The sequence below is a fragment of the Thalassospira profundimaris genome (assembly GCF_003326675.1).
In the GTDB taxonomy this organism is placed as follows: domain Bacteria; phylum Pseudomonadota; class Alphaproteobacteria; order Rhodospirillales; family Thalassospiraceae; genus Thalassospira; species Thalassospira aquimaris.
In genome coordinates, this window is the sequence record NZ_JPWF01000003.1 from 230686 (window position 1) to 288356 (window position 57671).

General features: G+C 53.9%; 54 protein-coding genes and 5 tRNA genes (1 of these 59 running past the window's edge). 37 read left to right on the forward strand and 22 right to left on the reverse strand.

Going from position 1 to position 57671, the window contains the following annotated elements:
- The first annotated feature begins 38 nt into the window (after positions 1–38).
- Both TH19_RS05910 and TH19_RS05915 read left to right on the forward strand, forming a co-directional pair.
- Positions 39–1319, forward strand: coding sequence for a diguanylate cyclase (locus tag TH19_RS05910; protein WP_114101415.1), 1281 nt, complete (start codon positions 39–41; stop codon positions 1317–1319).
- The gene (locus TH19_RS05915; RefSeq protein ID WP_220151695.1) at positions 1300–2121 is read left to right on the forward strand and encodes a substrate-binding periplasmic protein; all 822 of its coding nucleotides are present in this window, start codon (positions 1300–1302) and stop codon (positions 2119–2121) included. The genes TH19_RS05910 and TH19_RS05915 overlap by 20 nt, the downstream gene beginning before the upstream one ends.
- A 100-nt stretch (positions 2122–2221) precedes the next feature.
- On the opposite strand, the gene TH19_RS05920 is transcribed toward TH19_RS05915, so the two are convergent.
- Positions 2222–2298: transfer RNA gene (locus TH19_RS05920), tRNA-Pro, on the reverse strand.
- 99 nt (positions 2299–2397) lie between these two features.
- Entirely contained in the window at positions 2398–3435 is a 1038-nt protein-coding gene (locus TH19_RS05925) for a polyprenyl synthetase family protein (protein ID WP_114101417.1), read from the reverse strand.
- 252 nt (positions 3436–3687) lie between these two features.
- Between TH19_RS05925 and TH19_RS05930 the strand changes: the two genes are divergently transcribed.
- From TH19_RS05930 to ppdK, 6 genes are all read left to right on the forward strand, one after another.
- Positions 3688–3948, forward strand: coding sequence for a putative signal transducing protein (locus TH19_RS05930; RefSeq protein WP_114101418.1), 261 nt, complete (start codon positions 3688–3690; stop codon positions 3946–3948).
- A 24-nt stretch (positions 3949–3972) separates the two neighbouring features.
- Positions 3973–4758 (forward strand): tRNA1(Val) (adenine(37)-N6)-methyltransferase, encoded by a 786-nt coding sequence (locus TH19_RS05935; RefSeq protein ID WP_114101419.1) that lies wholly within the window; start codon positions 3973–3975, stop codon positions 4756–4758.
- Between the two features lie 75 nt (positions 4759–4833).
- On the forward strand, positions 4834–5058 hold the full coding sequence (locus TH19_RS05940; protein ID WP_114101420.1) for a hypothetical protein: 225 nt from the start codon (positions 4834–4836) through the stop codon (positions 5056–5058).
- 250 nt (positions 5059–5308) lie between these two features.
- Positions 5309–6199: a glycine--tRNA ligase subunit alpha gene (locus TH19_RS05945; protein WP_114101421.1), complete on the forward strand. Its 891-nt coding sequence runs from the start codon at positions 5309–5311 to the stop codon at positions 6197–6199.
- 3 nt (positions 6200–6202) lie between these two features.
- Complete coding sequence (glyS, locus tag TH19_RS05950; protein ID WP_114101422.1) at positions 6203–8266, forward strand: glycine--tRNA ligase subunit beta; 2064 nt, start codon at positions 6203–6205, stop codon at positions 8264–8266.
- 74 nt (positions 8267–8340) lie between these two features.
- Entirely contained in the window at positions 8341–11007 is a 2667-nt protein-coding gene (gene ppdK / locus TH19_RS05955; RefSeq protein ID WP_114101423.1) for a pyruvate, phosphate dikinase, read from the forward strand.
- Positions 11008–11059: 52 nt separating this feature from the next.
- Here the strand turns inward: ppdK and TH19_RS05960 are convergent, their stop codons facing one another.
- Entirely contained in the window at positions 11060–11755 is a 696-nt protein-coding gene (locus tag TH19_RS05960; protein WP_114101424.1) for a hypothetical protein, read from the reverse strand.
- Positions 11756–11879: 124 nt separating this feature from the next.
- Entirely contained in the window at positions 11880–12794 is a 915-nt protein-coding gene (gene ygfZ / locus TH19_RS05965; protein WP_114101552.1) for a CAF17-like 4Fe-4S cluster assembly/insertion protein YgfZ, read from the reverse strand.
- Positions 12795–12954: 160 nt separating this feature from the next.
- On the opposite strand from ygfZ, the gene TH19_RS05970 reads away from it, so the two are divergent.
- The 8 genes from TH19_RS05970 to TH19_RS06005 all read left to right on the forward strand — a co-directional run bounded on the left by TH19_RS05970 (position 12955) and on the right by TH19_RS06005 (position 22079).
- Positions 12955–13983 (forward strand): glycosyltransferase, encoded by a 1029-nt coding sequence (locus tag TH19_RS05970; protein WP_258547842.1) that lies wholly within the window; start codon positions 12955–12957, stop codon positions 13981–13983.
- A gap of 3 nt (positions 13984–13986) precedes the next feature.
- A complete protein-coding gene (locus TH19_RS05975; RefSeq protein ID WP_114101426.1) occupies positions 13987–14958 on the forward strand; it encodes a glycosyltransferase family 9 protein in 972 nt (323 codons plus the stop codon).
- Positions 14951–15715, forward strand: a complete 765-nt coding sequence (locus TH19_RS05980; RefSeq protein WP_114101427.1) for a glycosyltransferase family 2 protein — start codon at positions 14951–14953, stop codon at positions 15713–15715. Before TH19_RS05975 ends, TH19_RS05980 begins: the two co-directional genes overlap by 8 nt.
- A 24-nt stretch (positions 15716–15739) precedes the next feature.
- Complete coding sequence (locus tag TH19_RS05985) at positions 15740–16765, forward strand: glycosyltransferase (protein WP_114101428.1); 1026 nt, start codon at positions 15740–15742, stop codon at positions 16763–16765.
- Complete coding sequence (asnB, locus tag TH19_RS05990; RefSeq protein ID WP_114101429.1) at positions 16765–18525, forward strand: asparagine synthase (glutamine-hydrolyzing); 1761 nt, start codon at positions 16765–16767, stop codon at positions 18523–18525. The genes TH19_RS05985 and asnB overlap by 1 nt, the downstream gene beginning before the upstream one ends.
- Before the next feature lie 63 nt (positions 18526–18588).
- Entirely contained in the window at positions 18589–18933 is a 345-nt protein-coding gene (locus TH19_RS05995; protein WP_114101553.1) for a DUF1232 domain-containing protein, read from the forward strand.
- Between the two features lie 102 nt (positions 18934–19035).
- Positions 19036–20034 carry an acrylyl-CoA reductase (NADPH) gene (gene acuI / locus TH19_RS06000; RefSeq protein ID WP_114101430.1) on the forward strand — a complete coding sequence of 333 codons (999 nt, stop codon included), beginning with the start codon at positions 19036–19038 and terminating at the stop codon, positions 20032–20034.
- Positions 20035–20123: 89 nt separating this feature from the next.
- A complete protein-coding gene (locus tag TH19_RS06005; protein ID WP_114101431.1) occupies positions 20124–22079 on the forward strand; it encodes a response regulator in 1956 nt (651 codons plus the stop codon).
- A 77-nt stretch (positions 22080–22156) separates the two neighbouring features.
- On the opposite strand, the gene TH19_RS06010 is transcribed toward TH19_RS06005, so the two are convergent.
- Together TH19_RS06010 and TH19_RS06015 are read right to left on the reverse strand one after the other, a co-directional pair.
- Complete coding sequence (locus tag TH19_RS06010; RefSeq protein ID WP_114101432.1) at positions 22157–22810, reverse strand: response regulator; 654 nt, start codon at positions 22808–22810, stop codon at positions 22157–22159.
- Between the two features lie 287 nt (positions 22811–23097).
- Positions 23098–23874, reverse strand: a complete 777-nt coding sequence (locus TH19_RS06015; protein ID WP_258547843.1) for a putative metalloprotease CJM1_0395 family protein — start codon at positions 23872–23874, stop codon at positions 23098–23100.
- Between the two features lie 177 nt (positions 23875–24051).
- On the opposite strand from TH19_RS06015, the gene TH19_RS06020 reads away from it, so the two are divergent.
- Complete coding sequence (locus TH19_RS06020) at positions 24052–25083, forward strand: NAD-dependent epimerase (RefSeq protein WP_114101433.1); 1032 nt, start codon at positions 24052–24054, stop codon at positions 25081–25083.
- Between the two features lie 6 nt (positions 25084–25089).
- A complete protein-coding gene (locus tag TH19_RS06025; RefSeq protein WP_114101434.1) occupies positions 25090–26373 on the forward strand; it encodes an oligosaccharide flippase family protein in 1284 nt (427 codons plus the stop codon).
- 126 nt (positions 26374–26499) lie between these two features.
- On the opposite strand, the gene TH19_RS06030 is transcribed toward TH19_RS06025, so the two are convergent.
- The 3 genes from TH19_RS06030 to TH19_RS06040 all read right to left on the reverse strand — a co-directional run bounded on the left by TH19_RS06030 (position 26500) and on the right by TH19_RS06040 (position 26782).
- Positions 26500–26574: transfer RNA gene (locus tag TH19_RS06030), tRNA-Thr, on the reverse strand.
- A gap of 29 nt (positions 26575–26603) precedes the next feature.
- Positions 26604–26678: transfer RNA gene (locus tag TH19_RS06035), tRNA-Thr, on the reverse strand.
- Positions 26679–26707: 29 nt separating this feature from the next.
- Positions 26708–26782, reverse strand: a tRNA-Thr gene (locus tag TH19_RS06040).
- A gap of 201 nt (positions 26783–26983) precedes the next feature.
- Between TH19_RS06040 and TH19_RS22700 the strand changes: the two genes are divergently transcribed.
- The 7 genes from TH19_RS22700 to TH19_RS06070 all read left to right on the forward strand — a co-directional run bounded on the left by TH19_RS22700 (position 26984) and on the right by TH19_RS06070 (position 32221).
- Positions 26984–27145, forward strand: a complete 162-nt coding sequence (locus tag TH19_RS22700; RefSeq protein WP_181846336.1) for a hypothetical protein — start codon at positions 26984–26986, stop codon at positions 27143–27145.
- Between the two features lie 168 nt (positions 27146–27313).
- Positions 27314–27868 carry a dCTP deaminase gene (dcd, locus tag TH19_RS06045; RefSeq protein WP_044828071.1) on the forward strand — a complete coding sequence of 185 codons (555 nt, stop codon included), beginning with the start codon at positions 27314–27316 and terminating at the stop codon, positions 27866–27868.
- An 82-nt stretch (positions 27869–27950) separates the two neighbouring features.
- Entirely contained in the window at positions 27951–29243 is a 1293-nt protein-coding gene (gene murA, locus TH19_RS06050; protein ID WP_114101435.1) for a UDP-N-acetylglucosamine 1-carboxyvinyltransferase, read from the forward strand.
- Between the two features lie 60 nt (positions 29244–29303).
- Positions 29304–29963 (forward strand): ATP phosphoribosyltransferase, encoded by a 660-nt coding sequence (hisG, locus tag TH19_RS06055; protein ID WP_114101436.1) that lies wholly within the window; start codon positions 29304–29306, stop codon positions 29961–29963.
- On the forward strand, positions 29953–31248 hold the full coding sequence (gene hisD / locus TH19_RS06060) for a histidinol dehydrogenase (protein ID WP_114101437.1): 1296 nt from the start codon (positions 29953–29955) through the stop codon (positions 31246–31248). Before hisG ends, hisD begins: the two co-directional genes overlap by 11 nt.
- A gap of 43 nt (positions 31249–31291) precedes the next feature.
- On the forward strand, positions 31292–31768 hold the full coding sequence (locus TH19_RS06065; protein ID WP_114101438.1) for a UPF0262 family protein: 477 nt from the start codon (positions 31292–31294) through the stop codon (positions 31766–31768).
- Between the two features lie 6 nt (positions 31769–31774).
- A complete protein-coding gene (locus TH19_RS06070; protein ID WP_114101439.1) occupies positions 31775–32221 on the forward strand; it encodes an arsenate reductase ArsC in 447 nt (148 codons plus the stop codon).
- 6 nt (positions 32222–32227) lie between these two features.
- Here TH19_RS06070 and TH19_RS06075 read toward each other — a convergent pair whose 3' ends face one another.
- Positions 32228–32722, reverse strand: coding sequence for a GNAT family N-acetyltransferase (locus TH19_RS06075; protein ID WP_114101440.1), 495 nt, complete (start codon positions 32720–32722; stop codon positions 32228–32230).
- 264 nt (positions 32723–32986) lie between these two features.
- Here TH19_RS06075 and infA point away from each other — a divergent pair, with 264 nt between their 5' ends.
- The 7 genes from infA to TH19_RS06110 all read left to right on the forward strand — a co-directional run bounded on the left by infA (position 32987) and on the right by TH19_RS06110 (position 38783).
- The gene (infA, locus tag TH19_RS06080) at positions 32987–33205 is read left to right on the forward strand and encodes a translation initiation factor IF-1 (RefSeq protein WP_007092059.1); all 219 of its coding nucleotides are present in this window, start codon (positions 32987–32989) and stop codon (positions 33203–33205) included.
- Between the two features lie 107 nt (positions 33206–33312).
- A complete protein-coding gene (locus tag TH19_RS06085) occupies positions 33313–33894 on the forward strand; it encodes a Maf family protein (RefSeq protein ID WP_114101441.1) in 582 nt (193 codons plus the stop codon).
- Positions 33895–33896: 2 nt separating this feature from the next.
- Positions 33897–35297 (forward strand): ribonuclease E/G, encoded by a 1401-nt coding sequence (locus TH19_RS06090; RefSeq protein ID WP_114101442.1) that lies wholly within the window; start codon positions 33897–33899, stop codon positions 35295–35297.
- Between the two features lies 1 nt (position 35298).
- The gene (locus TH19_RS06095) at positions 35299–35499 is read left to right on the forward strand and encodes a DNA gyrase inhibitor YacG (RefSeq protein ID WP_114101443.1); all 201 of its coding nucleotides are present in this window, start codon (positions 35299–35301) and stop codon (positions 35497–35499) included.
- Between the two features lie 104 nt (positions 35500–35603).
- A tRNA-Phe gene (locus TH19_RS06100) sits at positions 35604–35679 on the forward strand.
- A 163-nt stretch (positions 35680–35842) separates the two neighbouring features.
- Positions 35843–36919: a linear amide C-N hydrolase gene (locus tag TH19_RS06105; RefSeq protein WP_258547844.1), complete on the forward strand. Its 1077-nt coding sequence runs from the start codon at positions 35843–35845 to the stop codon at positions 36917–36919.
- A gap of 316 nt (positions 36920–37235) precedes the next feature.
- Positions 37236–38783 carry a CYTH and CHAD domain-containing protein gene (locus TH19_RS06110; protein WP_114101444.1) on the forward strand — a complete coding sequence of 516 codons (1548 nt, stop codon included), beginning with the start codon at positions 37236–37238 and terminating at the stop codon, positions 38781–38783.
- Between the two features lie 18 nt (positions 38784–38801).
- Here TH19_RS06110 and TH19_RS06115 read toward each other — a convergent pair whose 3' ends face one another.
- Both TH19_RS06115 and pdxR read right to left on the reverse strand, forming a co-directional pair.
- Positions 38802–40262 (reverse strand): cryptochrome/photolyase family protein, encoded by a 1461-nt coding sequence (locus TH19_RS06115; protein WP_114101445.1) that lies wholly within the window; start codon positions 40260–40262, stop codon positions 38802–38804.
- A gap of 119 nt (positions 40263–40381) precedes the next feature.
- Positions 40382–41899 (reverse strand): MocR-like pyridoxine biosynthesis transcription factor PdxR, encoded by a 1518-nt coding sequence (gene pdxR, locus TH19_RS06120; RefSeq protein ID WP_114101446.1) that lies wholly within the window; start codon positions 41897–41899, stop codon positions 40382–40384.
- A gap of 121 nt (positions 41900–42020) precedes the next feature.
- On the opposite strand from pdxR, the gene TH19_RS06125 reads away from it, so the two are divergent.
- Entirely contained in the window at positions 42021–42680 is a 660-nt protein-coding gene (locus TH19_RS06125; RefSeq protein WP_114101447.1) for a pyridoxamine 5'-phosphate oxidase family protein, read from the forward strand.
- 63 nt (positions 42681–42743) lie between these two features.
- On the opposite strand, the gene TH19_RS06130 is transcribed toward TH19_RS06125, so the two are convergent.
- A complete protein-coding gene (locus TH19_RS06130; RefSeq protein WP_114101448.1) occupies positions 42744–43652 on the reverse strand; it encodes a pseudouridine-5'-phosphate glycosidase in 909 nt (302 codons plus the stop codon).
- Positions 43653–43881: 229 nt separating this feature from the next.
- Here TH19_RS06130 and TH19_RS06135 point away from each other — a divergent pair, with 229 nt between their 5' ends.
- On the forward strand, positions 43882–45075 hold the full coding sequence (locus TH19_RS06135) for an MFS transporter (protein WP_114101449.1): 1194 nt from the start codon (positions 43882–43884) through the stop codon (positions 45073–45075).
- A 77-nt stretch (positions 45076–45152) separates the two neighbouring features.
- Here the strand turns inward: TH19_RS06135 and ilvC are convergent, their stop codons facing one another.
- The 4 genes from ilvC to miaA form a co-directional block, all read right to left on the reverse strand.
- Entirely contained in the window at positions 45153–46172 is a 1020-nt protein-coding gene (gene ilvC, locus TH19_RS06140; RefSeq protein ID WP_114101450.1) for a ketol-acid reductoisomerase, read from the reverse strand.
- Positions 46173–46289: 117 nt separating this feature from the next.
- Positions 46290–46799 carry an acetolactate synthase small subunit gene (gene ilvN, locus TH19_RS06145; RefSeq protein WP_114101451.1) on the reverse strand — a complete coding sequence of 170 codons (510 nt, stop codon included), beginning with the start codon at positions 46797–46799 and terminating at the stop codon, positions 46290–46292.
- A 113-nt stretch (positions 46800–46912) separates the two neighbouring features.
- Entirely contained in the window at positions 46913–48676 is a 1764-nt protein-coding gene (locus TH19_RS06150) for an acetolactate synthase 3 large subunit (protein ID WP_114101452.1), read from the reverse strand.
- A gap of 152 nt (positions 48677–48828) precedes the next feature.
- Positions 48829–49797 (reverse strand): tRNA (adenosine(37)-N6)-dimethylallyltransferase MiaA, encoded by a 969-nt coding sequence (gene miaA, locus TH19_RS06155; protein ID WP_114101453.1) that lies wholly within the window; start codon positions 49795–49797, stop codon positions 48829–48831.
- A gap of 207 nt (positions 49798–50004) precedes the next feature.
- Here miaA and serB point away from each other — a divergent pair, with 207 nt between their 5' ends.
- Positions 50005–50895, forward strand: a complete 891-nt coding sequence (serB, locus tag TH19_RS06160) for a phosphoserine phosphatase SerB (RefSeq protein ID WP_114101454.1) — start codon at positions 50005–50007, stop codon at positions 50893–50895.
- 77 nt (positions 50896–50972) lie between these two features.
- Here the strand turns inward: serB and TH19_RS06165 are convergent, their stop codons facing one another.
- The 4 genes from TH19_RS06165 to hflK form a co-directional block, all read right to left on the reverse strand.
- Entirely contained in the window at positions 50973–52466 is a 1494-nt protein-coding gene (locus tag TH19_RS06165) for a DegQ family serine endoprotease (RefSeq protein ID WP_114101455.1), read from the reverse strand.
- Between the two features lie 197 nt (positions 52467–52663).
- On the reverse strand, positions 52664–52855 hold the full coding sequence (locus TH19_RS06170) for a DUF2065 domain-containing protein (RefSeq protein ID WP_114101456.1): 192 nt from the start codon (positions 52853–52855) through the stop codon (positions 52664–52666).
- Between the two features lie 116 nt (positions 52856–52971).
- Positions 52972–53844, reverse strand: a complete 873-nt coding sequence (hflC, locus tag TH19_RS06175) for a protease modulator HflC (RefSeq protein ID WP_114101457.1) — start codon at positions 53842–53844, stop codon at positions 52972–52974.
- Positions 53844–54971, reverse strand: coding sequence for an FtsH protease activity modulator HflK (gene hflK / locus TH19_RS06180; RefSeq protein ID WP_114101458.1), 1128 nt, complete (start codon positions 54969–54971; stop codon positions 53844–53846). Before hflK ends, hflC begins: the two co-directional genes overlap by 1 nt.
- Positions 54972–55372: 401 nt before the next feature.
- Here hflK and TH19_RS06185 point away from each other — a divergent pair, with 401 nt between their 5' ends.
- Positions 55373–56548, forward strand: a complete 1176-nt coding sequence (locus tag TH19_RS06185; protein ID WP_114101459.1) for an Mrp/NBP35 family ATP-binding protein — start codon at positions 55373–55375, stop codon at positions 56546–56548.
- A gap of 50 nt (positions 56549–56598) precedes the next feature.
- On the opposite strand, the gene TH19_RS06190 is transcribed toward TH19_RS06185, so the two are convergent.
- Positions 56599–57003, reverse strand: a complete 405-nt coding sequence (locus TH19_RS06190) for a hypothetical protein (protein WP_114101460.1) — start codon at positions 57001–57003, stop codon at positions 56599–56601.
- 138 nt (positions 57004–57141) lie between these two features.
- Between TH19_RS06190 and TH19_RS06195 the strand changes: the two genes are divergently transcribed.
- Positions 57142–57671, forward strand: the 5' portion of a protein-coding gene (locus tag TH19_RS06195) for a helix-turn-helix domain-containing protein (RefSeq protein WP_114101461.1). 265 nt of this gene lie beyond the right edge of the window; 530 of the gene's 795 nt are visible here — the first part of the coding sequence; it begins with the start codon at positions 57142–57144; its stop codon lies off the right edge, out of view.

Below are 57671 nucleotides of genomic sequence, written 5' to 3' on the forward strand. Positions count from 1 at the left end.
CGCTATTGCCTGAAATTTGTCGGGAAGTTCTGATTTCGATGCTCACCAGTTTTATTCATCCCAAGAATCTGTCTCAGAAATTGATGCGCGTTATCTTCTCGATTTATCTGGGGGTATCTGCGCTGGTAACCGGTATTCAGTTCTTTACCGAATATGCCAAAACCCAGGATTCAATCCAAAGCGAACTGGTGCAGCTCGAACAAACTGTTCGCGATCCGATTGCGACCAGCCTTTGGCAATATAATCAGAAGCAACTCGACTCTCTTGTCGCAGGGCTTCTGAAGATGCCAATTATCGTTGGTGTCGACATTCTGGATAAAAATGCCAAGGTTCTGGTTTCCAGTCGTTCCTATTCTGATGGTGCTGCGCCCTTGTCGCTTTTTGCGACCGAAACCGAACTGTCCTGGCAGTTGAACGGATCGCAGATCAGACTGGGGACGCTTAAGCTTTATTCGTCATCAGAAGTCGTTCTGGATCGTGTTCTGTTCGGGTTTGCCCTGATTGCGATTACGGCAATCATCAAACTGTCGGTGCTGTTTTTCCTGTTCATCTGGGCGCTTGATCGGTTTCTGGCCAGACCGCTTAAGGAATTGATGTCGCAAGTCGACGAAGTCCAGCTTGGTGACAGGGGGCGGGAGCGGATCAATCTTTCCGTCGTTGAAGAAAACGAAATCAGCAAGCTTCAAAGCCATATGAACAAGATGCTGTGTTCGATGGAAAACGGGCGCAAGAAATTGCTGCAGGACGAGCAGGGCAAACGTGCATGGCTTGAAGATGCTGTTGCCAAACGGACCGAGGAATTGCAGGTCCTGAATGACAAGCTTCGTGAACTGGCAGCCTATGATTCCCTGACTGGCGCATTGAACCGCGGGAACTTTTTTGAAACCGCGAGGCATTTGCTTGCACAGCCACAAAGTCAAAAATCGGCTGCTTCGTTCATTCTGATGGATTTGGATTATTTCAAGTTCATCAATGACACATATGGCCATTTTGTCGGTGATCAGGTTCTTGTCCACTTTACCCGTGCGGTTCAGGCGCATCTTCGAAAGGGTGATCTTCTCGGTCGATTGGGTGGCGAAGAGTTCGCGGTGTTTTTGCCCGATTTGGGGATCGAGGAGGCGGTCGCACTTGCTGATCGTCTCAGGCAATCCATCGGCGAGGCGCGGTTGGTGATCGATGGTCAAAGCATCACCTATACCGTCAGTCTCGGCGTTTCATCGTCGGGCTATGGGGATAAGTCGGTCGAGGAATTGTTCAAGCTTGCAGATGTGAAGCTTTACGGGGCCAAGGAAAAGGGGCGTGACCGGGTTGAAATGTAAGGACAAAAAGCTTTCGTCATTTTTAGGGGCAGTCGCCATTATCGCCGGGATGACCGGAGTTGCGCAGGGCGAAACACTCAAAGTTTGTTATGACCAATGGGCGCCCATGACGATTTTCCCGACCGGTGATGAAGCCGGACGGGGTGTTGTGATTGATATGCTTGATGAAATCTATTCGTCGCAAGGTTACGACATTGAATATTACGAAGTCCCGCTGGCGCGCGGCATTGCCATGGTGGCCGACGGTGATTGCGACATGTTGCCCGAATATGTCTATGTCGCCGAGGCGGAAAAGGATGTGGTCTATGCTGCGGAAAAGACATTTGCCTATACAACGGCCTTTGTGATCCGGCGCCATGATCCCTGGCGCTATGGCGGCGTGAAATCAATGGAAGGCAAGCGCGTCGCAACTGGTCCGGGCTGGGATTACAGTGCGGCCAGTGTCGATTATCAGAATTACATCGATAACCCTGCCAACGAAGCATTTGTAGAAGTGATATCGGGCTATGACGATGTGGTAGACCGCATCTTCACCATGATCAGAGATGGTCGGGTTGATCTGTATGCAGATAATGAGCTTGTCCTGCAATATGTGCTCAATCGCCTGAATATGAAGGATGATTTGCAGGTTGTGCGTCCGGGGCTGGAAGAAAAGCTGGTGGAACGGGCGATCTTTTCCAAGAAAATGTCGGCTGAGCGCCGGGACGAGCTTATCCGGATCTGGAACGAAGGGCGCATCGCCATGAAGGGGGAGAAAGAACAGGCCTTCCTTCAGAAATACGATGTGATGTTCAAGGAATAGGGGAGACCACAGGGCGGGCAACTTTGTGGGCGCTTTGCGTGGTGCGGTCTGAAACGCAAAAGGCCCCGAAACGATTGCTCGTTTCAGGGCCTTTGAATGATGGTCGGAGCGAGAGGATTCGAACCTCCGACCCCTGCCTCCCGAAGACAGTGCTCTACCAGGCTGAGCTACGCTCCGTCATTCTGCGAAGCCGGGTGATAATGGTTTCTGTCAGATGACGCAAGATATTTTTGCGACAATCCGGCGCGACCCCGGCATGCGATGCGGGTATGGCCCTTAGTACGGGCGCGAGATGCAAAATTCGACGGCTTCGATCATGGCATCCTTGATCGCGCCATCTTCAAAGCGCGACAGGGTATCAATCGCCATCTGACCATATTCGCGGGCGCGGTCCATCGATGCATCAAGTGCATCATGTTTACGGATCAGGGTCTGTGCGCGGTCAAGATCGCCGTCTTCAAAATTCTGATCTTCCATGCAGCGACGCCAGAATGCCTTTTCCTCGTCATCGCCCTTGGCATAGGAAATGATGACCGGCAGGGTCACTTTGCCATCGCGGAAATCATCGCCAACGGTTTTGCCAAGTGTTGCCTGATGCGCCGAATAATCCAGAACATCGTCAATCAGCTGGAACGCGGTGCCAAGATAGATACCATAAAGACGAAGGGCTTCTTCGTCTTCGGCCGAACGTTTGGAAATAACCGCACCGATTTGCGATGCTGCACCAAACAGGGCGGCGGTCTTGGCGGTGATTACTTCAAGATAGGCTTCTTCGGTCGTGCCCATGTCATTGGCGGTCGACAGCTGAAGAACTTCGCCTTCGGCAATGACGGCGGATGCCTGTGCCAGAATATCAAGAACGCGCAGCGACCCGGTTTTGACCATCACGACAAAGGCGCGCGCAAACAGGAAATCGCCAACCAGAACACTTGCTTCGTTGCCAAACAAGGCGTTTGCCGATGCCTGGCCACGGCGAAGCTGGCTTTCGTCAACCACATCATCATGCAGAAGCGTTGCGGTGTGGATAAACTCGACACACGCCGCAAGGTCAACTGCATCCGGACCATCGCCATAACCACACAGGCGGGCAGAGGCCAGTGTCAGTAACGGGCGCATACGTTTGCCGCCAGCAGCAACCAGGTGGGTTGCCAATTGCGGAATCAGGGCGACTTCGCTGTGCATGTTGTCGATGATCACCTGATTGACGCGTTTCATGTCGGCGTCGACAAGGTTGATCAGTGAATCAAGGCTCGGTTGAGCCTTAGGCTGCGGTGCGGTATTGGTCACGCTGTATTCCGACTTTTTCAATGGCATCTTCGCTGCCTGAATTCGGCGAAGATTGCAAATAACACCAGGCGGCCTCAACATAGATAGGCCAAGGTATTGTGGTCAAGTGGACAAATGTCATCGGGCTATGCACAAATTTCCTGATAAATTGCGGTTTTGTCAGCAGAATTTCTAAAACTCTGCCCGCAAACCCCTACATTATATTACATATAGTCCATTCCGTTTGTGCCAATCCAAACGGATAGGCGGCGCAGAATGCCAAGTTTCAGGGGATGCCATATGATCGAACTCTTTCGCAGCAACGACCTGATAGAACTAAGCTGGGCGCAATCGGTATTGGCCGATGAAGGAATTTCAAGCCATGTTTTCGACTATCATGCCAGCATCCTTGAAGGATCAATCGGGGCTTTGCCACGTCGCTTGATGGTCGATGAAGAAGTCGAAAGCCGGGCAAAATACATTCTCGATATTGCCAGACGCGATCTTGATGCGCATAACGCTGCCCAGAGTTTATCCCCCGATGCCATGGCATCCGAATAACCAGCAGGCAGGACCCTTGTTCCTATGACAGGCGCAGTCGCAGCACCCGAAGTCCCGGATTTCCCCGAAGCGCGGATCAGTCACGATTATCTGCTTGGCGGATCGGTGACTTTAAAACAGCCGGTTGACGGGTATCGGGCGGCGGTCGATGCGGTGTTGCTGGCCGCATCTGTTTCGATCACGTCGCGTCGTGATGAAAAGATTCTCGATGTCGGTGCCGCAGTTGGTTCGGCAGGCCTTTGTGTTGCACGGCGGTTGGAAAGTGCAAAAGTCACCGGGGTCGAGCTTCAGGATGACCTTTATGCGCTGTTTTGTCGCAATGTAGCTGAAAACAACATGGCTGATCGGGTGTGCCCGATCCATGGTGATATCAATAATTCAAAGCTGCCACTGGTTGCCGAAAGCTTTGACCAGGTGATTTCCAATCCGCCCTATTATGCCGGGGGCACGCGCCCGGCCAATGAAAGCCGCGCAACCGCGCATCAGGAAGGCAGTGCGGACCTAAAGGACTGGATCGGTTTTTGCCTTAAGATGGTTCGGCAAAAGGGGCGGATCACCCTTGTTCATCGTGCGGACCATCTGGACCGGATCATTGGACTTTTGCATGGGCGCGCAGGCGATATGACAGTTTACCCGATCTGGTCCAAGGCGGATTCCGATGCGCCATTGCGTGTGATCGTCTCGGCCCGAAAAGGGGTGGCGTCACCATTGACCATGCGGCGCGGCCTTGTTCTGCATGATGCGGCGGGTGTCTATTTGCCCGAAACCGACGTTCTTTTGCGCAATCCTTTGCCATTGCCCGGTTTCTAATTTGTGCAGACTTGCCTATAAGTGCGACATGGATGCGTTGCGCAACGCAGATTCTATGGTGTTTTGGGAACGGACATGCTGAGCTTTTCTAAGATCATCTTTACCGCCTTGGTCATTGTTGTAGTCTGGCAAGGCTTCAAGCTGTTTAACCGCTCCAAACAGGTTTCGGGCAATGAACAGCCCAAGCAAACCCGTCACCATAAAAAAGAACAATCCGGTTCGGTCGCACAGGAAATGGAAAAATGCCCCGATTGCGGCGTTTACCATGCCGAAGGTTCGTCGCATCGTTGTGACGCCTGATTTCGATTTTTCCTGCATGTGAACAAAAGCATCCGGGGCTTAGACTTTGGGTGAAATTGCGTGAAATTTGCTTGGAAATTCGGTTCGGATCGTTGATCTGTGTTGCTGCAATGCGGCATCAGAAGGGCGACCCGGATGCAAGGGTTGCAAATTCAGCGTGTCTCAGGGCTTTTGCGTTCTTGACCGCGACGGGGCAGGGCGGTAGCTTGCCGCCTTAAATTTACAGAAACAGTAATAGAGAGTTCGCGCCATGGCGCTCGACGGGTCGCAACGTCCCCCTTCATTCCAGGAAATCATTCTTCGACTGCAAAGCTATTGGGCTGATCAGGGATGTGTCATCCTTCAGCCATATGACTTGGAAGTCGGTGCCGGTACGTTCCATACCGCGACGACCTTGCGCGCGCTTGGACCGGAAACCTGGAATGTTGCGTATGTGCAGCCGTGCCGTCGTCCGACTGATGGTCGCTATGGCGAAAACCCGAACCGTTTGCAGCATTACTACCAGTTCCAGGTTCTGATGAAGCCGTCACCGGCCAATTCGCAGGATCTGTATCTTGGCTCGCTGAAGCATCTGGGCATTGACCCGATGGCCCATGACATCCGCTTTGTCGAGGATGACTGGGAAAGCCCGACCCTTGGTGCATGGGGCCTTGGCTGGGAAGTTTGGCTTGACGGTATGGAAGTCACCCAGTTCACCTATTTCCAGCAGGTCGGCGGTTATGAATGTAACCCGGTTCCGGTCGAGCTGACCTATGGTCTGGAACGTCTGGCGATGTATATCCAGGGCGTCGAAAACGTCTATGACCTTGATTATAACGGTCAGGGCGTGACCTATGGCGAAGTGTTCCTTCAGAACGAAGTTGAACAATCGACCTATAACTTTGAAGTCGCGAACACCGATATGCTGTTCCAGCACTTCAAGGATGCACAGGCCGAGTGTGCGGTGAATATCGAACGCGGTCTGGCACTTCCGGCCTATGAGCAGGCCATGAAAGCAAGCCATCTCTTTAACCTTCTTGATGCGCGCGGCGTAATTTCGGTTACCGAACGTGCGGCCTATATCGGCCGTGTTCGTGACATGTCGAAATCCTGCTGCGAGGCGTGGCTGCGGTCGCGCGGCCATCTGAAAGAGGAGGCATAAGTTATGGCCGAGTTGCTGCTTGAACTGTTTTCTGAAGAAATCCCGGCCCGTATGCAGGCTAATGCCATCAATAAGTTGGCTGAAACCGTGACAGGTTGGCTAAATGGTGCTGGATTGACATACGACAAGGTTGAAACCTTTGTTACCCCTCGTCGTATGGCGCTAGTTATAGATGGCTTGCCTTTGAAACAGCTGGATGTGCGTGAAGAACGTCGAGGACCACGCTCCGATGCCCCGGAAAAAGCGATTAACGGGTTCCTTGCGGGCAATGGTGTAACCCTCGAGCAGTGCGAAAAGCGCGACACCCCGAAGGGCGTCTTCCTGTTTGCCATCGTCGAACAGAAAGGCCGCAAAACTGAAGAAGTTTTGAGACAGGGTATTGAAGATGCGATGGCAGTTTTGCCCTGGCCGAAATCAATGCGCTGGGCAGATAACAAGGTTCGCTGGGTCCGTCAGCTTGACCGTATCCTGTGCCTGTTTGATGGCAAGGTGATCCCGGTATCCTATGGTCCGGTAACGGCTGGTGACACCACCCGTGGTCATCGCTTCCTTGCACCGGCTGAATTCAGCGTTGCCAATGGCGCGGAATACAAGGAAAAACTGCGCGCTGCCAAGGTCATGATTGACCGCGAAGAGCGCAAGCAGGTCATCCTTGACGGTGCCAAAAAACTGGCCGCGGCCGAAGGTTTTGAACTTCTTGAAGATGCAGGTCTTCTTGAAGAGGTTTGTGGTCTGGTTGAGTGGCCGGTTCCGGTGATGGGCAAGGTCGACGACCAGTTCATGGATATCCCGCGCGAGGTTCTGGAAACCTCGATGCGTGAACATCAGAAATACTTCGTTGTTGAAGACAAGGACGGCAAACTTGCCGCACGCTTCATCACCGTTTCGAACATGGTCACCGCCGACAACAACGCCAAGATCATCGCCGGTAACGAACGTGTTCTTCGTGCGCGTTTGCACGATGCCAAATTCTTCTGGGATCAGGATCGGAAAGTGACGCTGCAATCGCGTCTGCCGAAACTTGATAACATCGTCTTCCACGCCAAGCTTGGTTCACTTGCCGAACGCGTATTGCGTTTGCGTGGCCTTGCGCGTGAACTGTCTGCCGACATTCCGAATTGCGATGTCAAACTGGCAGACCGTGCGGCAGAAATCGGCAAGGCCGATCTGGTGTCGCAGATGGTGTTCGAATTCACCGAACTTCAGGGACTGATGGGTAAATACTACGCCGAAAATGACGGCGAAGCCCCGGAAGTCGCCAATGCCATTGCAGAACATTATGCACCTGCCGGTCCGTCGGATAGCTGTCCGACCGCCCCGGTTTCGGTTGCTGTTGCATTGGCAGAGAAGCTCGATACCCTTGCCGGGTTCTTTACCATCGATGAAAAGCCGACAGGTTCGAAAGACCCGTTTGCACTTCGTCGTGCGGCATTGGGTGTCATCCGTCTGGTTCTGGAAAACGGTTTGCGTTTGCCGCTGCGTCGCGCATTTGCATTTGCCGTCTCCCAGTATCCGGCAGCCATTCGTCGTGACGAGGCGGTTGAAGACCTTATGGCCTTCTTTGCTGACCGCCTGAAAGTCCATCTGCGTGAACAGGGTGTGCGCCATGATCTGGTGTCGGCCGTGTTTGCACTGGATGGCGAGGACGATCTTGTCCGCCTGCTGGCCCGTGTTGAAGCGCTTTCCGATTTTGTCTCTGGTGAAAGCGGCGTCAACCTTATGGCTGGCTACAAGCGTGCGTCCAATATTCTGCGCATCGAAGAGAAAAAGGACGATACGTCCTATGAGGCGGACGTTTCCGCATCTCTTCTGAGCGAGGAAGAAGAACGCAAGCTGTATGAGGCGCTCATTGATGTCCGGCATAAAGCCCTGCCACTTCTGCGTGACGAGGATTATGCCGCGGCTATGACCGAATTTGCGCGGTTGCGTGAACCGGTCGATGCATTCTTCGAAAAGGTCACGGTAAATAGTGACAATGCAGACGAACGAGCCAACCGTCTTAAGCTGTTGGCGCAAATTCGCACTGCGTTGCATGACATTGCCGACTTCTCGAAGATCGAGTCATAAATAGGTCAAGGTTGCGGGGCTTTCCCCATCCGGGGAGGCCCAAAGGGGCCTCGACCAGATGAGGAAAAGGCAAGATGACCAAGTGGGTGTACGGTTTCGGTGGCGGTAGCGCCGAAGGCCGTTCGGATATGCGTGAACTTCTGGGCGGCAAGGGCGCGAACCTTGCCGAGATGAGTAATCTCGGACTTCCTGTTCCGCCCGGCTTTACCATTACAACCGAAGTTTGCACGGCGTTTTACGATAATGACCGTGCCTACCCGGATGGTCTTGATTCCGAGGTTGAAGGCGCGCTGGCTGCTATTGAAAAGCTGGTCGGGCGCAAATTTGGCGATGCCAAGGACCCGCTTCTTGTTTCCGTGCGTTCCGGGGCTCGTGCCTCGATGCCGGGCATGATGGACACGGTTCTTAACCTTGGTCTGAATGACGAAACCGTTGAAGGCCTTGCAAGCGTTTCCGGCGACCGTCGTTTTGCCTATGACAGCTACCGCCGTTTCATTCAGATGTATGGGGACGTCGTTCTGGGCGTCGACCATTACCATTTCGAAGAAATCCTTGAAATCCACAAGGAAGACAAGGGCTATTCCCTTGATACCGAAATGGGGGCCGATGACTGGGCCGAGGTTGTTGGCCAATTCAAAAAGAAAGTCCAAAGCGAACTGGACGCACCATTCCCGCAGGACCCGCGCGAACAGCTTTGGGGGGCCATCGGCGCCGTATTCGGTAGCTGGATGAATGCACGTGCCAACACATATCGTCGTTTGCACAACATCCCGGCAAGCTGGGGAACTGCTGTCAACGTTCAGGCCATGGTCTTTGGCAATATGGGCGATGATTGTGCGACCGGCGTTTGCTTCTCGCGCAATCCGTCGACCGGTGAAAACCGTTTCTATGGTGAATATCTGATCAATGCGCAGGGTGAAGACGTGGTCGCGGGCATCCGCACCCCGGCACCGCTGACCAAGATCGAACGCGAAGAATCCGGTTCTGATCTGACATCAATGGAAGAAGCCCTTCCGGGTGTGTTTGGCGAACTTTGCGATATCCGCGACAAGCTTGAATCCCATTACCGCGACATGCAGGACATGGAATTTACCGTTGAGTCGGGCAAGCTTTATATGCTTCAGACCCGTGCGGGTAAACGTACCGCCAAGGCGGCCCTTCGCATCGCGGTTGAAATGTGCCGCGATGGTGTGATTTCACAGGAAGATGCCTTGCGTCGCGTTGACCCGGCACAGCTTGACCAGTTGCTTCATCCGACCCTTGATCCCGATGCGGAACGCAAGGTTGTCGGCATGGGCCTTCCGGCATCGCCGGGGGCGGCGTCTGGTCAGATCGTGTTTTCTGCCGAATCTGCCGAAGAATGGGTATCGAACAAGGGCCGCAAAGTCATTCTGGTGCGTATCGAAACCAGCCCCGAAGATATTGCCGGTATGCATGCCGCCGAAGGCATCCTGACATCACGCGGTGGCATGACCAGTCACGCCGCTGTCGTGGCACGTGGTATGGGAACGCCATGCGTTTGCGGCGCCGGATCGATCAAGATCGACTATGCCAACAAGACTATGGTTTCCGGCGGTGTTACCCTGAAAGAAGGGGATGTCATCACCCTTGATGGCAGCACCGGCGAAGTCATGCTGGGCGAGGTTGCGACCCTTAAGCCCGATCTGTCTGGTGATTTTTCCCAGTTGATGGAATGGGCCGATGGCGTGCGTCGCCTGAAGGTCCGCACCAACGCCGAAACCCCGGATGATGCCGAAACCGCACGTGGTTTTGGTGCGGAAGGCATTGGTCTTTGCCGGACCGAGCATATGTTCTTTGATCCGGCACGTATCATTTCCATGCGCGAGATGATCCTGGCCGAGACAGAACAGGGCCGTCGTACCGCACTGGACAAGCTTCTGCCCTATCAGCGTCAGGACTTCATTGATCTGTTCCGGATCATGAAGGGCCTTCCGGTGACGATCCGTCTGCTGGATCCGCCGCTTCATGAATTCCTGCCCCATGGTGATGCCGAAATCGCCGAGGTGGCAAATGCCGCCGGTGTGTCCGAGGCCATCGTCAAGCGACGCTTGCTTGATCTTGCCGAAGCAAACCCGATGCTTGGTCATCGTGGTTGCCGTCTTGGCATCAGCTATCCTGAAATCTATGAAATGCAGGCGCGCGCGATCTTTGAAGCCGCAATTGAAGTTTCAAAGGATGGTGGTGATCCGGTGATCCCGGAAATCATGATCCCGCTGATCGTTGGCAAAAAGGAACTTGAAATCCTCAAAGCAGCGATCATCAAGGTTGCGGCCGATGTCGAAACCGAAAAGTCGGCAAAGCTGAACTTCCTTGTGGGCACCATGATCGAATTGCCGCGTGCGGCCCTGCGCGCCGGTGAAATTGCCGAAGAAGCCGAATTCTTCAGCTTTGGCACCAACGATTTGACCCAGACGACCTTTGGCCTTTCACGTGATGACGCGTCGCGGTTCCTCGATACCTATATCGCCAAGGACATCTTTGCTGGTGACCCGTTTGTGTCGCTTGATCAGGACGGTGTCGGCGAACTTGTTGGTTTGGCCGCCGAACGCGGTCGTGCGACCCGTGGTGACATCAAGTTGGGTATCTGTGGTGAGCATGGCGGTGATCCGGCGTCTATCGCGTTCTGCGAAGCACAGGGGCTTGATTATGTATCCTGTTCGCCATACCGCGTACCGATTGCGCGTTTGGCGGCCGCACAGGCAGCCCTTGGTCGCAAATAAGCGCGACGGGTAAAATAGATTTATGCAACGGTGGCAGGGAAACTTGCCGCCGTTATTTTTTGCCGAACTGTGAGTCTGGATCGTTGCGTTGCGCGATATGTTTCATGATCAGCATCCCGCCAACCGAAAGACCAAGTAACAACAGGATAATCCCGCCGATCTTGAACATCTTTTCGTAAAGAAGTCCGCGGTGGAATTCTGCTTCCTGAAGATCGGTCATATGGGAAATCACTTCGTCCATATGGACACGATAGCGTGTCTCGGCCTTAAGCGTGCTTTCATAACGTACAGCACGCAACAACATGTTCACCCGTTCAACCGCATCGAAATAATTTTCCTCGGTCATGCGTGCCTGGGCGAGGGTCGGCTTTGATGTCGGCTGTTCATCCGGGCCCAGAAAATGGCCGGGATATCCTTTAAGGTCGGGCCATTGGTTTTCAAGGCAATCGCGCACACTGGTCACAAGTGCACCGCATGGAACAATTTTTTGCGGATAGAAGCGCATGAGAACACCCTGCGCCATCTGCTTGATCTCGTTGCCTTTGCGATTGTAGACCTGCGTAACGGTGGCAAGCTCGGCACTGGTTTCGGCAATCGACATGTCGGAAACCGGCTTTTTGCTGATACCCGGCAGGGCTTGTTCTGCAAAAGCGGGATGTGAAAGTGCTGACAGAACGCAACAAACTGCGATCCATGCGATCATCAAGGGAGCTGCCCGACGCAGTTTCAGTGCGAATACCTGTTTCATTCTGGTCTTAACATAAGTGCTTTCCGTTCTTTCGAACAGATCAGAATATGAAACGGGTCCCGAATTTCGGGACCCGTACTGCACGCACCGTACTTTGCAAATGGCGCAATTCTGTGGCCGGGGGTCACGCCGCCGTTTCGGGTAGTTTCACCCAGTCCGGCACCGAAATCGTGATTTTGGCATCACCGGCAACAAGATCGGCATCCTCGCCAACCCGTTCCAAGCGGATCAGGGCGAGGCCTGCCGATCCGTGAACGGAACGAATTGTTCCGGCTTCCTTGTCACCATTCATGATAAGGGTGCCGGTTTCCGGGGCCGGGCCATCAATCGCGATCGGCAACAGGCGCTTGCGCACAAGGCCGCGATATTTGGTGCGGGCGGTCAGTTCCTGCCCCATATAGCAGCCCTTTTTGAAATCGACCCCGCCAAGCTCTTCAAAGCCGTTTTCAAGCAGGATGGATTTCTCGATTTCAAGTTCTTCGCTGCCATTGGGCAGGCCAAGGGTCACACGAAGCTTGTGATAACTTTCCGCATCACTTTCGGCAGCACCGATTGCTGCCATTTCAGCCAAACTGTTTTTTGGCAGCAGAACGCGTGCGCCCATCGCACTCAGGCGCGGATCAACGGCCTTGATGCCATCGGCGATGCGGCCGGTTGTGCCCGGTGCAGTGTCATCAAACAGATTGGTCAGGGCATCTTTGCCGAACACGGCGATGACGTCGTAGCTGTCGGTGACATCTGCCAGTTCCGCCTTGGCGCGCAATTTGTACATGCGCAGCTTTTTGAAAAGATCGGCCGCACGTTCACCATTTTCACCACGTTCGCATTCGATCAGAAGGCTGTCTTCATCCTGTTGATAGACAAAGAAATCGAACAGGAATTTACCCTGCGGGGTTAACAGCGCGCCATATCCCGACTTGGTCGCAGATACGGTTTCGATGTTGTTTGATACCAGCCCTTGCAGAAAGCTGACGCGATCCGGTCCGCTGATGCGGATGACGGCGCGATCATTCAGAACGGCGTAGAAAGACTCACTCATAATTTTATCGGCTCCGATCTGTCGGATTTGTTTGGGCGAAATGTGGGGCAATCGGGGGAATTTCGCAAGGGCAGACTGCGGGTATAAAGCCCGGTCACATGCAAGAAAAGCCTTCATAAAACGCCTGCGAGCAGATAGAACCAAACTTATGAAAATCTTGATGCTTGATCATTCAATCGGCTTTGATCCCAAGGATCGCGAAGCCCGCCCGCTGGGGACCTGCCAACGTGCCTTTATCGCGCTGGCCGAGGCCCTTGTTGCCCGTGGTCACAAGGTCGAAGCGCGCCGCAATGGCGGCATCGACAAGGATGCAAGCGGTGTAGCATGGCGACAACTTGATGCCAAATTGCCGCCGTTTGGTGGCGATGCGGTCAATACCGTTATTGTCTGGCGTGATCCCGCGTTGTTAAGCCATCCGTCCGTTCCAAACGGTGCTACGATTGCGCTTTGGTTCGACGGTGATCCGGCGCGCTTGAATGCCGATGATGTGCGTCTTGTCCTTCAGGAAAAGAAAGTACAGGTCATCTTTAGTGATGATGCACAGGCCAAGGCATTTGATGCCGAGCTTGTCAAAAAGCCGATTGTGGTCAAGCCGGGGGCAACCTCGGCCTTTACCATGGCATCGAACATGCACTGGGCATTTGAATCACGTGATGAACTTGCCGTGACGGTTGCCAATACCAAAACCGGTATTGCCCAGATCGTGCGTATCTGGGATGCCTATGTCGCGCCCAAGGCACCGAACGCGATCCTTGAAATTTATGCCTATGACCTGTTCAGCGCGATGGCAGGGGAAAATGACGACGTTTCTGACGACGTTCTTGATCTTGTTCGCGGTGCGATTGACAAAGGTGTAAGGGTTCATCATCCAAAACCCGAAGCCGACATGGCCGAGACCATCGCCAATGCGCGTGCGTTCCTGCATCACGGGAAATATGGAACCGACTATGCCGGTCAGTGGATTGTTGATGCCCTTGGGGCTGCAACGCCGGTGGTGTCTTATGGCGGGATTGCGAGGAACCGGATTGAAGACGGCAAAACCGGCTATATCGTTCCTGACGAATCTGCGTACGGCAACATTACGTCCCAGCTTTTGACCGACCGGGCATTTTTTGCCAACCAGTCCGAAGCCGCACGTAATGATCGTCGGGAATGGATTCACGTCGCAGGCGAGCTGGAGAAACTTTAAACCGTGCGCCTTCTGTTTATCACGTCAAACCGTCTTGGTGATGCGGTCCTGTCGACAGCAGTTCTGCGCCATTATATCCAAACCTTTCCGGGTATTCGGATAACGGTTGCCTGTGGTCCGGTTGCAGCCCCGATTTTCAAGGCTGTGCCGAACCTTGACGGCATTATTGAAATGCCCAAGCAAAAGCGTGGCGGGCATTGGTGGAAACTGTGGAAGTCGGTTGTTCTGAACTGGTGGGATGTGATCGTTGATCTGCGCGGTAGTGCCACGGCCTATGTCCTTCCCGGGACCAGACGCGTTGTGCTGAAAGGCAACGATGACAGCTTGCACCGGCTTGAACAGCTTGGTGCGTTGATGAAGGTGTCACCGCCGCCTTTGCCTAAAATCTGGATCGATCAGGAAAGCCGGGATCGTGCTGACACGTTGCTTGGAAATGTCAAAGGTTCGCTTTTGATTGTCGGGCCGACATCAAACTGGGTTGGCAAAACCTGGCACAAGGAACGTTTCATCGAAACGATTGCGACCCTGACCGGGAAGGGGGCTGTGCTTGAAGATGCGCATGTGCTGGTTGTCGGTGCGCCCAATGAACGGGATATGGCAGAAGAAGTCATCAAGTCGGTCCCGGAAGAAAGACGGTCTGAAATCTTTGGAACCGAAAGCCTTTTGACCGTCATGGCCTGCCTCGAACGTGCGGATTTGTATCTTGGCAACGATTCTGGCCTGATGCATATGGCAGCGGCGTCAGGATGCCCGACACTTGGTTTGTTTGGCCCGTCGCGTGATGAACATTATCGGCCATTTGCCAAATGGGGGCGTGCGATCAGGACCGATTGGTCGTACGACAAGATCATTGCCAATCGAACCAGCCGTTTCTCGCAGGAAAACCTGATGGAAACCTTGCCTGTCGAAAAGGTTGTCAAAGCGGCAACCGAACTGGTTACCGAACATCGTCTTGCAGGAAAAAACAATGACTGATGCAGCACCGCGTATTTCAGTTGTTCTGTGTGCCCATAACGAGGAAAAGCGACTGGCGACCTGTCTGGAAAAGGTCAGCTTTGCCGACGAAATCGTTGTGATCTGTGACAAGTGCACCGACCGAACCGAAGAAATCGCCAAGGAATTTGGTGCCAAAACGGTTGTCGGTAGCTGGGACATCGAAGGGCACCGTCGCAACAAGGCCATCGAAGAAGCAACCGGCGACTGGATTTTCGAACTTGATGCCGATGAACATGTTAACGCGGAGCTGGCGATTGCAATTCGCGAGGCGGTGAATAGTGGCGCCTATGACCGCTATCTTATCCCGGTCGATAACTATGTCGGCAAACGGTTGGTGCGATATGGCTGGGGTGCGTCATTTGGCACGTCTGCGGTGTGGCGACTGTTTCGCAAGGGCCACAAGGTTTGGGGTGATCAGCGCGTGCATCCGGCCATTGAAATGACCGGGCGGCAGGGACCGAAACTGAACGGGGCCTTGGTGCATTTTGTGGATCGCAATATCTCGGACATGATGCGTCGACTTGATAGCTACACCAATGCGCGTGCCGCAGATTTGCGGGCAAGCGGGAATATTGGAACATTCCGCCATAATTTCCGCCGGATTTTTTCGCGATTCTGGCGCTGTTTCGTATCGCGCAAGGGATACAAGGAAGGCGGGATGGGCTTTTTGATCGCGCTTCTGGCCGCCCTGTTCCCGATGATTTCCTATCTCAAAGCCCGCTATGATGAAGAATAACCAAATTCAGTTGGGGACTGGTGCATGACAATGTTGCTGCAGACCATGGCTGGAAGTCCGTTTGGCGGGGCCGAGGAATTTTTTGTGCGCCTTGCCTGCGGTTTTCAGCGCGCCGGTATTGATCAGCATTGCGTTGTGCGCCCGAACGAGGGACGTAATCCGGTTCTTGCCGCCAATGGGGTGTCGTTTGACGAGTTGCCATTTGGCGGGCGCCTTGACTTGCGCACCCCTTGGGGATTGCGCCAGCAAATCAAAAAACACAAACCCCGCATCGTCCTGACATGGATGAACCGGGCCAGCCGGATGACACCATCTGGTGATTTCACCAAGGTCGCCCGGCTTGGCGGGTATTACAAGCTTAAGAACTTTCGCGATTGCGATCATCTGATCGGCAATACCAAGGACATTTGCGATTATCTGGTGCGTGAAGGCTGGCCGGTCGACCGGACCCATTACCTGCCGAACTTTGTCGATGCTGTTCCGGGTACGGCCATTGATCGTGCCGAGTTCAATACGCCGTCCGATGCGCCGCTAATTCTCGGGCTCGGGCGACTGCATGAAAACAAGGGATTTGATACCCTGATCCGTGCCTTGGCCGATGTGCCGGGTGCCTATCTTTGGATCGCGGGTGCCGGTGATCTGAAGGACGATTTGCTGAAATTGTCGGGTGAATGCGGCGTCGCGGATCGTGTGCGTTTGTTGGGCTGGCGGCGGGATGTTGCCAACCTGTTTGCGACCTGTGATGTTTTTTGCGCGTCCTCGCGCCACGAACCGCTTGGCAATATGGTGATCGAGGCCTGGGCGCATGGCAAACCGGTTGTTGCACAGGCAAGTCAGGGGCCGGTTCAACTGATTACCCAAGGGGAAAGCGGATTGTTGTCCCCGCTTGAAGATGCATCGGCCTTGGCAGGTGATCTTCGGACTGTCCTTGACGACAAGGTGCTTTCAGACACATTGTCTGCGAATGGTCGCGCCGCGTTCGAGGCCAATTTCACCGAAGACGTAGTGGTTGCCAGATACAAGGCTTTCTTTGACGAGGTTGCGCGTTAATGTGCGGAATTGCCGGTTATATCGCCAAGGATAAGCAAACCCTTGATCCTGAAATTCTTGACCGTCTGCGTGATGCGCTGGGCCATCGTGGGCCTGACGGCGATGGGCGATATGTCAAAGGGCCGATTGGCTTTATCCAGACCCGCCTTGCGATCATTGATCTGAATACCGGTGACCAACCGCTTTATCATGAAAATGGTAGCGCACTGGTCGCCAATGGCGAGATCTATAACTATGTCGAGCTGCGCAAAAGCCTGTGCGAAGCCAGCTTCAAGACCGGGTCTGACAGCGAGACAGCGCTTCGGGTCTATGCGCGCGACAATATCGATGGTTTTGATCAGTTGCGCGGCATGTATGCCTTCGCCATTCATGACGCCATCGAAAATCAGGTTGTTCTGTGTCGTGATCCGTTTGGCATCAAACAGCTTTATTATGTTGAAACACCGGAATTCTTTGCCTTTGCATCCGAGGCACAGGCACTGATTGCAGCGGGCCTTGTCGCCCGTGATGTGCGTGAAGATGCCCGTGCCGAACTGTTGCAGGTACAGTTTACGACCGGCAGTGACATGATCTTTGACGGAATCAAGCGGTTGCTTCCGGGCGAGACCATTGTGTTAAACAATGGCCGTATCATTGAACGCCGCCGTCGCCAGATATTGCGCGATACAGGGGCCGTTGGCACCAACCTTGAAACCGCACTGACCGATTGGGATCGGGTTTTTGAAGAATCCGTTCGTTTGCATCAGCGTTCCGACGTGGATTACTCCATGTTCCTTTCGGGTGGGGTAGATAGTGCGTCATTGCTTGGCATGATGCATCGCCTTAACGAGCGTCCTGTAACGGCCTATACCGCTGCGTTCGAGGCATCCAGTGTCCATGATGAGCGCCAGATTGCGCGCGAAGTGGCCAAGGCGTGCAACGCCAACCATATCGAAATCATGTTTAGCGAAGATGACTTCTGGACCCTGTTGCCCGACGTTGCCGCACGAATGGATGACCCGGTTGCCGATTATGCGGTACTTCCGACCTATAAGCTGGCCAACGAAGCGGCACGTGATTTCAAGGTTGTGCTTTGTGGTGAGGGTGGGGACGAGCTGTTTGGCGGTTATGGTCGATATCGTTCCGTCACGCGTCCATTGCTGCTTGGCGGACGTGTCATGCGTTCCAAGGGGACCTTTGACAAGATTGATGTCTTGCGGCCCAGTGTTCTTGAAGGATGGCGTGATGGTATTGCCGCATCCGAAAGCCGCGAAAACCGGGGCAAGCGTTCCCGACTTGCTGTTGCGCAGGCGGTGGATTGCTCGGACTGGTTGCCCAATGATTTGCTGATCAAACTTGATCGCATGTTGATGGCCCATGGACTGGAGGGACGGACTCCGTTCCTTGACCCGATGGTTGCAGATTTCGCCTATCAGTTGCCTGATCGGCTTAAGGTCCGAAAAGGGGTTGGCAAATTCCTGCTTCGAAGCTGGCTTGAACGCTGTTTGCCGATGGCCCATCCCTTTGCCAAAAAGCGCGGATTTACGGTGCCGGTTGGTGAATGGATTGCAGCCAAGGGCAAGCGTCTTGGCCCGCTGGTCGCGCAGCAGGCGGGTGTTCTTGAAATTGCCGATCCGGCAGCGGTGGAAAAGCTGTTCAATACAGCGGGCAAGAAAGAAGGGGCGGCGTGCTGGCATCTTCTTTTCTATGCCTTGTGGCATCAGGCCAACGTATTGGGCCAAGCCCCGGAACAAGACGTATTTGAAACGCTGGCTTCCTGAAAACGGGTAAGCCGAGTTCAGCCGAAAGGCCGTTAAATGCCAAAGGTCCGACCATCCGCCTTGATGATAGTTCCCAATCTTTTGCGTACTTTGATGCGCAGTGATGTTGGGGTGAAATCCAAGGTCTTGTTGCTTGGGGGCTTGATCTATTTGATCAGTCCGGTTGATCTTTTACCCGATGTTCTGGTGGGCGTAGGATGGCTTGACGATCTTGTTATTGTGCCTTTGCTGGGCTGGCTTTCCTATCGCAGTCTGCCTGTTGATGTGCAGAGCGACGTCGTACCCAAAGGGCAGGATGCGGACACATTATCGCGCCGAATTTTCCTGTATCTTGGTTTTTTGATCCTTGCGGTGGTCTTGATCCTGATCTTTTCAGGGGCAGACAATCCAAACCTGTCGGTCAGTTGATCCGGGGTTTTTGCCAAGCTGTTACCCATTGGTCGATTTGACGCGGTGTGGGCCGGTGACTACCTTTGAGGCACATAACATGATCAAAGGTGGAGGCATCCGATGGCTGAGACATTCCGCGCACTGGTTCTGGATCAACAGGACAAATCCATTTCCGCAAGTTTCAAAACACTTTCAATGGATGATCTGCCCGACGGTGATGTGCTTGTGCGCGTGAACTGGTCGACCCTGAATTACAAGGACGGCATGATCCTGAACGGATTGGGACGACTGGTTCGAACCTATCCGCATGTGCCTGGCGTTGATTTCTCGGGGCAGGTGGTTTCCTCAAACGATGATCGCTACAAGCCCGCTGACGAGGTCATTTTGACAGGTTGGCGCGTGGGCGAGGCCCATTGGGGCGGATATGGACAGATGGCACGTGTAAAGGCCGATTGGCTGGTGCCGCTTCCCGACGGACTTGATGGTGCGCAGGCCATGGCAATTGGCACCGCCGGCTTTACATCGATGCTCGCTGTCATGGCGCTTGAAGAACAGGGGGTTTCACCAGATCAGGATGGAGAGGTCCTTGTGACCGGGGCTGCTGGTGGTGTTGGTTCAGTTGCTGTTTCGATCCTGGCAGCACTTGGATACAGGGTTGCCGCATCGACAGGGCGCGAAGAAACCCATGCTTATTTGCGTGATCTGGGCGCAACGACAATCATCGACCGCAATGAGCTTACCGATACCAGCCGGCCGCTTTTGACAGAACGCTGGGTCGGGGCAATTGACAGTGTCGGCAGTACGACGCTTGCCCATGTCTTGTCCGAGATGAAATATCACGGCGTTGTTTCGGCCTGTGGATTGGCCGGTGGGCCGGATTTACCGGCAACCGTAATTCCGTTCCTGTTACGCGGGGTAAAGCTGATCGGTATTGATTCGGTGATGTGTCCCTATGAAACGCGTTTACGTGCGTGGGAACGCCTTGCCCGTGAACTGCCAAAAGATCACTTAAGTGCGGCAACGACCAAGGTTTCCCTGTCTGATATCCTTCCATGGGGTGAAAAGATTTTGAAAGGCCAGGTCAAAGGTCGGCTTCTTGTTGATGTGCAGGATTGCTAGCAGACCCGAAACCATGCAGAATCAGCGTGTTCCTGTGCTGATGCTCAGCGCATCGGAGCACGCGTATCTGATAGTTGGAAAATGTAACGATGCCTGAACAACGGTTTCGAATTCTTCTTGTAGAAGATAACCCCGGCGACGCATTTCTGGTGCGAACGCTTCTGGAAGAAACCGGTGAACCGTTCGATATTGAACATCGAAGCGACCTGGCATCGGCAATGGCTGTTCTGAATGGGACCGGGGCGGATGCCCTATTCGATGTGGTGTTGCTTGATCTGACATTGCCCGATTCATCGGGTGTGGCGACGATCAGCAGAATACGCAGTTGCGCGAATACTGCCCCTGTTGTCGTCCTGACCGGTCACAAGGACGAAGAACTTGCCTTTGAAGCACTTCAACACGGTGCAGAAGACTATCTGACCAAAGAATTCCCGGACGGACGCACCATTCGCCGATCTATCCGCTATGCGATTGAGCGTTCCCGTGCGGAACGTGCCCTTAAGGAAAGTGAAGAACGTTACCGCAAGCTGGTAGAACTTGCCCCGGAACTGATCGCGATCCTGAGCAGCGAGGAAATCGTCTATGTCAACCAGCAGGGTGTTAGCATCCTAAAGGCGGATGACAGCAACGCCTTGATTGGTCGTTCCTTTATGGAGATGGTGCATCCTGCCAGTCGGGATATACTTGGCGAATATATTGCCCGCTACCAGGGTGGCTATGGCGGGCGGGCGGACTTTACAATCATGTGTCAACGTCCCGATGGCGAGAATGTCGAACTGGAAGTTTCTGCCATTGCGTTCACCCATGAAGGGGCGCCGGCAATGTTGATGCTGGCCGAAGACGTTACCGAGAAGCGGAAAATTGAACGGCAGCTTGTTCAGACGTCAAAGCTTGCAACCTTGGGCGAGATGGCCGCATCTGTCGCCCACGAGATGAACCAGCCGCTTAATGTCATTCGGATGGCTGCGGATACCTGCGCATTGCAGTATGACCTTGATGCAGTCAAACCCGCCTTTCAGCGTGAAAGGTTGTCACTGATCAGCAGTCAGACCGAACGTATGTCGGAAATCATCAAGCATCTGCAAATCTATAGTCGCCCGGACGATGATGATTTTGTGCCTTTTGATCCGATGAAGGCGGTGATGCGATCAGTTGATATGATCGAACATGATTGTCGTTTGTCAGGGATCATGATTGACGTCGTGCCGCCCGCACAGGGCTGTCTGGTTAATGGACGACAGGTTCAGCTTGAACAGGTCATGGTCAATATGCTGACCAATGCACGTGATGCGATTAACGAGAATGCGGATGATGGCAGTATCGGCGGCTTGATCCGTGTGAGTGCCATGGTTGACGAAACTCACAAGGTCCTGAAGCTCGCCGTTAATGACAATGGCGGTGGGGTGCCCGAAGCGGCCATTGACCTGTTGTTCCATCCGTTCTTTACGACCAAGGATGTCGGCAAGGGTACTGGTCTTGGATTGTCCGTCAGCTTTGGAATTGTCGAGGCAATGGGCGGCAAGATCGATGTGCGCAATGAAGGGGATGGCGCCTGTTTCGAAGTGATGTTGCCGATCGCGAGTTTTGGTAGTGACGGGTTGGATCAGGATGATGAGGATCTTGATGAATGCCTTCCTGTCGAAACCGGTGCAAATGCGGCATCACGCAGCAAGACGCGGATCCTTGTCGTTGATGACGAAATCGACGCCATGGAAATTATTTCCGGATATCTGGAAGCCCAAGGCTACAGCGTGTCAGCTGCGAGTAATGGCGAGGATGCCCTTGCCATATCCGGGATCATACAGCCCAATATCCTGATTACAGACATCCGGATGCCCCAGATGGACGGTAATTCCTTGGTCAAGGAACTTCGAAGCCGCGATCCGGCATTGCCGGTTATTGTGATGACAGGGCATCCGGGCGATGCTGATCGTCCGGTTGATGACGATGGTGCAGATGCCCCGGTCATGGTGATGTCCAAGCCGCTGAACCTTAAGGAGCTTCTGGGGATTCTCGACGAACTATCTGAAGTGTGCGGCGAATAGGGCGATTGCCATATCTCAAAAGTCCAAAGAAAACCCGGCAGATGCCGGGTTTTCTATGTCTGCTATTTCGCCAGCGCTTAAGCTTCCCAGCCCAGCTGCATGGCAATTTTAACCGCCTGTGTTCGGTTTGCAGCACCAAGCTTCTTGAAAATGCCGGTCAAATGAACTTTGACGGTGATTTCACGAACGGTCAGCTGCTTGGCAATTTCCTTGTTCGACAGACCTTTGGTCAAAAGACCCAGAACTTCGCGTTCACGATTGGTCAGCTGACGCAATGGATTGTCCGGCGCAAGACCATCAAGATCAATTTCACCCGGACGGATCTGTGAACCATCATCTTCAAGCAGGGCAGACGGGATGTATTTTTCCCCTGACAGGATCAGGCGCAAGGCGTTGATCAGTGACTTGCCCGACAAAGTCTTTGGCAGATAGCCCGATGCTCCGTGTTCCAGCGCGTTCAGAACGTCACTGCGCTTAACGGAGCCGGACAAAATGACGACCGGAATCTCAGGATGTTTCTGGCGCATGACCGTGAGGCCCGAAAGGCCATTCATACCCGGCATGTTCAGATCAAGGATTGTCAGTTCGACATTGGTTTCGCCATCAACAACGGCAAGTGCCTCTGCGAAATCCTTCGCTTGCGCGACTTCTACTTCCGGCGCTGCGAGTTTTAGGAAGGAAGTGATCCCGTCTCTGACGAGATCGTGGTCGTCTGCTAGCAGGATGTTCATTTTTATGCAGTACCCGTTCTTGTCCAAAGCTCTGACATCTGGCGACTGGCTTCGGAAACGCTTGCCGCATTGGTTATGCAGTTTCGCGCAATATCAAATTGTCAATTCAAGCGTCCCCCCCGGACGCGAGCGCAGCATTCAACAAAACAGGGGGCGTGTCAAACGGCAGGATAGTTTCTGAAAACATTAACTATTCGATCAGATAGGGTCGATTGTCCAAGAGTCAATGTTTGTTCCCATATTGCATAGTATGTAGGAGGTTCAAAGGCGCCTGATGGTGTTCAGGGTCAAACGGAAATCGAAAAGATCTGCTGTGCGTTACCCTCATTCCGCGCATTTTTGTTCATGGATTCTTCCGGCGGGAAATTGGTGTTGTCGTTATTGTTTGTCGCGCGCTGCAGGCTTGCCTGACGGAAGGCTGCCATGTCTGCGCCCGATGGTGCATTTGGCGCCAAGGCTGCATTTTGAAGCGTCGCCAATGCGCGGTCCTGATCAGCTTTGCTACCGGATGCAGAAACACTGACATCAACGTGCCCTCCGATGGCATAGGCGTTGCCATCCGGTCCGATCTGATAGGTATATTGTGGTGCTGATCCATATGGTCCGGCGGCAGCGGCGTGTGCCTCTTCTTCTTGTCGAACAGCTGAGTCACGTGCTTGCAACTGTGACACAACTGCTTTTTCTGCCGGGTCGAGATCAGTGTGACTGGAAGGAGCTGCGGAATTATCGCTGTTCTGCTCGCTGGTTTTGACAGCTTCTCGATATTCCGCGCGACTTACACCACCTGCAACAGCCTGTGCCTCGGTAAGTGTTCTTGGGTCGACAATACGCGTTCGAACGCCATCAGATGCCTCGCCAGCGATGGCGTAGGGTGACAGAGTACCGCTGTTTCCCGATTGGCGCTGAACTTCAACAGCTTCATACTCTGCCAAAACGCGCCCGTCAGCGGTCTGCGCGATTTCCCGAACATTCAGGATAACGCCCAATCCACCACTGTTGGGGTTTGCAATGGTTTGACCAGCAGTAATCATCGTTGCCGTAATAATACCGTGTTCGGTTGACATGACCTACATAACGCAGGGTAGCAGAAAGTATGTTTGGAGTCTCGTATGTGATTCTTGATGCTCACTGTCACAGGCTCATGTCTTGCTTAGCCACGGCCTTGCTGCTATCAGAATTGCCAAATTCCGGCGATATGATGATGGTCGCTGCGTTCGGTTTACTCAGGAACTCGCAAACATATGTCTAGCTTCGTTATCCCATCCAATGAAAAAGTCCTCGTCACAGGTGCTGCCGGCTTTATCGGTTCGCATTTATGCCTGAAGCTGCTCGAACAGGGTTCGACAGTCATCGGGCTGGATAACGTCAATGACTATTATGATGTGAACCTGAAAGAAGCACGCTTGGCGCGTTTGGAAGGCAAGCCGGGCTTCAAGTTTGTTCGTATGGACCTTGAAAATCGCGAAGGCATCGCAGACCTGTTTGCAACAGAAAAGCCGACTTATGTCGTCAACCTGGCAGCCCAGGCGGGCGTCCGTTATTCGATTGAAAACCCGCATGCTTACATTGATGCGAACCTGGTTGGGTTTACCAATATTCTTGAAGGATGCCGCCACAACGGTGTGAAGCACCTTGTTTATGCCTCAAGCAGCTCTGTTTACGGTATGAACACTGAAATGCCGTTCTCGGTGCATCACAATGTCGATCACCCGATCAGTCTTTACGCGGCTTCAAAGAAAGCCAACGAGCTGATGGCGCATACCTATAGCCATCTCTATCGTCTGCCGACGACCGGACTGCGTTTCTTCACTGTTTATGGTCCATGGGGACGGCCGGATATGGCTTTGTTCCTGTTTACCAAGGCGATCCTTGAAGGGCGTCCGATCAATGTCTTCAACGAAGGCAAGATGCGCCGTGATTTCACCTATATCGATGACATCGTCGAAGGTGTTTACCGGTGTATTTCGACTGTCGCGCAGCCAAATCCGGAATGGAACTCGGCCAAGCCGGATCCGGCGACCAGTTCGGCCCCGTATCGTGTGTTCAATATCGGCAACAATAGCCCGGTTGAGCTGATGTATATGATCGAGACAATCGAGAAGGCGCTTGGAAAAACGGCTGAAAAGAACATGCTGCCAATGCAGGATGGTGACGTGCCTGCGACTTATGCAGATGTCGAAGCTTTGACCGATGCTGTTGGTTTCAAACCTGCGACATCAATTGAAACCGGGATCGGCAACTTTGTTGAATGGTACCGATCCTTTTACGGATAAGCTGATTTGAAATTTGCCGCGATCTTCGTGCTGTTCGCCAATGCGTTTTCGGCGGGCATGATGTTTCTGGCCAGCGTGTTTATTTCACGTTATGGCGGCAAGGAGCTTTTCGGCTTTTTCTCGGTTGTACTTGGGTTGATTATCTCGGCTACTCCTATCGCTACATTCGGTATGGAGACCGCGATTGTCAGGTTTTTGCCAAAGTACAGAGAAGAAGGACAAAGGCATCTCGTCAGCGGGATGCAGCGCTTTGTCTTGCTGTTCGCAGCCGTCTTGTCGCTTATTGGCGCCGTCGTGCTTGCCGTCATTCTTGTCCGTTTCCGGCATTACAGTTTCGAAATCGGTTTTGCCGCAGGTTTATGCCTGCCCTTTGCTGTTATCTTGTCAGTTCTGCAAGGTGCCATTCGCGCGGATGCTAACGTGTCGCGAGCTGTGGTCGGCGAGGCCGTTGTTCGGCCTTTCGTGTTTGCGATCTGTCTTTTGACCATTTATTTCAGCGCATTTGGCAAGTTGGATTTATTGACAGTCGTCAGTTCCTACGCTGTGGCGTTGTTTATCGCCATGCTCTCAGCGCTTTTCCTTGTGTTTAAGGGGCGCTACATAAAGTGGGCAAGCGCATTCCGTCCAAGCTTGAAAGACATACGGCTCTGGCTGCAATTGGGGCTTAATGTCCTGTTTTCCCAGTTGTCGATTGCATTACTCAATCAGTCACCGGTAATTCTGGCAGGCACATTACTTTCTGCTTTTGATGCTGGCGAAATTGGCGCGGTTATTCGCTTGGCGATGCTGGTCGCATTCGCGCTTACTGCGGTCAACTCGGTTGTGGCACCATTTTTGTCGCGGGCGATGACGCAAGAAGATACGTGGGAGCTACAATCACTGGTCTCGCGGGCAACAGGTTTCTCGATGTTGGTGGCGATCCCGGTCTGTGCTGTGTTCTTCGTCCTGGCTCCGGAATTGTTGTCGTTGTTCGGTAACGACTACTCTGGAGCTGTGCCTTATTTGAGGATCATGCTCATTGCCTATGCTGTTCAGGCAGCATGCGGCCCAAGTGTAGCCCTGTTGAATATGACCGGTATTCACCGCGCCATGACCAAGATTGTCTCGATTTGGGCCATAATTACGATGATCGGGCTTGCCGTTGCCATGATGCAACTTGGGATGATCGGTGGTGTCGTTGTCGCGGCATTGTCTGTGGCAGGTTATCCGATGATCCTTGCGATCCTGTGTCACAAGACACTTGGCGTGGATCCCACGATCTGTTCGTTGCGGTTTTTAATTCGCCGTTAGAACGCAAATTTTATGGATATTTGAAGCTGTTCCATCGTCAGATATAATCTGACGATGGCGTGCAGGCATGTGCACCAGCCAATACAGCATAGCTGTATTTGCGTGCATTAAAAACAATGGGGGAAATGGTGCTGCTGGGGAGATTTGAACTCCCGGCCTCTCCCTTACCAAGGGAGTGCTCTACCCCTGAGCTACAGCAGCCCGATATCATCAGGCAAAACGATGGGGGATGGTGCTGCTGGGGAGATTTGAACTCCCGGCCTCTCCCTTACCAAGGGAGTGCTCTACCCCTGAGCTACAGCAGCCCGATATCATCAGGCAAAACGATGGGGGATGGTGCTGCTGGGGAGATTTGAACTCCCGGCCTCTCCCTTACCAAGGGAGTGCTCTACCCCTGAGCTACAGCAGCGTATGCCCCATGCGGTGCGGGCGGGTTATAGGCCACGTATCAGCAATTGGTCAAGCCCGAAATATGCGAAGTTTTCGGAATGATTGCCCAACAGTGCTTTTCGCCCTGTTTTCGTCAAGATCGGCTGTAATTTTTCGCCTGCTGTTTTATAACAGCGCCAAGGAATGAACCCGTATCTGAACGAGAAACCCAAATCAGACCATGACTGCAAAGAAATCCGATATTCGTCCGGCGGTGAATGAAGAGCGCCTGAAACGTGAAGCAGAGGCGCTTCGTGCCAATCTGGCCAAGCGCAAGCAACAACAGAGATCGCGCAAGGAGCCGCAAAACGACTCTGTTGTCACAACCGAATCAGACGATTGAGACATAACCTGGCAAAACGGAGCACGCTTTGCTGATGATGGCTGATCGCCAAAACGCGGATGAAAGCGCAGAAGTGCGTATCGTTTGGTTGATCTTGGCGGGCTGGCACAGGTAAAACCGAAGGTGCTGAAAGGCACAGGGACTTTTTCGCAACAAAGGGGTGGCAAAATGTCGGTAAGACCGGATCACTGGATACGCCAGATGGCGCAGGAAAAGGGTATGATCGAGCCGTTCGTTGACGGCTTCAAGCGCGATGGCGTGATCTCCTATGGTGTCAGTTCCTATGGCTACGACGCCCGTGTTGCGGACGAATTCAAGATTTTCACCAATGTCGACTCGGCCATTGTCGATCCCAAAGAATTTTCCGACGACGGGTTCGTTAATCGCAAGACCGATGTCTGTGTTATTCCGCCCAACAGTTTCGCATTGGCGCGCACCGTGGAGTATTTCCGCATCCCGCGCGATACGCTTGTGATCTGCCTTGGTAAATCGACCTATGCCCGTTGCGGCATCATCGTCAATGTCACCCCGCTTGAACCGGAATGGGAAGGGCATGTGACACTGGAATTTTCAAACACCACGCCGCTTCCGGCACGCATTTATGCCAATGAGGGCGCCTGTCAGTTCATTTTCCTGAAAGCCGAAAGCGAGTGCGATACCTCCTATGCGGATCGCGCAGGGAAATATATGGGCCAAAAAGGTGTCACATTGCCGCGTCTGTGATAAAGGCATGGCAACAGATTTGGCAATGACATGCCAATACGCGCGTTCGCTGCGCAAGCAAGCGCAGCACAAAGAGGATTGAATGGACAAGATCAAGATTTCCGGTGGTCGCCGGTTGCAGGGCAAAATTGCAATTGGCGGTGCCAAAAACGCGGCACTTCCCCTGATGGCAGCAGCCCTGCTGACAGATGAAACGCTGACCCTTTCCAATCTGCCGCATCTGGCAGACATTACGTCGATGGCGAATCTTCTCGCCCAGCACGGGGTTGCGTTGCATCTGAACGGTCATGCGCCAAACGGCGGGCATACCGGCCGCGTTCTGGAAATGACCGCCAAAGAAATCACGTCCACCACCGCACCTTATGACCTTGTGCGCAAAATGCGTGCATCGGTTCTGGTGCTTGGGCCGATTGTTGCACGTTGCGGAATTGCCCGTGTATCGCTGCCTGGAGGCTGTGCGATTGGTAACCGTCCGGTTGACCTGCACCTTAAGGCACTTGAAGCCATGGGGGCTGAAATCCATCTGGCAGAGGGCTATATCGAAGCCCGCGCGCCAGAAGGTCTTAAGGGCGGTCATGTCCTGTTCCCGCAGGTTTCGGTTGGTGCTACCGAAAATGCCTTGATGGCGGCGTCGCTTGCCGATGGTGTTGTGACCATTGCTAATGCTGCGCGTGAACCGGAAGTCACCGATCTTGCACGTTGCCTGGTCGCAATGGGGGCCGAGATCGAAGGCATCGGAACCGATACCCTGAAAGTTACCGGCAAGCCGCGCCTGCATGGTGCGGAATATTCGGTTGTACCGGATCGCATCGAAACCGGGACCTATGCCATTGCAGCGGCCATCACGGGTGGCGAGATCGAACTTACCGGCACCCGGATCGAGCTGATCGACAGTCTGGTTGATGCGATGCGCAAGGCCGGTGTCGAGATCGAAGAAACCGAAGACGGTATGAAGGTGCGCGGCAACCGTGCGACCCTTCGCGGCGTTGATGTCATGACCGAACCTTATCCGGGCTTCCCGACCGACATGCAGGCGCAATTCATGGCGCTGATGTCGGTTGCCAATGGCGCATCGATGATTACCGAGACCATTTTTGAAAACCGCTTCATGCATGTGCCGGAACTGGGCCGTATGGGGGCGGATGTGAATGTTCACGGACGTTCGGCAATCGTGCGCGGCAGTGCAAAGCTTTCGGGCGCCGAAGTGATGGCGACCGATTTGCGTGCATCGGTCTCTATGGTGCTTGCAGGCTTGGCAGCCGAGGGCGAGACGGTTATTAACCGTGTCTATCATCTTGATCGCGGTTATGAGCGGCTTGAAGAAAAACTTGCGGCCTGCGGGGCGCAAATCGAACGTGTCCGGGTTCCGGCGTAATTGCCGGTCCGTATCGCATCGCGATCCGGGCAACAGACAAACGCGTAAGGCGACTGATTAATGAGTGACGAAAAGCTGGTGCTGGCCCTGCCAAAGGGGCGCATTCTTGAAGAGGTGATGCCACTGGTCCGATCTGCCGGGATCGAACCGGAAGCGGCATTTGATGATCCGAAATCCCGTGCCCTTCGGTTCTCCACCAATCATCCGCATATCGATATCATTCGTGTGCGCAGCTTTGATGTTGCAACATTCGTTGCCTTTGGTGCGGCCCATATCGGCGTATGCGGCAATGATGTCCTGATGGAATTTGATTACCCGGATATCTATGCGCCGCTGGATCTGAATATCGGGCATTGCCGGATTGCCGTTGCCGAACCCGAAGAAATGATCGAAGGCGATGATCCGTCGCGCTGGTCGCATGTTCGTGTTGCGACCAAATATCCGCACATCACCCGGACCCATTTCGCAAAGCGTGGCGTACAGGCCGAATGCATCAAGCTTAACGGGGCGATGGAACTGGCACCGACCCTTGGTCTGTGCCGTCGTATTGTCGATCTTGTCTCGACCGGCAGCACCCTTAAGGCCAATGGCCTGCGCGAGATCGAACATATCGCAGACGTGACATCACGTCTGGTCGTGAACCGTGCCGCCCTGAAAACCCGCCCGACTGATATTCAGCCCTGGATCGACCGTTTCTCCGAGGTAGTCAATGCCGCTTAAGCTTTCCATTACCGATACCGGCTTTGAAGAAGATTTTGTCAAGCTGCTGGGCATGAAACGCGAATCGGATGCCGATGTTGATGCCGCCGTGGCCGATATCATTGCAGATGTGCGTGCACGCGGTGACGAGGCGGTGTGTGAATACACCAACCGTTTTGATCGTCTGAATATCGATGCCAAGGGCATGGTTGTTACAGCAGCCGAAGTTGATGCGGCTATTGCCGATATTGATGCGGATTTGTTGAAATCGCTGGAGCTGGCGGCTGCGCGTATTCGCTCTTATCACGAAAAGCAGATGCCGGCTGACGAACGCTATACCGATGAAACCGGTGTTGAGCTTGGCTGGCGGTGGCGTGCGGTTTCGGCAGCGGGCCTTTATGTACCTGGTGGTCTTGCATCCTATCCGTCATCGGTTCTGATGAATGCAATTCCGGCCAAGGTTGCCGGTGTTGGCCGCCTTGTTATGGTGGTGCCGACCCCGGACAATAAAATGAACCCGCTGGTTCTGGCCGCGGCGCGTATCGCCGGTGTCGACGAGATTTACCGTATCGGCGGTGCGCAGGCCGTTGCAGCCCTTGCCTATGGCACGGACACCATTAAGCCGGTCGACAAGATTGTTGGTCCGGGCAACGCCTTTGTTGCTGCTGCCAAGCGCCGCGTGTTCGGTCAGGTTGGTATCGACATGATTGCGGGCCCGTCCGAAATCCTTGTTGTTGCCGATGGAACCAATGATCCAAGCTGGGTTGCGGCCGATCTTCTGTCACAGGCCGAACATGATCCGGTTGCGCAATCGATTCTGATGACCGATGACGCAGAATTTGCAGATCAGGTACAACAGGCAATCGACAAGCATCTTGAAACGCTGCCGCGTGCTGAAATCGCGGGTGCAAGCTGGCGCGACTTTGGTGCAATTGTCTTGGTGGAAAATCTGTCGCAGGCTCCGGCCCTTGTGGATCGGATCGCCCCGGAACATCTTGAACTGGCGGTGGATGACCCGGATGCATTGGCAGATGAAATTCATCACGCTGGTGCGATCTTCCTGGGTCGTTACACGCCAGAAGCCATTGGTGACTATGTCGCCGGGCCGAACCACGTTCTGCCAACTGCCCGTTCGGCGCGGTTTTCTTCCGGTCTCGGGGTTCTGGACTTCGTCAAGCGTTCCTCGCTGATCAAGTGCACACCGGAAAGCCTTGCCAAAATCGGGCCCGCGGCAATTGCGCTGGCAGAAAGCGAAGGTCTGCAAGCGCATGGACTTTCTGTAGCGATCCGGTCAAACCAGATGTAAGCTGTTGCAGTGCAGCGCCAAGGGGACCGCAGGGAGTAGGGCTATGGCTTCAAATCAGTGTATCGCCGGTATTTATCTTGATGAAAAATACAAGGTGCGTCGCCGTCCCGAGGTCGAACACGAGCAGGCCGTCGCCATTTACGATCTTCTGGAAGAAAATCACTTCGAACCCGCCGGCGGGTTCGAAGGCCCTTATTCCGTTCATATGCGGATTGAAGAAAACCGCATCTATATGGATGTGCGCGGCGATGATGATAGTGAAAACCTGACCACTATTCCTGTGCCTTTGTCACCGTTCCGCCGGATCGTCAAAGACTACTTCATGATTTGCGAAAGCTATTATGACGCGATCAAGAAGGCCAGCGCCGCCCAGATCGAAACCATCGATATGGCGCGTCGCGGTTTGCACAATGAAGGGTCGGAACAACTGCGCGAGCTTCTGACCGATAAGGTGACGATTGATGAAAATACTGCGCGTCGCCTTTTCACGCTGATTTGTGTTCTTCACATCCGGGGTTAAGGCAACGTGGCAGAAGAACTTCCCGGCTCGGTTCTTTTTGCCTGCAGTTACAATGCCGTTCGTTCAGTGATGGCGGCAGCCCTTTTGCGTCATTATCATGGAACCCGCACCTATGTTGAAAGTTGCGGTGTACGTGCAGGCGATGTTGACGGTTTTGCCATCGCGGTGATGGATGAAATCGGCCTGGATATCTCGAACTATAAATCCAAGACATTTGATCAGCTTGAAGACGGGTTCTTTGACCTGATCATTACCATGTCACCGGAAGCCCAGCACCGTGCGGTGGATATGACCCGCACGATGGCTTGTGATGTTGAATTCTGGAATACTTTTGATGCGACCATGATCGAAGGATCGCGCGAAGCCAGACTGGAAGCATATCGTCAGGTTCGCGATCAGATCAAAAAACGTATCCTTGATCGTTTTCCGGTTGGACCAGCGCCCAAGGTTTAAGGGGCGTTATTCGCCTGTGCCAAGATCGGTGAAAGCCGATCCGTCCAGAATGAAAATCTGTTCGTCATCTGCACGGCGCATCCCGATTTTTTCATAAAATCTTTGCCCGCCAATGTTTTCGGCATCAACCGACAACCGGATATAGGTTTTACCTGTTTCGCGCGCACGTTTGGCAACGGCCACAACAAGCTTGCGGGCAAAGCCGCCCCCGCGATGAGACGGTGCGACATATAAATCCTGAATATAAAGACCGGCTTGTCCCCGGAATGTCGAATAGCTTGGGAAATAAAGGCATACCGCGACCGGCTTTTCATTTTCGGTGGCAATCAGGGCTTCGAACGCCGGTTTGTCGCCAAATCCGTCGCGCGCCAGGTCATCAGGATTGCTTTTGAATTTATCTTCGCATCCGGTTGCCCTGGCAATTTCAAGCAGCATTGCATGAATGGCAGGGGCATCGGATTTATTGGCAAGCCGGATAACGGGATTATTGGTTGGTGACATCTGGCGGCATTTCCTTGGGCAAGCTGTTCGAATGCCGAAACAATACGGGCCTTTGGGCCATGGGCAAAGGGGCTATGATGTCTGATTGTGTTGGGCCTCCTGATCATCCGGGCGGTTTGGGAGCACACATATATGGTGCCATGCCTTTGATGCAGTGCAGGGACGCCGAGCCCCGTGTGTGAAAGGACTTGACCTTTTGCCCGGTTCAGAGCAGTTTGCGCCCCACCGGTATTTTGATATTGCAATACGAAAGCTAGGAGTCACATGGCTAAAGAAGACGTTATCGAGTTTCAGGGCACCGTCGTTGAACTTCTGCCCAATGCGATGTTTCGCGTGAAGCTGGACAATGACCACGAAATCCTTGCCCATACCTCGGGTAAAATGCGCAAGAACCGTATCCGCGTTCTCGCCGGTGACCGTGTCAGCGTCGAAATGACCCCTTATGACCTGACCAAAGGTCGTATTACCTTCCGTTTCAAGTAATCTGGAACCAGTTCCAGCGCAAATTGACCTTGTCTGGCGCGCAGTTTAACTTTGCGCCATAAGTGAATTTCGCTTTGGTTTAAGATCCGATATCCGGGAGCCGCGTCTTGTCGAAACTGATACTGGCATCTGCATCGCCGCGCCGTCTTGAGCTGCTTGCGCAGATCGGAATTGTGCCAGATCAGGTGGTCCCGGCTGATATCGATGAAACGCCAAAGGCCGATGAAAGTCCGCGTCGACTTGCCTTGCGCCTTGCCGAAGAAAAAGCCCGTGCCGTTGCAAAAGACAATGGCGGGGCTTTTGTACTTGCGGCCGATACGGTTGTTGCCTGTGGGCAGCGCGCATTGGGCAAGGCTGAAGATCATGCTGAGGCGCGCAAATTCCTGACCTTACTGTCTGGTCGCCGCCATCGTGTTTATGGCGGAATGTGCCTGATCGCGCCGGATGGAGCAGAACGGTCCCGTGTGATTGAAACACAGGTCAAATTCCGAACGCTTGGTCGTGAAGACGTTGATCGCTATCTGTCACACGATGAATGGATGGGCAAGGCGGGCGCCTATGCCATCCAGGGCCATGCGGCGACCTTCGTAAAGGCGATTTCCGGCTCCTATTCCAACGTTGTTGGACTGTCGCTTTGCGAGGTGGACGGTTTGCTTCGCGGCCTTGGCTATCAATCAAAAGAGGTCTGATCATGTCGGTTGGCGGAAATCATAATGACCGCCTGCTGATTGATGCTGTCGCACTTGAACGCAGGGTTGCACTGGTTCAGGGGGACCGCCTTTGCCGTTTGTGGATAGATCGTGGCGGTCCGGCACGCTTTGACATTCATCTCGGACGTATTTCCAAAATCCTGCCCGAAATGGCGGCTGCCATGGTTGCCCTTGATGGATTGGGTGACGGATTGTTGCCGTTTGATCGTTATGACGGTCCCTTGCATGAAGGGCAGTGGGTTCTGGTTCAGATTTCGCGCCTTGGCTTTGAAGACAAGGGCGTGAAGCTTACAGGGCGGATCGCGATTGAAGGTGTGGGCATGATCCTGCGCCCCGGCGGCAAACTGATCGAACTTCCCCGTAAACTCAAAGACCCGCAACAACGCGCAGATTTACTTGCCGTGGTCAAAGCCGTTCAGGCCGATGATGATGGCATTATGTTGCGGTCCACGGCAATGGAATGGGACCGGGATGCGGTTGTTGGCGAATATCGTTTACTGAAATCGCAATGGCAAAAGGCGGTCGCTGCCTTGGCCCGGCCGCAAAGACCGACACTGGTTTTCAAGGCCCAGCCCGAACTGGATCAGTTGATTGAACGTCATCTGATGTCTGGGCGGGAATGCATTGTCGATGGTGTCGACGAATTCGTGCGACTTCGCGGGATTTTGAAGGCGCGGGGCCAGTCGGATGGGCATTTGGTGCGTCATGCCGCGACACGACTACTTTTTGAAGATCAGGATGTCGAAGCGGCACTTGCTAATGCATTGGCGTCGCGTGTTGATCTTGCCGGTGGTGCCTGGATCGCGATGGATCAGGCAACCGCACTTTGTGCAATTGATGTTAATGCCGGTGGCGCGGATGCCGGGCGTGACAGCGAATCCCGTGCGATTGATGTTAATCTGCTGGCAGCGGATGAAATCGTGCATCAAATCCGGCTGCGTAATATCGGCGGATTGATCATTATTGATCCCCTTAGGATGAAATCACGGGCCGGGCGCGACAAGTTTGATGCGGCAATCAAGGCTGCCTTTGGGGCAGAGCTTGATGGCGCGGTTCAGATCGGTGGCTTTACCCGGCTTGGACTTTATGAATTCAGTCGTCAGCGGGCTGGCGAATCGCTTGAAGCACGGATTCTGTCCAAACCTGCTGAAACACCGCTTTCCGGAGTTTCGGCGCTAAATGCTGTGCTGCGCAAGCTGGTCTCCGATGCACGAAACGGTGCTGGCGGGATGCTGAAACTTTATGTTTCGCCCGATATTTCGCGCCGCCTTGCCAATCAGGCCGATGCCATCCAGATACTGACCAAGGCATTTGGTGCCGTACCTGAAATCATCACCGATTCTTCCTGTCAGAACGATCAATACCGGTTGGAAAAGAACTAGAATGACCCAAGAAAATTCAACGAAAACAGTTAGCTCCGACTGCGTGGTTTGCGGAAGCCCCGCGACCGAGAAATACAAGCCATTCTGTTCGAAACGCTGCGCGGATCGCGACCTTGGGAAGTGGTTGAATGAAAGCTATTCAATCCCCGCGACAGAGCCGCCAGAGTATCTCGAAGACCTTGAAGATGAAGACGAATTTTAATCGTAAAAAAATGCGATTTGAGGCTAGACAAGCCCCAAAGGAGTTTGTATAACCCCGCTCGTTCCGCAGGGAACACTCCGGAGACGGAGACGAAAGTCGGATTTGCCCAGGTAGCTCAGTTGGTAGAGCAGTGGACTGAAAATCCGCGTGTCGGTGGTTCGAGTCCGCCCCTGGGCACCATCTTTCGGTAGCCAAAAAAGACCCAGCCTGATGGCTGGGTTTTTTTGTGCCTGAATATCAATTAAATAGAATATGTTTGGGCTCCTGCAATCACTGTTTGCGTAATGCATTTCCTCTCTCCATACTTTTGTGATCTGAAGACTGTGGATCGGAGAGTAGGGCCATGATGCATACACGTCGGAAAGCATTGGTGTATTCGCGCTATATCTTCAGTCTGTTGCTGTCATTGATGATCGGTTTTCCCAATCTCGCCAATGCCTGCACGCGATTGGTTTATCTGGGCGCGAATGATGATGTCATCACGGCCCGTTCTATGGATTGGAAGTCTGACATTGCCACCAATTTGTGGATTTTTCCGCGCGGCATAAAACGCGAAGGCAAGGCTGGGGCAAATTCTGCTGAATGGACTTCCAAATATGGAAGCATTATCGCGTCGGGCTATGACATCTCCACAACAGATGGTCTGAATGAAGCGGGTTTGTCGGCAAATTTGCTCTGGTTGGTGGAATCGGAATATCCCCGCTATGAAGGTAAAACACCCGGGCTTTCGATAGCGTTGTGGGCGCAATATGTTCTCGATAATTTTGCCACCGTTGACGAGGCCGTCCGGGCCCTTGAACAACATCCGTTCACGGTTGTAACCGATCACCTGCCGGGTGAGGATCGCTTGGCGACATTGCATTTGTCGATCTCCGACGCCACAGGCGATAGCGCAATTATCGAATATATTTCGGGCAAGCAGGTAATTCACCACGACCGCGATTATCAGGTGATGACGAACTCGCCTATCTTTGAAGAACAGCTTGCCCTGAACAGCTATTGGCGTCAGATCGGCGGGACAGTCATGCTGCCGGGTACTAACCGTGCGTCCGACCGGTTTGCACGTGCATCATTCTATGTAAATGCGATCCCGAAATCCGAAGACCCTGTTATTGCATTGGCCAGCGTTTTTAGTGTCATTCGCAATGTTTCGGTCCCCTTCGGTGTTTCGACCCCGAGTGAACCCAATATTTCTTCGACACGCTGGCGCACGGTCGCTGATCACAAGCGCATGTTGTATTTCTTTGAGTCGGCTTTGACGCCAAATACCTTTTGGGTGGATTTGAACGAAATCGATTTCTCCAACGAAACCGGGCAGGTCAAGAAACTAGACCTTGGGCCTCATCAGAGAAATGTGTTTGCCGGAAATGCCTTGTCCGATTTCATCCCCGCCGAGCCATTTGAATTTCAGGGACTGTAAACAGGGAATCGGATTTCTGTTCGGGGAATTTGTTGGTGCGCTGTTCTGGATGTGTTGGTCTTAACGTGTGTATTCCATGACTGTTTGTGATCAAACGAACAGCTTTGAAAATCCCAAGGTTCAAATGAAAACCCCTCTTTGTCCGAAAGTTTGTTCGGGGTTTTAGGGCTTGATTTTGCTGGTGTTTGCACCTTTTGTTGCGGAAATTTTACATTCCGCTAGGCTTTGATATCTGACCAGAGTGTGGTGGCTTTAATTGCAGGCAATGGATCAGTAGCCTTGGTGCTGCTGAACAAAAGACGCTTAGAGGACCGACATGACCGAGAAGCAGATCGAGATCGAACTGAAACTCAGAATCGATCCGAAACATGTAACGCGTTTGAAAAACGCACCGGTCCTGCGAGAGGTCAAGGAAGGGCGTCGTCTGACGACCACCCATCTTGTTTCCATCTATCACGACACCCCCAAGCTTTCCCTGGCCGACAAGGGCCTTGCAATCCGTATTCGCAAGAAGGGCACAAAGGGCTGGGAACAGACCGTCAAAACGTCGAACGGTCTGCGCGAAGCGTTGCCGTCGCGCCATGAATGGACCGTGGAGCTTGAAGACGGTGTCCTTGACCTTGATCGCTTTACCGACAAGGACGTCAAAAAGCTTCTGAACAAGTTTGCCAAAAAGAAAAAGATCGACCGGATTTTTGAAAGCGACCTGAAACGCAGCGCAGTTGACCTGACCTATCGTGATGCGGTTATGGAATTGGCAATCGATCAGGGCGTGGTGCGTTCCGGGGAAAAGGAAACCCCGATTTCAGAGGTCGAGTTTGAACTGAAAAGCGGCCACCCGGCGGCGCTGTTTGATTTGGCACTCGAACTTCAACGAACCGTGCCATTGTTGCTGAGCATGCGTTCAAAGGCGTCGCGCGGACGTGATCTGTATCTTGGGCAGGCACCGGGGGCCTATCGTGCCGCGCCGGTGGCCTTAAGTGATGATATGTCGGCTGAAACGGCCTTTCGGACCATGCTGGGACAGGGGCTTCGCATGACCCTGAGCAACGAGGTCTGTGTGCGGCAGGACCTTGATGTTGAAGGTTGTCATCAGATGCGGGTTGGTTTGCGCCGCCTGCGCGTTGCCTTGAACCTGTTTAAGAAGAACCTGCCTGCGGGCGAGGCCGTCTTGCTGCGTCGTTTGCTGAAAACATGCAGCAAGGGGCTTGATGGTTTACGCGACTGGGATGTGTTCCTTGGTGAAACCTTGCCGATGATCGAGGAACGCTTCCCCGATCATGCGGGCGTTGCCGAACTGCGCAAGGCGGCGGAAAAGCAGCGTGCAGATGCCTTGGCGGCGGCCCGCACGATGCTTGATCAGCCGGAATATGGTCAGTTGCTTTTGATCCTTGGTGCATGGGCAAGCTATTCGCGATGGGCATCTGGTGCCAGTGCCGAACAGATGAAGGCAATGGCATCGCCGGTAACCGAACTTGCCAGTCCGCTTCTTGATGCGGCGTACAAGCGTGTGACCAAGCGCGACAAGCATGTCTCGGAACTCAGCGTTCCGCAACTTCATGCCCTGCGTCTTGATGTCAAACAGATGCGCTATGGCGCGGAATTTTTCGGATCCGTCTATTCGGTCAAGAAGGTCAAAAAGTTCCGTTCGAAACTGACCGCGATGCAGGAAATCCTTGGCAAGCTTCAGGACGCCGCCGTCGCCGAGGCAAGGCTTGCCGATCTGACCGCACAGCTTTCCAAAGAAGGTCTGGTTGCTGTCGGGCTGGTATCGGGCTGGTTCGGGGCCCGGGTCGAACATGAACTGGCCGGGCTGGAAGATGCCGTCGCTGCCTTCGGGGCGCAGAAGGCCTTCTGGAAATAGACGGAATAAATCCTGTTGCTATGCGATGGCCTGTTTCATGTCCTGATAGGCCGTTAATGCGCGTTCACGGCCTTCTTTGACCCCGACAATGGGCATGGGGTAGGTCTGACCCAATGTGATCCCAGCGGCCTTGAGGATCAGTGGGGATGCCTCCCACGGTTTATGGATGTACTGTTCAGGCATGTCGCGCAATTCCGGTACCCACTGGCGAACATATTCGCCGGCCGGGTCAAATTTCTCGCCCTGAAGAACCGGATTGAAAATACGGAAATAGGGGGCCGCATCCGCGCCACATCCACCGATCCATTGCCATGAAAAGGCGTTGTTGGCCGGACAGGCATCGACAAGCGTATCGTCAAACCATGCCAGCCCTTCGCGCCAGTGGATCAACAGATGCTTGACCAAAACCGAACCGACAATCATGCGAACCCGGTTATGCATATATCCCGTATGCCAAAGTTCGCGCATCCCGGCATCGACAATCGGAAAGCCTGTTTGCCCCCTTTGCCAGCGTTCCAAGGCCTTTTCATCCTGATCCCACGGGAAATGGGCAAATTGCCCTTGAAGCGGAACCGAGCGTAAATCCTTGGCGTGAAACAGAATATGATGGGCAAACTCCCGCCATCCCAGTTCTGACATGAATTTTGATGCAGTTTTGCCCTCACCCGGATGGGCATCGGCAAAGTGACTGGCGCTGTGCCATACCTGATAGGGGCTGATTTCCCCGAAACGCAGATGCGGCGAAAGCTCCGACGTCACCCGATGGTCCGGGCGATCACGCAAATCGGCATAATCGGTCAGGCGATCATCGATGAAATCGAAAAGCTGTTGCTTTGCACCGGCTTCGCCCGGCGTGAACCGTTCTGAAAACCCGCCTGCCCAGTCAAAGGGTTTGGGCCCAAGATCAAGCGCCGACAGAGTGGCTTCATCTGCAAGAACACTATCACCAAGCGGAATGTTTTGCGGGGCAGCTATTGGTTGGCGTGGCGGCGGGCATTTCTGACAGGCGCGCCAGAACGGGCTATAGACCTTGAAATCCGTGCCGCCACCAGTTTTGATTTCCCACGGTTCAAACAACAGATTGGCCTTGAAGCTTTCGCAGATCAGGCCGCGATCCAAAATTGCTGCCTTAAGGTCGGTATCGCGGTCTGTTGATGGCTTGTCATAAAGCCGGTTCCAGAAAACCGCCCTTATGTCATGCGCATCAATCAGGTTTTCGATGATTTTACCGGCATCACCGACGAACAGCCGCAAGGCAGACAAAGAACCAAGGCTTTTGGCCAGTGCGCCAAGGCTTCTTTCCAGCCACCAGCGCGTCGCACCACCAAGCTGACTGTTGATAACCGGGTCAAGAATGAAAACCGGCAGGACCATGCCGTCATTTTCATTGGCCCATGTAACGGCCTTAACCAATGCGGGATTGTCAGCCAGACGCAGATCATTGCGAAACCACATGATGGCGATCGGGCGTTTGGTCATCTTCAATCCTGGTGTTGTCTGCTTGTTATCGGGAGGAGCTTGGGCAGAAGGGGAGAGAGCGTCGCGACTGTGACAGCGTTTGAGGGGATGCCGTGGCGCTCTCTCTGGCTCGGGGTACATTAACTGCTACGTTGAAGAATCTCGATCAGTTCACCAAAACTTTCAGAAAGTTGTTGTTGTTCCCAACCGGCAAAGCCAAGCACAAGTCCCTGTGGCAGGTTTGGGCGGTTTTCTGGGGATTTATCATGGTAATAGGATGAAAGCGCACGGCAATCGAGACCGGCTTGGACCATTCTTTCCTGAATGAAAATGTCGTCCTGGCCGGTAAGCAGACGGGCGCAAAGATGCAATCCGCCATCCGATGGCATGGCCGAAAGCAATCCCGTGGCAGTATTGGCAATCAGGTCTTTAAGATGGGCGCGCCGTTCGCCATAGCGCATCCGCATCTTGCGGACATGACTGCCAAAATGACCCTCGGCAAAAAACGCGGCAAGGGCTGCTTGCGTGGTTGGTGCAGGGACGCCATCGGCAAATCCGCGCATCCCGCGAAAGGCCGGGATCAAGGCCGGTGGCAGCACAAGATATCCAAGTCGGATGCCGGGGAACAGGACCCGTGAAAATGTCCCGACATAGATGACCCGGTTATCGTTATCCAACCCCTGCAGCGATGAAAGCGGTGGCCCGTCATAACGGTAATCGCTGTCATAATCGTCTTCGACAATCCAGGCATCATTGCTTTTTGCCCACTGCAAAAGCGCCAGTCGCCGGGCCAACGATAATGTGGTGCCAAGCGGGTAATTGCGTGACGGTGTGGTTACAACAATGCGTGCGGGTGACGGGGTTGCCATAAGCCCGTCAACATTAAGGCCCTCGTCATCAACGGCAACTGGATGAACAACCGCGCCGCTTGATGCCAGAACGCCACGAATCCCCTCGTAACCGGGGTCTTCGGTGGCAATAATGTCCCCCGGATCAACAAGGGCACGGGCGGTAAGATCAAGCGCCTGCTGCGCACCGGACACAATCATCACCTGATCGCTATGGCAATTGACGCCGCGTGACTGGCGGAGCCATTTGGCCACTTCATCGCGCAATTGCACCAAGCCCATCGGATCATCGGGGATGGTCAGATCAATTTGCGGGGCCCGCCATGCCCGCCGCAAAAGCCGCGCCCAAAGATCAAATGGAAATCCGTCCAAATCCGGTGTGGCCGGGTTGAATGGTCGGGCAACGCGAAACCTTGGAAAGCGCCGCTGATAGGCCAGCATCCTGATGGCACTTTGACTAAGACGCAAAGGCCGTTCGCCCGAAGTGTCGGCTGTGGATTGGCTGGTTTTGGCATCAGACGCCACATCCTGATCGGGCAGGGACCGTGCGACAAAGCTTCCGGCACCGATGCGGGTTTCAAGATATCCTTCGGATGTCAGAAGATCAAAACTGGCCACAACCGTATTGCGCGATACGCCCAATGATGTGGCCAAATCCCGGCTGGCCGGAAGTCGTTCACCCGGATGTAACCGGCCATCAAGAATAGCCGCGCGGATACCGTGATAAAGTCGGCGATAGGCGGTACTGCCTTGATCCGTATCCTTGTCGGTCTGGCTGGGATAGATCCAGCTATAATCGCTATGCGGCATCAAATGGCTCTGAGGGTTTAAATTGGTTCTGTCATTTTTATTATAATGGACCTTTTTCAAAGTCCAATTTTAACGATGATGAGGCCATTGATTGCCACCAGAATAAGTAAACGAGATCGCCATGTCTGATACCACTCTACCAAACCAGTACGAAGTTCATCCCCACACCAAAGTGGTTCGTGGCCCCAAACGCGCGACCTATGACCGTGAACTTGTGCATGGCATCATTGATGATGCACTGATTTGCCATGTTGGTACGGTTGTGAATGGACGCCCGGCAATGATCCCGACCGCGCATTGGCGGGTTGGCGAACGGATTTACATCCATGGCGCATCGAAGAACCGGATTCTTGCCGCCATTGCCGAGGGTGAGGAAGCCTGTCTGTGCATCACCCATCTTGATGGTCTGGTGATGGCGCGTTCGGCATTCCATCATTCGGCAAATTATCGTTCGGTCCTGATTTACGGCAAGGGCGAGGTGGTTGAAGGTGAAGAAGGCAAGATGGAACATTCCCGCCTGTTCATTGAAAAGCTTGAACCGGGACGGTGGGATAAAATCCGTCAGCCCAACAAACAGGAACTTAAAGGGACCATGTTCCTTGGCTTCGATCTGGATCAGGTTTCGGCAAAGGTCCGGGCCGGTGATCCGGTCGATGATGACGAAGATTATGACTGGCCGGTCTGGGCCGGTGTTTTGCCCAGCACCTTGCAGTGGGGGGCGCCGGTTGACGATGCCCGGATCAAGGAAGGGTTCGAAGGCCAAGGGTATCTTCGCGATTAAACACGAAAAAGGGCTGGCAGATAACACTGCCAGCCCTTTTTAAGTCTGAGGCCTTTGGCCTGATCAGCCTGCCATGGCGGCGGCGATTTTCGCACCCAGACGCGCATTGTTGCGCACCAGTGCGATATTGGCTTCAAGGCTTTTACCTTCGGTCAGTTTGGTGACACGTGCCAGAAGGAAGGGCGTCACGTCACGACCAAGAATGTTCTGTTCCTTGGCATCGGCAAGCGCATCATCAATCGCGCCTTCGATGGCTTCGCGGGCAAGGGCCTTGTCGGCTTCGGGCGGATTGCCAATTACAACCCCACCTTCAAGACCAAATTCCCATTTCGATTTCAGGAATGCAGCCAAATCTTCCGGGCTATCAAGGCGAAGCGGGGCTTTGTGACCGCTTTCGACCGAATAGAATGCCGGGAATTCATCTGTGCCATAAGCAATAACCGGAACGCCAAGCGTTTCAAGATGTTCAAGCGTCTTGGGAATATCAAGGATCGCCTTGGCGCCTGCGCAAACAACGGCAACACTGGTTTTACCAAGTTCGGTCAGGTCGGCTGATACGTCATAATTACCGGCAAGATCACGGTGAACGCCACCAATGCCGCCGGTGGCAAAGACACGGATACCGGCTTTTTCAGCTAGGATCATTGTGGCCGAAACCGTGGTTGCACCATCGCGTTTCTTGGCAATGCAATACGGAATGTCGCGACGCGACAGTTTCAGAATATCTGTACCCTTGGCGAAATATTCGAGTTCCTCGGGCGACAGGCCGATCTTGCAGCGACCGCCAATCACAGCGATGGTGGCAGGCACCGCACCGTTATCGCGCACATCCTGTTCCACAGCTTGCGCTGTTTCAAGGTTCTGCGGATAAGGCATCCCGTGCGAAATGATGGTGGATTCAAGGGCCACGACCGGCTTGCCTGCGGCAAGGGCTTCGGCGACCTCGGGGGCGATATCAATATAGTCCGACATTCCGATATGCTCATATCTGGTTTAAAGTTTTAAAGGCCAGAATTAAACAGATCGCCCCGTGAAATCCAGCCCAAACCGTGCCACCGGATCACGCTTTGGGAATGTCTGTCGTGCACAGGGTGGGTAATCCTTGCCAACGGCGCAATGGACTTATGCCAGTGATCAGATTGTAAGCGATTGATTTGATGGGTATCTTGGAATACCACCAAATTATGAAAGCCCACCGGATATGCATTCCAAGCCGACCCTGACACGCGGACTTCTTGCCTTTATGGCGATTGGAAGTGGCCTGTCTGTTGCCAGTCTTTATTACGTGCAACCTTTGTTGGAACTGTTGGCACGTGAATATGGTCTTAGTGAAACCAGTGCCGGGCTTCTGGTGACGGTCGCACAGCTTGGCTATCTGACCGGATTGATTGCAGTTGTGCCGCTTGGCGATCATCATGAACGGCGCAAATTGCTGACGGTGACATCGGCACTTACTGCACTTGGACTGCTGGCTATGGGGCTTGCACCTTCATTCCTGTTGCTGGTGGCGTTCAGTGTTTCTGTGGGGATTACCTGTGTTACCGCCCAGATCCTTGTGCCGCTTGCCGCCCATCTTGCCAGTGATGACAAGCGCGGTTCGGCAGTGGGTGCTGTGATGAGTGGCCTGTTGCTGGGGATCCTTCTGGCGCGCACCTTTTCCGGGATTATGGCCGAACTTGCCGGTTGGCGGTCGGTCTTTATTGTCGCGTCCGTCCTGATGGCGTTTTATTCGATTGCCTGTTACCGGATCATTCCCAATATTCCGCCGACATCCCATACCAGCTATCGCACACTTTATCTGTCGATCTTGCATCTGTTCAGGGACGAGCCGGTTTTGCGGCGGCGCAGCCTGATTGGCGGTTTGCAATATGCCGTCTTTGCGATTTTCTGGACATCAATGGCCTTCATGCTGGTGCGGCAATATGACATGTCCGAAGCCGTCATCGGGCTTTATGGCCTGATCGGCGCAATTGGTATTCTGGCCGCACGTATTGCAGGCCGATTGGCCGATAAGGGATGGGCAAAGCTCAGTACCGGCGGGTTCCTTTTGACCACGATTTCAAGCTGGGTGTTGCTGTATTGGGGGCAATGGTCACTGGTGGCCTTTGCCGTCGGGGTGGTGTTGCTTGATCTTGGTATTCAGGGCACGCATATCTCAAACCAAAGCGAGGTTTATCGACTCAGCCCCGAGGCGCGTAGCCGCCTGACCACAGGCTATATGGCAAGTTACTTCTTTGGTGGCGCGTGCGGATCGGCAAGTTCGGCGGTGGCTTATGGCATGGGGGGATGGCCCGCTGTGGTGGCCCTTGGATCGACTGTTTCGATCCTGTGTGTTGTGATCTGGGCCGCGACCGAATTGCGTTTACCGGTACGGCAGATGAAACACGGTTCCTGATCTGAAACCGGAATAGTCAAAGCAAAACGGCCGCCCCATCGGGACGGCCGTTTGCGTAAGAACGATCTAAGCGGTGCTTAGTTCTTTTCTTTGTCGACGAGCTGGTTTGCAGCAATCCACGGCATCATAGCGCGCAGTTTGGTACCAACTTCTTCGATTTCGTGTTCTGCGTTCAGACGGCGGGTTGCCTTGAACATCGGCTGGCCGCAATGCATTTCCTGAACGAAGTCACGAACGAATTTGCCTTCCTGAATGTCAGCAAGAACTTCTTTCATGCGGTCTTTGACCGATGCGTCGATCACGCGCGGGCCGGTGACATAGTCGCCGTATTCTGCGGTGTTCGAGATCGAGTAACGCATGTTGGCCATACCGCCTTCATACATCAGGTCAACGATCAGCTTAACTTCGTGCAGGCACTCGAAATATGCCATTTCCGGTGCATAACCAGCTTCGGTCAGGGTTTCGAAGCCGTATTTGATCAGCTGGGTCAGGCCGCCACAGAGAACTGCCTGCTCGCCGAACAGATCGGTTTCGCATTCTTCACGGAAGGTGGTTTCGATAACGCCGGAACGACCGCCACCGATTGCCGATGCATAGGACAGTGCAACTTCAAGCGCATTGCCCGAAGCGTTCTGTTCGATAGCAACGAGGCAAGGTACGCCGCCGCCACGCTTGTATTCGGAACGAACGGTGTGGCCCGGGCCTTTCGGTGCGATCATCATGACGTCAAGGTCAGCGCGCGGCTCGATCAGGCCGAAGTGAACGTTCAGGCCGTGTGCGAACAGAAGTGCGGCACCCTGTTTCAGGTTGTCACGCAGTTCGTTTGCATAGATCGCTGCCTGGTGTTCATCCGGGGTCAGGATCATGACGACGTCTGCCCATGCAGCGGCTTCTGCCGGGGTCATGGTTTTCAGACCAGCATTTTCAGCTTTCTTGCGCGAGCTGGAACCTTCACGAAGGCCAACAACGACTTCTTTAACGCCGGAGTCATGGAGGTTCAGTGCATGGGCATGGCCCTGCGAACCGTAACCGATGATGGCAACTTTTTTGGTCTTGATCAGATTAACATCTGCATCGCGGTCGTAATAAACACGCATCTTTCGATACCTCTGGACGTTGGACCACGCTGATTTTTGTGCGTGGTGGATGGTAATAATGAATTCGGGGACAAACCCCAATGCCTTGCCCGATGCGGATCACCAGGCAGGGCAAACTCACATCGTTAGTGTGCCGCGTGAAATCGCAGCCACACCGGTACGCGAAATTTCCGAAAGCCCCAATGGCGCCATCAATTTGATGAAGGCATCAATCTTTTCGGGGCTGCCGATGATTTCATAAACGAAGGAATTGTTGGTCGCATCGACTGCGCGGGCCTTGAAGATGTCGGCAATACGCAGGGATTCAACGCGCTTTTCACCCGTTGCAATCACTTTGACCAATGCCAGTTCACGCTCGACACTCGGACCGGCCAGGGTCAGGTCGCTGACCTTGTGAACCGGGACAAGACGCGAAAGCTGTGCCTTGATCTGTTCGATTACCATCGGCGTACCGGAGGTAACCACAGTGATGCGGGACTGATGGGCATCGGCGTCGACTTCGGCAACGGTCAGGCTTTCGATGTTGTAGCCACGGCCGGAAAACAGGCCGATAACACGGGCCAGAACGCCAGATTCGTTGTCCACCAGAACAGATATGGTGTGTTTCGAGATTTCGGTTTCTTTCACGGTTTCGCTCCGTAAGTACTCGGCCGGGGGCACATTTTGGTTTTTATGTACCGCCCGTGCCGGCCTTTTCATTATGGTTTGATGAGTTCGTCTCGCACGTTCTTTGGTGCGGATCAGACCAGAACCATCCCTTCGTCGGAATCAATGGCTTCGTTGCCGTCGGTTTCTTGCCCAAGCAGCATTTCGTTATGCGGCTTGCCCGACGGGATCATCGGATAGCAGTTTTCCTTGTCATCGACAGCAACATCCAGGATCACCGGACCATCAATCTCGAGCATCTGCTTGATGGTATCATCCAGATCAGCCGGATTGTTACAGGTCAGACCGGTAAAGCCGAATGCCTCGGACAGTTTGACGAAGTCAGGCAGGGTCTCGCTATAACTTTCGGAATAGCGCGAACCGTGCAGAAGCTGCTGCCACTGACGAACCATGCCCATGTAACGGTTATTCAGGATCACGGTTTTGATCGGCAGACGATACTGCGTCATCGTCGCGCATTCCTGAATGTTCATCATGATGGACGCATCACCGGTAAAGCAGACAACTGTCGCATCGGGATGGGCAACCTGAACGCCAAGGGCTGCCGGCATGCCATAGCCCATGGTGCCAAGACCACCGGACGTCATCCATTCATACGGATGTTCGAACCCGAAATGCTGGGCTGCCCACATCTGGTGCTGACCAACATCGGTGGTGATATAGGTCTTGCGATCACGGGTCAGGGCATGAACACGACGGATAACGTGTTGCGGCTTGATAACGTCTTTGGGCTGCTTGTAGGACAGGCAGTGTTTGCCGCGCCATCCTTCGATTTCATCCCACCAGCTATCAAGTGCGGTCGCATCGATCTTGTACTGTTTTGCTTTCCAGATCTTGATCATGTCTTCAAGGACATGGCCAACATCACCAACAATCCCGATATCGACCGGAACGTTTTTGTTGATCGAGCTCTGATCGATATCGATCTGGATTTTCTGCGAATTCGGCGCAAAGAAATCAAGGTTGCCGGTCACGCGGTCATCGAAACGTGCGCCGATGGCGACCATAACGTCGCAATCATGCATCGACATGTTCGATTCATAGGTGCCGTGCATCCCGACCATGCCGAGATACTGTTTGTCCGATGCCGGGTATGCACCAAGGCCCATCAGGGTCAGGGTGATCGGCGCGCCGATCATGCGGGTGAACTCGGTCAGAAGCTTGCAGGCCTGGGTGCCGGAATTGATGACACCGCCGCCGCAATACAGGATCGGCTTTTTCGCCGATGCCAGCATTTCAAGCGCTTCTTCGATCTGGCTGCGTTCGCCTTTAACCACCGGGTTATAGGTGCGATGCTGAACCTGGCTCGGCTCCATATAGGGGGCCTTGCCAACAAGGATATCCTTGGGAAGATCGATCACAACCGGGCCCGGACGGCCGCTTGACGCGACGTGGAAGGCCTCGTGCATGGTGCGTGCAAGACGATCCGGATTTTTCACCAGATAGTTGTGCTTGGTGCACGGGCGGGTAATGCCCGTGGTGTCAGCTTCCTGGAACGCATCATTCCCGATCAAATGAGTCGGGACCTGACCGGTCAGGCAGACAACTGGAATAGAATCCATCAACGCGTCGGTAAGGCCCGTAACAGCGTTTGTCGCACCCGGTCCCGAGGTTACCAGCACAACGCCGACCTTACCGGTCGAGCGGGCGTAACCTTCAGCAGCGTGGACAGCAGCCTGTTCATGGCGCACTAGAACGTGACGAATCCGGTTTTGTTTAAATATCTCGTCATATAGCGGTAGGACAGCGCCGCCAGGATAGCCGAACACGACTTCCACACCCTGATCAGCAAGGGCCTGCAACACTACTTCCGAACCGCTTAAAATACGTTCTGCCATGATTTTCGAGCCTCTTTACTTAACGACAACAACGTGTCGCGTGATAACCGCGTGATTGAAACATGATCCAATTATCCTCAAATTGGAGTTGAAAAATCCGCCGAAACGGCGGTTTTCCGCCATTTCGGCGGGGGAAGCGCCAACCTATCGCCTCACTTTGGCGTGGTCAACAGAAATTGGTTAATATCATGACGCATTTTTGCTGCCAAACTTTCCGAATATTGCGCGTCGATGATTTCCTTGTCGGTCATTTGGTGTCGAAACCACGTTAATTGGCGCTTTGCGTAACGTCTGGTTTCGCGCTGGGATTTCTCTTTGGCGGTGGCCAAATCAATCTCTCCGGCAAGATATGCGCCAAGCTCCCGGACGCCGACAGCCTTCATCACCGGTGCCGCTTCAGGCAGCTCAAGCGCAATCAAATCGCGGACTTCGTCAATGGCACCCTGTTCAAGCATAAGGTCAAAGCGCCGGTTGCAGCGATCATAAAGAATGTCGCGCAGCGGCATATAACAGAGTTTCCTGAACTTCATATTTGCAGGTGGCGTGATCACCGGTTCCTTGTGCCAGGATGCCAAGCCGCGTCCGGTATGGGCAAAGACCTCGGCGGCGCGAATCAGGCGTTGGGTGTTTGTGCCATCCAGCGTCGCGGCGGTGTCCGGATCGTTCTTTTTAAGCTTTTCAAAGAACGCTGCATGGCCCAAATCTTCAAGTTCGGCGGTAATACTGTCGCGAATCCGGGCCGGGACATCGGGAATCGGGGCGATTCCTTCGGTCAGGGCATTCAGATACATGCCCGTTCCGCCCGTGATGATCGGAAGTTTGCCCGAGGCGTGACAGTCATTGATCTCCGCCATGGCCATTTCGCGCCATTTACCCGCCGAACATGCTTCACGCCCGGACAACACACCATAAAGCCGGTGGGGGGCACGCGATGTTTCGCTTTCATCGGGGCGCGCACTTAGAACACGGAGTTCCTCATAAACCTGCATGCTGTCGGCATTAATCACCACACCGTCAAAGGCTTCGGCCATATCAAGCGCAAGCGCAGATTTGCCGCTGGCAGTCGGGCCGGCAACGATCAGAACAGGGGTAAAGGAATTGTTGGCGTTAACAGCCGACATAAAAGGCACTTCCGTCTTCAAAGAATCAAAGGTCGCACAGTCTATTGGGTTCGTTCCCAAAGGCATAGTGATTTGGGGCCGGGCAAACTTGCAAAAAACACGTAAGCTGCAAGGCTTGGGCGAAAGTTCTCTTGCCACAGTCGGGCGCAATTCGGATAAAGGCGACAAATCTGTTTAATGCCTTTTCCGCCAAGGAGCCCGCAGACCATGAAATTGGTACTGACCCTGATTGCCGCCCCGAATTCAAATGCACTGACCAAGCACGTTGTTGATCAGGCCGCAATCGCATTGACCGGTGCCGGTGCACTGGTTGGTGATGTCACCTGGCTGGCCGAGGGCGAGGCATGTGATCTGATCTTTGATGGCGTTACCCTTGATGTTGCCGATACCAGCCTTGCCGAGGCGGAACTTGGTGTTGATGCCATCACCCAGAAAATCGCCACCCGTCGCAAGAAGTTGCTGATTGCCGATATGGACAGCACCATGGTGACGGGCGAGACCCTTGATGAACTTGCCGAGTTTGCTGGTGTCAAAGAACGTGTTGCGGCGATCACCGCACGCGCGATGAATGGTGAACTGGATTTCGAGGCGGCCCTTGATGAGCGTGTCGGCCTTCTTGAAGGCATGTCGACCGGGATGCTGAAAGAGGCATGGAAAACTGTCGAATATACCGGCGGGGCCAAAACCCTTGTTGCCACCATGAAGGCCAATGGTGCCTTTGCGGCACTGGTTTCGGGCGGGTTTGATTTCTTTACCGGCGCGGTTCGCGCCGAACTTGGCTTTGATTACGATCAGGCCAACGTCCTGATCGAAGCCGATGGCAAACTGACCGGCAAGGTTCAAAAACCGGTTCTGGACCGTCAGGCCAAGGTTGATGCGCTTGAAGCCCTGTCCGAACAGCAGGGCATTACTGTCGAAGACGCGATTGCGGTTGGCGACGGTGCCAATGATCTTCAGATGATCTCGCTTGCCGGGACCGGTGTTGCCTTCCACGCCAAGCCGTCCGTTCAGGAACAGGCACGCATTTGTGTCAATCACGGTGATCTGACCGCACTGCTGTTCATGCAGGGCTATGCAAAGGCCGATTTCGTTTCCTGATACCGGAAATGTTGCAAAGAAAAAGGGCGGCCTGCCAAGCAGGTCGCCCTTTTTTCATGTCAGTTCGGTTGGAATGCTTATTCAGCAACCGAAAGGGTCAGGCCGAAGTAACGCGGGCCAGCAGATGTTTCGATCAACATCAGGATGGTGCGTTTGTCGTCATCCACTGCGGTTTTGACCGCCTTGGTCACGTCTTCAACATTCGAAACCGAGCTGTGCGATGCCTCGATGATGATGTCGCCTGGACGCACACCTTTTTCAGCGGCATAGCTGTCGCTTGCAACATCGGTGACGATCACGCCTTCGGTGCCTTCGGCAAGGTTATAGCGCTGACGCAGGCTGTCATCGACATTGGCAACCTTGATGCCAAGCTCTGAAATGCTGGCCTCGGCGATTGCCGGTGCTTCCTTGCCTTCCGAGGTCGTTGCACTTGCGGCAATGACTTCTTCTTCAAGTTCGCCAAGCTCGACCTGAACCGTCTGCTTTTTGCCATCGCGCCAGATTTCCACATCGACATCCTTGCCGATTTTGGTTTCTGCAACGATACGCGGCAGGCGACGCATGCTTTCAACATCCTTGCCATCAAACTTCAGGATGACGTCACCCTGCTTGATGCCGGCTTTCTTGGCCGGGCTGTCATCAGACACGCCTGCGACCATTGCGCCGGTTGCGGTATCAAGACCAACGGAGTCGGCGATGTCGTCAGTAACGGTCTGGATGTGAACCCCAAGCCAGCCACGACGGGTACGGCCATATTCCTTAAGCTGGTCAACCACGCCCTGGGCAATAGCCGACGGAATGGCAAAGCCGATCCCGACCGATCCACCGGACGGCGAATAGATTGCGCTGTTAATACCGATCACATCGCCATCAAGATCAAACAGCGGACCGCCAGAGTTACCACGGTTGATCGACGCATCCGTCTGGATGAAATCGTCATACGGGCCCTGATTGATGTCGCGGTTACGCGCCGAGATGATACCAGCGGTCACCGTGCCGCCAAGACCGAACGGGTTACCGATCGCCATGGCCCAGTCACCGATACGTGCCTTGTCGGAATCGCCCCATTTGACGAACGGAAGGTCGTCTTTGGGTTCGACTTTCAAAAGGGCAACGTCGGTTTTCGGGTCACGACCGACCAGTTCGGCGGCAAGGGTTTCGCCATCATGAAGGCGTACGCTGATTTCATCGGCACCATCAATCACGTGGTTGTTGGTGACGATGTAACCATCCGCCGAGATGATAAAGCCGGAACCAAGGGCGGTGGCACGACGCTTTTGCGGGGCCTGACCACCTTGGCCGCCCTGACCGTTACGATCCATGAAATCACGGAAAAGGTCTTCAAACGGCGAACCCGGAGGGAACTGGAAATCCGGTCCCTGACGTTCAGCGACCATCTGGCTGGTAGAGATATACACAACACTTGGCAAAAGCTTTTCGGCCAAGTCTGCGAAACTTTCAGGAGCGGGGCGGGCATTCGCGATTTGCGAAACACTGGTCACGCCAAGGAGAACAATCACCAGTGCTGCGCTTACTTTCGACCGCACCGGGTTGTATAATGCTTGTAGCATGTGTCTGATCCTGTTCGTTGCCGCGTTCACGGTATTTGTAATTCTGTTTTTGCAGCGCGCGATGAGGGTATTTTACCCGTCGCTTAAGTAATCAAATCAACCCCGACTTTGGCAGAATTTGGGCGGTACTTGGAAAAATCAAGGAATTCTCGGCACAATGTTGTGACACCCTTGGCGTTTCTGGCGGTTTGCAAGGCTTAGAGCCAGACTCTGACTGCCCAGATTGCGCCAATGGAAACGACCGCCGCGACAAGGCCACCGATGCGCAGCTGGGATTCAGGGATTTCCTGAACAAGTTCCCACACCCTTTTCGCGCCGCCGGGAAACAGGGAATAAAACATGCCCTCCAGCGCAATGGCCAGTAGTATGGCAGTAACAAGTTCCTTCATGGTCGAGGACGTTCCGGCGGTTTTAAAAGCCTGTCTTACGGGGTACGCCGACAGGACATATTTATGAAAACAAAAAGGGCGACCAAGCTAATATGCCGGTCGCCCTTATGTTTTGTCTAGCGGCTTGTGTTAGGCGCTGACTTATTAAAGTATTGGAAAAACTCGCTGTCTGGTGAAAGTACCATGGTCGAGCCGTTCGAAAGCGCCGTTTTGTAGGCTTCTAGCGAACGATAGAATTCAAAGAATTCCGCGTCCTTGCCATACGCTTTACCGAGGATCACGTTACGTTGACCATCGCCTTCACCGCGCAGGACTTCGGCCTGACGGTTGGCTTCGGCGATGATACCGATACGTTCACGATCCGCTTCTGCCTGGATTTTCGCCTTGAGTTCTTCACCCTCTGCGCGAAGCTGTGCGGCTTCGGCGACACGCGAAGAACGCATACGGTTATATACCGCCTGCGAGGTTTCCTGCGGAAGATCGGTACGACCGATACGGACATCGATCAGCTCGACACCGAATTCCTTGGCCGGCTCAACGAGCGTTGCCTGAATCTTTTCCATGATCTGTGCACGGTTGTCCGACAGCATCGACACAAGCGGGGCCTGTGCCAGTTCACCACGGATAACCGAGTTCAGACGCTGACCAAACAGCTGCACGAAGTTGGCAGAGTTGGTCGCACGCTGACGGAAAGTCAGGGGATCAATGATTCTCCAGCGGGCAAAGCTGTCAACATTGACGCGCTTCTGGTCCGAAAGAAGAACCTGCTGTACCGGCGGATCGAGTTCAAGAATACGACGCTCGTAATATTCCACGTTCTGGATCGGCAGTTTGAAATGCAGACCCGGCTCGGAAACCGCATGAACCGGATTACCGAACTGAAGAACAAGTGCCTGCTGGTCCTGACGAACCGTAAAGACACACATCGAACCAACGACAGCGGCAATAACAAGGACGACGCCAGCGGCAATAAGTTTAGGACTTGCCATTAGTTGTTGCCTCCTGCATTCGCACGTTTCTGAACTTCGGGCAGCGGCAGGTAAGGTACAACACCGTTGCCAGCGCCGTTCTGGTCAATGATGACCTTCTCGGACTTGTTCAGAATGTCCTGCATGGTTTCAAGATACAGGCGACGGGTGGTTACGTCCTGTGCGGTCAGATAGGAGTTATAGACCGAGGTAAAGCGTTCTGCTTCACCTTCCGCTTCCTTGGTCACACGATCCTTATAGGCGCGTGCCTGAAGAACCTGACGTTCTGCTTCACCCTTTGCGCGCGGGATGATGTCGTTGCGATAGGCCAGTGCTTCGTTCTGGGAACGGTCACGGTCCTGACGCGCACGCTGCACATCGTTGAACGCGTCGATAACATCACGGGGCGGGTCCACTTTCTGCATCTTCACTTCTGCAATGAAGATACCGGAATCATAACCGTCCATGATTTTCTGAAGCAGGGTACGGGTCTGTTCCTCAACCCGGACACGGCCCACAGTCAGGGCTTCTTCCAGATTGGTTTTCCCGATCACTTCACGCATCGCACTTTCGGATGCCAGCTTGATGGTGTTTTCCGGATCGCGAACATTGAACAGATATGCGCCCGCGTCGCTGATACGCCACTGAACAACATAATCGATGTCGATGATGTTCTGATCACCGGTCAGCATCAGGCTTTCTTCCGGGACATCACGCGAACCGTTCGACGCCACGGTGCCTGCACCGCGATAGCCAACCTCGATCTGGTTGGTACGTTCGACGTTCGGCTTGATGACCTCGCCGATCGGTGCCGGCAGGAAGTAGTTCAGACCCGGACCGGTGGTGCCAACCCATTTGCCAAACAGAAGCGTCACGCCCTGTTCGCCCGGCTGGACACGGTAAAAACCGGTCAAAAGCCACAACCCGATGACTGCGATACCAATCAGGACGAAACCTTTATATCCGCCACCACCGGGGAACAGCCGTTTCAGGCGTTCCTGGCCTTTACGAATCATTTCATCAAAATCAGGGGGCGTATTTCCGCCGCCGCCACCACCCTGAGGACGCTGTCCCCACGGGTTCTGGCCGCCGCCGTTATTTCCGCCGCCACCCCAGGGGCCGCCGCCCCCTTGTGAATTCCAAGGCATCGAGTGTTTTCCTCTTCTTGCCGTTCGGTGTTTATCTTTGTTTACCGAGCTTGGGGACGTTACCCCCAATGCATGCTCCATCCAACAAGATCGACTGTACCATTCTGGCGCAGGTAATGACCAAGCCACAAATGTGATTTGGTCAAATTGACATTTCGCACGATCAGGACCGGTTAAACCGGGCAATCTTCGCGCGATCAGAGTTCTGCCGCACCGGAATGACATGTTGATCATATGCCACTTGGTGGTGCAACCGATTGCAGGCCATAGCAAACTCACTAAATCTTGTTGGACGGAGCATGCCCTTAGGCCTTATATGACAGCTTGCCTTGCAAAACAATGTTACGCGCCCGCAAGTTCTGTGTGACCACGGACTTAAGCCAAAATTTGGAGACCGCAATATGACTTCGCCAAACCGTGAACAGATTGTCGCCGCACTCGACAGCGTGATCGACCCGGTCGACGGCAAATCAATCACAGCCAAGGACATGGTGCAAGGTATTGATATCAATGATGAAGTCGTAAATGTGATGATCGCGGTCGATCCGAAACGCGGACCGGCCCTCGAAGATTTGCGTCAGGCGGCAGAACGCGCTGTGGCGGCTGTGAACGGGGTCACAACAGCCCGTGTGGCCCTTACAGCGGAACGACCAGCGGCTGCAAGTCAGTCAGCACCCCACCAACCAGCAGGTGCGCGCCCGGCACAACCCGGCCAGCGTCCGCAAGGGGCTGGGCAGATGCCACTTGAACTGCCAACTGTACGCAGCATCGTTACCGTAGCATCGGGCAAGGGTGGGGTCGGGAAATCGACAACCTCGGTCAATCTGGCGCTGTCACTGGTGGCCAAGGGGCTTAAGGTCGGTCTGCTTGATGCGGATATCTATGGGCCGAGCCTGCCGCGCATGATGGGGCTTCGCGATGCCAAGCCGACCCCGTCTTCAAAGCATCAGGGCAAAATGATTCCGCCGTCGGCCTTTGGCATTCGCATCATGTCGATCGGCTTTATGGTTGATGAAGAACAGCCGGTGATCTGGCGTGGCCCGATGGCAATGGGGGCGCTTGAACAGCTTTTGCGTGATACCGATTGGGGCGATCTTGATGTGCTGGTGGTTGATATGCCTCCTGGAACCGGTGACATTCAGCTGTCGATGGCGCAGCGCGTGCCGGTGACGGGTGCGGTGATTGTTTCAACCCCGCAGGACATTGCCCTTCTGGACGCCAAAAAGGGCCTGAACATGTTCCGCAAGGTCAATGTGCCGGTATTCGGCCTGATCGAAAACATGTCCTATTACAAATGCCCGGAATGCGGCCATGTGGATCACGTATTTGATCACGGAGGCGCACGCAAGGCCGCCGATGAACTGGGTGTCCCGTTCCTGGGGGAAATCCCGCTGGATCTTAAAATTCGTCTGGGTGCGGATGAAGGCAAACCGATTGTGCAGACCGAGGCCGATGGCGAACATGCCAAGGCCTATGGCGCAATCGCTGACAAGGTTGCCGCGGCAATTGACGAGCGGGTCGGTCCGGCAGAAGCACCCAAGAAAAAGGGCCTATTCCCCAAGATCAGCTTCAAATAAGCATGAAAAGAGCCGCAGTGATGCGGCTCTTTTTTTGTTCTGTCTGCCCATCAGATCGATGCCATCTGGTGGGATGCGCCAAACATTCGGTGTTCGATTGCCGCCAGAACGCCAACGGCAACTGCCTGAATGATGACAAATCCATATCCAAGGGCGGTGGGGGTGATGAAAGACACCAACAGGATGCCCAAACTCGCCAAGGCCCAACCGATATTGCCAAGGACAATGATCAGAACAAGGGCACTGTTCGGTGTGGCCTGCTGGCCGGTAAATGCCATCAGTGCCGCACAGGGAAACAGGATCAGTCCGGCATAAAACAGAAGATCGACCGGCAGGCCCAACCATTCACCAAGCAAGCTGGCACCTGTACTCAGCAGAAGACCAAATACAAGGCAGGTCGCGGCATCAATCATCAGAACGGTTTTAAGAAGTTTAACAGAAGAAAGCGCAGCCATTGTTCGAACCTTTCGGGTTGCGGTTGATGGCGACACCTTGCCGTGATCAGGGAATGAATACGATTACCTCAGAGGTAATGTTTGTTCCTTCTCTTTGGTGATAGGCTTCGGGACCTTCAAACAGGAATAGCTGATCTGATGACCGATGACGCATTTGGAAACAGCCTTAAGGCATGGCGCAAGCAGCGCAGGCTCAGTCAGCTTGATCTGGCAGGGGACGCCAATATTTCGACCCGGCATCTGAGCTTTCTGGAGACCGGCCGTTCGAAACCAAGTCGCGACATGATCCTGCATCTGTCGGAATGTCTTGATGTGCCCTTGCGTGAACGAAATGCCCTTCTGGTTTCAGCGGGATTTGCCCCGATCTATGCTGAACATGATTTTGACGGGGACGCGGGGATGGCCATTCGCACGGCGGTCGATCAAATTCTGTCGGCCCATGAACCTTATCCGGCGCTGGCAATGGATCGGCATTGGAATATGGTGGTGTCAAACCGCATTGTGCCCATGATGCTGGGGGGCGTTGATCCCGAATTTCTGCGTCCACCCGTCAATCTGCTGCGTCTAAGCCTGCATCCTGACGGATTGGCATCAAGGGTGGTCAATTTCCAGCAATGGCGCGACCATTTGCTCGACCGCCTGCGTCGTCAGATTGAACTTACTGCTGA

Excerpts from the sequence above, each read along its gene's own strand:
- TH19_RS05910 (WP_114101415.1), top strand. The coding sequence starts at position 39 with ATGCTCACCAGTTTTATTCATCCCAAGAATCTGTCTCAGAAATTGATG.
- TH19_RS05925 (WP_114101417.1), bottom strand. The coding sequence starts at position 3,435 with ATGCCATTGAAAAAGTCGGAATACAGCGTGACCAATACCGCACCGCAG.
- TH19_RS05930 (WP_114101418.1), top strand. The coding sequence starts at position 3,688 with ATGATCGAACTCTTTCGCAGCAACGACCTGATAGAACTAAGCTGGGCG.
- TH19_RS05935 (WP_114101419.1), top strand. The coding sequence starts at position 3,973 with ATGACAGGCGCAGTCGCAGCACCCGAAGTCCCGGATTTCCCCGAAGCG.
- TH19_RS05940 (WP_114101420.1), top strand. The coding sequence starts at position 4,834 with ATGCTGAGCTTTTCTAAGATCATCTTTACCGCCTTGGTCATTGTTGTA.
- TH19_RS05945 (WP_114101421.1), top strand. The coding sequence starts at position 5,309 with ATGGCGCTCGACGGGTCGCAACGTCCCCCTTCATTCCAGGAAATCATT.
- glyS (WP_114101422.1), top strand. The coding sequence starts at position 6,203 with ATGGCCGAGTTGCTGCTTGAACTGTTTTCTGAAGAAATCCCGGCCCGT.
- ppdK (WP_114101423.1), top strand. The coding sequence starts at position 8,341 with ATGACCAAGTGGGTGTACGGTTTCGGTGGCGGTAGCGCCGAAGGCCGT.
- TH19_RS05960 (WP_114101424.1), bottom strand. The coding sequence starts at position 11,755 with ATGAAACAGGTATTCGCACTGAAACTGCGTCGGGCAGCTCCCTTGATG.
- ygfZ (WP_114101552.1), bottom strand. The coding sequence starts at position 12,794 with ATGAGTGAGTCTTTCTACGCCGTTCTGAATGATCGCGCCGTCATCCGC.
- TH19_RS05970 (WP_258547842.1), top strand. The coding sequence starts at position 12,955 with ATGCTTGATCATTCAATCGGCTTTGATCCCAAGGATCGCGAAGCCCGC.
- TH19_RS05980 (WP_114101427.1), top strand. The coding sequence starts at position 14,951 with ATGACTGATGCAGCACCGCGTATTTCAGTTGTTCTGTGTGCCCATAAC.
- TH19_RS05985 (WP_114101428.1), top strand. The coding sequence starts at position 15,740 with ATGACAATGTTGCTGCAGACCATGGCTGGAAGTCCGTTTGGCGGGGCC.
- asnB (WP_114101429.1), top strand. The coding sequence starts at position 16,765 with ATGTGCGGAATTGCCGGTTATATCGCCAAGGATAAGCAAACCCTTGAT.
- TH19_RS05995 (WP_114101553.1), top strand. The coding sequence starts at position 18,589 with ATGATAGTTCCCAATCTTTTGCGTACTTTGATGCGCAGTGATGTTGGG.
- acuI (WP_114101430.1), top strand. The coding sequence starts at position 19,036 with ATGGCTGAGACATTCCGCGCACTGGTTCTGGATCAACAGGACAAATCC.
- TH19_RS06005 (WP_114101431.1), top strand. The coding sequence starts at position 20,124 with ATGCCTGAACAACGGTTTCGAATTCTTCTTGTAGAAGATAACCCCGGC.
- TH19_RS06010 (WP_114101432.1), bottom strand. The coding sequence starts at position 22,810 with ATGAACATCCTGCTAGCAGACGACCACGATCTCGTCAGAGACGGGATC.
- TH19_RS06015 (WP_258547843.1), bottom strand. The coding sequence starts at position 23,874 with ATGTCAACCGAACACGGTATTATTACGGCAACGATGATTACTGCTGGT.
- TH19_RS06020 (WP_114101433.1), top strand. The coding sequence starts at position 24,052 with ATGTCTAGCTTCGTTATCCCATCCAATGAAAAAGTCCTCGTCACAGGT.
- TH19_RS22700 (WP_181846336.1), top strand. The coding sequence starts at position 26,984 with ATGACTGCAAAGAAATCCGATATTCGTCCGGCGGTGAATGAAGAGCGC.
- dcd (WP_044828071.1), top strand. The coding sequence starts at position 27,314 with ATGTCGGTAAGACCGGATCACTGGATACGCCAGATGGCGCAGGAAAAG.
- murA (WP_114101435.1), top strand. The coding sequence starts at position 27,951 with ATGGACAAGATCAAGATTTCCGGTGGTCGCCGGTTGCAGGGCAAAATT.
- hisG (WP_114101436.1), top strand. The coding sequence starts at position 29,304 with ATGAGTGACGAAAAGCTGGTGCTGGCCCTGCCAAAGGGGCGCATTCTT.
- hisD (WP_114101437.1), top strand. The coding sequence starts at position 29,953 with ATGCCGCTTAAGCTTTCCATTACCGATACCGGCTTTGAAGAAGATTTT.
- TH19_RS06065 (WP_114101438.1), top strand. The coding sequence starts at position 31,292 with ATGGCTTCAAATCAGTGTATCGCCGGTATTTATCTTGATGAAAAATAC.
- TH19_RS06075 (WP_114101440.1), bottom strand. The coding sequence starts at position 32,722 with ATGTCACCAACCAATAATCCCGTTATCCGGCTTGCCAATAAATCCGAT.
- infA (WP_007092059.1), top strand. The coding sequence starts at position 32,987 with ATGGCTAAAGAAGACGTTATCGAGTTTCAGGGCACCGTCGTTGAACTT.
- TH19_RS06090 (WP_114101442.1), top strand. The coding sequence starts at position 33,897 with ATGTCGGTTGGCGGAAATCATAATGACCGCCTGCTGATTGATGCTGTC.
- TH19_RS06095 (WP_114101443.1), top strand. The coding sequence starts at position 35,299 with ATGACCCAAGAAAATTCAACGAAAACAGTTAGCTCCGACTGCGTGGTT.
- TH19_RS06105 (WP_258547844.1), top strand. The coding sequence starts at position 35,843 with ATGATGCATACACGTCGGAAAGCATTGGTGTATTCGCGCTATATCTTC.
- TH19_RS06110 (WP_114101444.1), top strand. The coding sequence starts at position 37,236 with ATGACCGAGAAGCAGATCGAGATCGAACTGAAACTCAGAATCGATCCG.
- TH19_RS06115 (WP_114101445.1), bottom strand. The coding sequence starts at position 40,262 with ATGACCAAACGCCCGATCGCCATCATGTGGTTTCGCAATGATCTGCGT.
- pdxR (WP_114101446.1), bottom strand. The coding sequence starts at position 41,899 with ATGCCGCATAGCGATTATAGCTGGATCTATCCCAGCCAGACCGACAAG.
- TH19_RS06125 (WP_114101447.1), top strand. The coding sequence starts at position 42,021 with ATGTCTGATACCACTCTACCAAACCAGTACGAAGTTCATCCCCACACC.
- TH19_RS06130 (WP_114101448.1), bottom strand. The coding sequence starts at position 43,652 with ATGTCGGACTATATTGATATCGCCCCCGAGGTCGCCGAAGCCCTTGCC.
- TH19_RS06135 (WP_114101449.1), top strand. The coding sequence starts at position 43,882 with ATGCATTCCAAGCCGACCCTGACACGCGGACTTCTTGCCTTTATGGCG.
- ilvC (WP_114101450.1), bottom strand. The coding sequence starts at position 46,172 with ATGCGTGTTTATTACGACCGCGATGCAGATGTTAATCTGATCAAGACC.
- TH19_RS06150 (WP_114101452.1), bottom strand. The coding sequence starts at position 48,676 with ATGGCAGAACGTATTTTAAGCGGTTCGGAAGTAGTGTTGCAGGCCCTT.
- miaA (WP_114101453.1), bottom strand. The coding sequence starts at position 49,797 with ATGTCGGCTGTTAACGCCAACAATTCCTTTACCCCTGTTCTGATCGTT.
- serB (WP_114101454.1), top strand. The coding sequence starts at position 50,005 with ATGAAATTGGTACTGACCCTGATTGCCGCCCCGAATTCAAATGCACTG.
- TH19_RS06165 (WP_114101455.1), bottom strand. The coding sequence starts at position 52,466 with ATGCTACAAGCATTATACAACCCGGTGCGGTCGAAAGTAAGCGCAGCA.
- TH19_RS06170 (WP_114101456.1), bottom strand. The coding sequence starts at position 52,855 with ATGAAGGAACTTGTTACTGCCATACTACTGGCCATTGCGCTGGAGGGC.
- hflC (WP_114101457.1), bottom strand. The coding sequence starts at position 53,844 with ATGGCAAGTCCTAAACTTATTGCCGCTGGCGTCGTCCTTGTTATTGCC.
- hflK (WP_114101458.1), bottom strand. The coding sequence starts at position 54,971 with ATGCCTTGGAATTCACAAGGGGGCGGCGGCCCCTGGGGTGGCGGCGGA.
- TH19_RS06185 (WP_114101459.1), top strand. The coding sequence starts at position 55,373 with ATGACTTCGCCAAACCGTGAACAGATTGTCGCCGCACTCGACAGCGTG.
- TH19_RS06190 (WP_114101460.1), bottom strand. The coding sequence starts at position 57,003 with ATGGCTGCGCTTTCTTCTGTTAAACTTCTTAAAACCGTTCTGATGATT.